General features: G+C 61.7%; 48 protein-coding genes and 8 pseudogenes. 45 read left to right on the top strand and 11 right to left on the bottom strand.

Translation table 11 applies throughout. The annotated features are described in order from the left end of the window. Window positions 1-684, bottom strand: a 684-nt coding sequence (locus tag NKI17_RS32525; RefSeq protein ID WP_352907424.1) for an IS110 family RNA-guided transposase, incomplete at its 3' end; no start/stop codon positions are given. 187 nt (window positions 685-871) lie between these two features. Here NKI17_RS32525 and NKI17_RS32520 point away from each other — a divergent pair. The 9 genes and pseudogenes from NKI17_RS32520 (at window position 872) to NKI17_RS32480 (ending at window position 5817) form a co-directional block, all read left to right on the top strand. Further along, window positions 872-1441 carry a hypothetical protein gene (locus NKI17_RS32520; protein WP_352624392.1) on the top strand — a complete coding sequence of 190 codons (570 nt, stop codon included), beginning with the start codon at window positions 872-874 and terminating at the stop codon, window positions 1439-1441. 96 nt (window positions 1442-1537) lie between these two features. After that, a complete protein-coding gene (locus tag NKI17_RS32515) occupies window positions 1538-2065 on the top strand; it encodes a helix-turn-helix domain-containing protein (protein ID WP_352624393.1) in 528 nt (175 codons plus the stop codon). A gap of 8 nt (window positions 2066-2073) precedes the next feature. Beyond that, a pseudogene (locus tag NKI17_RS32510) lies at window positions 2074-2586 on the top strand (recombinase family protein); the annotation flags it as partial. 125 nt (window positions 2587-2711) lie between these two features. Further along, a pseudogene (locus tag NKI17_RS32505) lies at window positions 2712-2804 on the top strand (hypothetical protein); the annotation flags it as partial. Between the two features lie 204 nt (window positions 2805-3008). After that, a complete protein-coding gene (locus NKI17_RS32500; protein ID WP_352624441.1) occupies window positions 3009-3167 on the top strand; it encodes a hypothetical protein in 159 nt (52 codons plus the stop codon). Window positions 3168-3607: 440 nt separating this feature from the next. Beyond that, a pseudogene (locus NKI17_RS32495) lies at window positions 3608-3700 on the top strand (helix-turn-helix domain-containing protein); the annotation flags it as partial. 11 nt (window positions 3701-3711) lie between these two features. After that, a pseudogene (locus NKI17_RS32490) lies at window positions 3712-4353 on the top strand (histidine kinase dimerization/phosphoacceptor domain -containing protein); the annotation flags it as partial. A 403-nt stretch (window positions 4354-4756) separates the two neighbouring features. Continuing rightward, on the top strand, window positions 4757-5407 hold the full coding sequence (locus tag NKI17_RS32485; RefSeq protein ID WP_352549603.1) for a DUF433 domain-containing protein: 651 nt from the start codon (window positions 4757-4759) through the stop codon (window positions 5405-5407). Further along, window positions 5404-5817 (top strand): DUF5615 family PIN-like protein, encoded by a 414-nt coding sequence (locus NKI17_RS32480; RefSeq protein ID WP_352624396.1) that lies wholly within the window; start codon window positions 5404-5406, stop codon window positions 5815-5817. Before NKI17_RS32485 ends, NKI17_RS32480 begins: the two co-directional genes overlap by 4 nt. 353 nt (window positions 5818-6170) lie before the next feature. Here the strand turns inward: NKI17_RS32480 and hemN are convergent, their stop codons facing one another. Then, a complete protein-coding gene (gene hemN / locus NKI17_RS32475) occupies window positions 6171-7520 on the bottom strand; it encodes an oxygen-independent coproporphyrinogen III oxidase (RefSeq protein ID WP_352825778.1) in 1350 nt (449 codons plus the stop codon). 153 nt (window positions 7521-7673) lie between these two features. On the opposite strand from hemN, the gene NKI17_RS32470 reads away from it, so the two are divergent. From NKI17_RS32470 to NKI17_RS32415, 12 genes are all read left to right on the top strand, one after another. After that, window positions 7674-8420, top strand: a complete 747-nt coding sequence (locus NKI17_RS32470; protein WP_352624399.1) for a Crp/Fnr family transcriptional regulator — start codon at window positions 7674-7676, stop codon at window positions 8418-8420. Window positions 8421-8677: 257 nt separating this feature from the next. Then, on the top strand, window positions 8678-8980 hold the full coding sequence (locus tag NKI17_RS32465) for a hypothetical protein (protein ID WP_352610871.1): 303 nt from the start codon (window positions 8678-8680) through the stop codon (window positions 8978-8980). Between the two features lie 46 nt (window positions 8981-9026). After that, window positions 9027-10658 carry a cytochrome-c oxidase, cbb3-type subunit I gene (gene ccoN, locus NKI17_RS32460; protein ID WP_352907423.1) on the top strand — a complete coding sequence of 544 codons (1632 nt, stop codon included), beginning with the start codon at window positions 9027-9029 and terminating at the stop codon, window positions 10656-10658. Next, the gene (gene ccoO, locus NKI17_RS32455) at window positions 10649-11380 is read left to right on the top strand and encodes a cytochrome-c oxidase, cbb3-type subunit II (RefSeq protein ID WP_352624403.1); all 732 of its coding nucleotides are present in this window, start codon (window positions 10649-10651) and stop codon (window positions 11378-11380) included. Before ccoN ends, ccoO begins: the two co-directional genes overlap by 10 nt. Before the next feature lie 11 nt (window positions 11381-11391). After that, window positions 11392-11541: a cbb3-type cytochrome c oxidase subunit 3 gene (locus tag NKI17_RS32450; protein WP_352624405.1), complete on the top strand. Its 150-nt coding sequence runs from the start codon at window positions 11392-11394 to the stop codon at window positions 11539-11541. A gap of 2 nt (window positions 11542-11543) precedes the next feature. After that, window positions 11544-12407, top strand: a complete 864-nt coding sequence (gene ccoP, locus NKI17_RS32445) for a cytochrome-c oxidase, cbb3-type subunit III (protein WP_352624407.1) — start codon at window positions 11544-11546, stop codon at window positions 12405-12407. 132 nt (window positions 12408-12539) lie between these two features. Next, window positions 12540-14099 carry a cytochrome c oxidase accessory protein CcoG gene (gene ccoG / locus NKI17_RS32440; protein WP_352624409.1) on the top strand — a complete coding sequence of 520 codons (1560 nt, stop codon included), beginning with the start codon at window positions 12540-12542 and terminating at the stop codon, window positions 14097-14099. After that, window positions 14096-14593, top strand: coding sequence for a FixH family protein (locus NKI17_RS32435; protein ID WP_352624410.1), 498 nt, complete (start codon window positions 14096-14098; stop codon window positions 14591-14593). Before ccoG ends, NKI17_RS32435 begins: the two co-directional genes overlap by 4 nt. Continuing rightward, complete coding sequence (locus NKI17_RS32430) at window positions 14590-16878, top strand: cation-translocating P-type ATPase (protein ID WP_352624412.1); 2289 nt, start codon at window positions 14590-14592, stop codon at window positions 16876-16878. The genes NKI17_RS32435 and NKI17_RS32430 overlap by 4 nt, the downstream gene beginning before the upstream one ends. Continuing rightward, window positions 16875-17027, top strand: a complete 153-nt coding sequence (ccoS, locus tag NKI17_RS32425) for a cbb3-type cytochrome oxidase assembly protein CcoS (protein ID WP_352624413.1) — start codon at window positions 16875-16877, stop codon at window positions 17025-17027. Before NKI17_RS32430 ends, ccoS begins: the two co-directional genes overlap by 4 nt. Window positions 17028-17450: 423 nt before the next feature. Beyond that, complete coding sequence (gene ubiM / locus NKI17_RS32420) at window positions 17451-18632, top strand: 5-demethoxyubiquinol-8 5-hydroxylase UbiM (protein ID WP_352624439.1); 1182 nt, start codon at window positions 17451-17453, stop codon at window positions 18630-18632. A 301-nt stretch (window positions 18633-18933) separates the two neighbouring features. Further along, the gene (locus NKI17_RS32415) at window positions 18934-20841 is read left to right on the top strand and encodes a putative bifunctional diguanylate cyclase/phosphodiesterase (protein WP_352508088.1); all 1908 of its coding nucleotides are present in this window, start codon (window positions 18934-18936) and stop codon (window positions 20839-20841) included. Window positions 20842-20936: 95 nt separating this feature from the next. Here NKI17_RS32415 and NKI17_RS32410 read toward each other — a convergent pair whose 3' ends face one another. Further along, entirely contained in the window at window positions 20937-21218 is a 282-nt protein-coding gene (locus tag NKI17_RS32410) for a DNA -binding domain-containing protein (RefSeq protein ID WP_352480260.1), read from the bottom strand. Between the two features lie 105 nt (window positions 21219-21323). Between NKI17_RS32410 and NKI17_RS32405 the strand changes: the two genes are divergently transcribed. The 8 genes and pseudogenes from NKI17_RS32405 to NKI17_RS32370 all read left to right on the top strand — a co-directional run. Then, the gene (locus NKI17_RS32405) at window positions 21324-21557 is read left to right on the top strand and encodes a helix-turn-helix domain-containing protein (protein WP_352624416.1); all 234 of its coding nucleotides are present in this window, start codon (window positions 21324-21326) and stop codon (window positions 21555-21557) included. Between the two features lie 152 nt (window positions 21558-21709). Continuing rightward, window positions 21710-21937, top strand: coding sequence for a hypothetical protein (locus NKI17_RS32400; RefSeq protein WP_352624418.1), 228 nt, complete (start codon window positions 21710-21712; stop codon window positions 21935-21937). 58 nt (window positions 21938-21995) lie between these two features. Then, window positions 21996-22172, top strand: a complete 177-nt coding sequence (locus tag NKI17_RS32395; RefSeq protein ID WP_352624420.1) for a hypothetical protein — start codon at window positions 21996-21998, stop codon at window positions 22170-22172. Continuing rightward, a complete protein-coding gene (locus NKI17_RS37180) occupies window positions 22130-22330 on the top strand; it encodes a sunset domain-containing protein (RefSeq protein ID WP_502894680.1) in 201 nt (66 codons plus the stop codon). Before NKI17_RS32395 ends, NKI17_RS37180 begins: the two co-directional genes overlap by 43 nt. Before the next feature lie 414 nt (window positions 22331-22744). Then, window positions 22745-23707 (top strand): ArdC family protein, encoded by a 963-nt coding sequence (locus NKI17_RS32385; RefSeq protein WP_352624424.1) that lies wholly within the window; start codon window positions 22745-22747, stop codon window positions 23705-23707. Further along, window positions 23704-23907 carry a hypothetical protein gene (locus tag NKI17_RS32380; protein ID WP_352624426.1) on the top strand — a complete coding sequence of 68 codons (204 nt, stop codon included), beginning with the start codon at window positions 23704-23706 and terminating at the stop codon, window positions 23905-23907. Before NKI17_RS32385 ends, NKI17_RS32380 begins: the two co-directional genes overlap by 4 nt. A 14-nt stretch (window positions 23908-23921) precedes the next feature. Beyond that, window positions 23922-24329, top strand: coding sequence for a DUF2958 domain-containing protein (locus tag NKI17_RS32375; protein WP_352624428.1), 408 nt, complete (start codon window positions 23922-23924; stop codon window positions 24327-24329). Window positions 24330-24419: 90 nt separating this feature from the next. Then, window positions 24420-24890: pseudogene (locus tag NKI17_RS32370) on the top strand (ParB/RepB/Spo0J family partition protein); the annotation flags it as partial. 444 nt (window positions 24891-25334) lie between these two features. On the opposite strand, the gene NKI17_RS32365 reads toward NKI17_RS32370, so the two are convergent. Both NKI17_RS32365 and NKI17_RS32360 read right to left on the bottom strand, forming a co-directional pair. Further along, the gene (locus NKI17_RS32365) at window positions 25335-25514 is read right to left on the bottom strand and encodes a hypothetical protein (RefSeq protein ID WP_352642236.1); all 180 of its coding nucleotides are present in this window, start codon (window positions 25512-25514) and stop codon (window positions 25335-25337) included. Window positions 25515-25655: 141 nt separating this feature from the next. Beyond that, window positions 25656-25907 carry a hypothetical protein gene (locus NKI17_RS32360; RefSeq protein ID WP_352642238.1) on the bottom strand — a complete coding sequence of 84 codons (252 nt, stop codon included), beginning with the start codon at window positions 25905-25907 and terminating at the stop codon, window positions 25656-25658. Window positions 25908-25911: 4 nt separating this feature from the next. On the opposite strand from NKI17_RS32360, the gene NKI17_RS32355 reads away from it, so the two are divergent. The 8 genes and pseudogenes from NKI17_RS32355 (at window position 25912) to NKI17_RS32315 (ending at window position 33687) form a co-directional block, all read left to right on the top strand. Beyond that, window positions 25912-26142 (top strand): hypothetical protein, encoded by a 231-nt coding sequence (locus NKI17_RS32355; RefSeq protein WP_352750050.1) that lies wholly within the window; start codon window positions 25912-25914, stop codon window positions 26140-26142. A 546-nt stretch (window positions 26143-26688) separates the two neighbouring features. Next, the gene (locus tag NKI17_RS32350; RefSeq protein ID WP_023672372.1) at window positions 26689-27012 is read left to right on the top strand and encodes a DUF736 domain-containing protein; all 324 of its coding nucleotides are present in this window, start codon (window positions 26689-26691) and stop codon (window positions 27010-27012) included. Window positions 27013-27162: 150 nt separating this feature from the next. After that, on the top strand, window positions 27163-27432 hold the full coding sequence (locus NKI17_RS32345; protein WP_023800971.1) for a helix-turn-helix transcriptional regulator: 270 nt from the start codon (window positions 27163-27165) through the stop codon (window positions 27430-27432). Continuing rightward, window positions 27429-27977 (top strand): signal peptidase I, encoded by a 549-nt coding sequence (gene lepB, locus NKI17_RS32340; RefSeq protein ID WP_352624432.1) that lies wholly within the window; start codon window positions 27429-27431, stop codon window positions 27975-27977. The genes NKI17_RS32345 and lepB overlap by 4 nt, the downstream gene beginning before the upstream one ends. After that, on the top strand, window positions 27965-28651 hold the full coding sequence (locus tag NKI17_RS32335; protein ID WP_352624434.1) for a lytic transglycosylase domain-containing protein: 687 nt from the start codon (window positions 27965-27967) through the stop codon (window positions 28649-28651). The genes lepB and NKI17_RS32335 overlap by 13 nt, the downstream gene beginning before the upstream one ends. A gap of 185 nt (window positions 28652-28836) precedes the next feature. Beyond that, window positions 28837-30807, top strand: a complete 1971-nt coding sequence (gene rlxS / locus NKI17_RS32330) for a relaxase/mobilization nuclease RlxS (protein ID WP_352784711.1) — start codon at window positions 28837-28839, stop codon at window positions 30805-30807. 454 nt (window positions 30808-31261) lie between these two features. Continuing rightward, window positions 31262-32388 (top strand): annotated as a pseudogene (locus NKI17_RS32320) (IS701 family transposase). A 300-nt stretch (window positions 32389-32688) separates the two neighbouring features. Continuing rightward, window positions 32689-33687, top strand: coding sequence for an NAD(P)H-dependent flavin oxidoreductase (locus NKI17_RS32315; protein ID WP_352625525.1), 999 nt, complete (start codon window positions 32689-32691; stop codon window positions 33685-33687). Here NKI17_RS32315 and NKI17_RS32310 read toward each other — a convergent pair. Both NKI17_RS32310 and NKI17_RS32305 read right to left on the bottom strand, forming a co-directional pair. Then, a pseudogene (locus NKI17_RS32310) lies at window positions 33675-34184 on the bottom strand (IS5 family transposase); the annotation flags it as partial. The gene NKI17_RS32315 and the pseudogene NKI17_RS32310 sit on opposite strands and share 13 nt — an antisense overlap. Before the next feature lie 700 nt (window positions 34185-34884). Continuing rightward, on the bottom strand, window positions 34885-36531 hold the full coding sequence (locus NKI17_RS32305) for an MFS transporter (protein WP_352907422.1): 1647 nt from the start codon (window positions 36529-36531) through the stop codon (window positions 34885-34887). A 451-nt stretch (window positions 36532-36982) separates the two neighbouring features. Here NKI17_RS32305 and NKI17_RS32300 point away from each other — a divergent pair. Beyond that, window positions 36983-38041, top strand: a pseudogene (locus tag NKI17_RS32300) (class I tRNA ligase family protein); the annotation flags it as partial. Here NKI17_RS32300 and NKI17_RS32295 read toward each other — a convergent pair. Both NKI17_RS32295 and NKI17_RS32290 read right to left on the bottom strand, forming a co-directional pair. Next, window positions 37964-38131: a hypothetical protein gene (locus NKI17_RS32295; RefSeq protein ID WP_198023621.1), complete on the bottom strand. Its 168-nt coding sequence runs from the start codon at window positions 38129-38131 to the stop codon at window positions 37964-37966. The pseudogene NKI17_RS32300 and the gene NKI17_RS32295 overlap by 78 nt on opposite strands. A gap of 99 nt (window positions 38132-38230) precedes the next feature. Further along, complete coding sequence (locus NKI17_RS32290; protein WP_352625523.1) at window positions 38231-39376, bottom strand: trans-sulfuration enzyme family protein; 1146 nt, start codon at window positions 39374-39376, stop codon at window positions 38231-38233. A 91-nt stretch (window positions 39377-39467) separates the two neighbouring features. Between NKI17_RS32290 and NKI17_RS32285 the strand changes: the two genes are divergently transcribed. Continuing rightward, complete coding sequence (locus tag NKI17_RS32285) at window positions 39468-40130, top strand: helix-turn-helix domain-containing protein (protein ID WP_352625521.1); 663 nt, start codon at window positions 39468-39470, stop codon at window positions 40128-40130. Between the two features lie 31 nt (window positions 40131-40161). Then, window positions 40162-40800 carry an FMN-binding negative transcriptional regulator gene (locus NKI17_RS32280; RefSeq protein WP_352625519.1) on the top strand — a complete coding sequence of 213 codons (639 nt, stop codon included), beginning with the start codon at window positions 40162-40164 and terminating at the stop codon, window positions 40798-40800. A 983-nt stretch (window positions 40801-41783) separates the two neighbouring features. Here NKI17_RS32280 and NKI17_RS32275 read toward each other — a convergent pair. Beyond that, on the bottom strand, window positions 41784-42293 hold the full coding sequence (locus NKI17_RS32275; RefSeq protein WP_352625517.1) for a GNAT family N-acetyltransferase: 510 nt from the start codon (window positions 42291-42293) through the stop codon (window positions 41784-41786). Continuing rightward, entirely contained in the window at window positions 42294-42578 is a 285-nt protein-coding gene (locus tag NKI17_RS32270; RefSeq protein ID WP_023679116.1) for a type II toxin-antitoxin system TacA family antitoxin, read from the bottom strand. It abuts the gene before it with no gap. 1006 nt (window positions 42579-43584) lie between these two features. On the opposite strand from NKI17_RS32270, the gene NKI17_RS32265 reads away from it, so the two are divergent. From NKI17_RS32265 to cybH, 5 genes are read left to right on the top strand one after another with little or no spacing between them, the layout of a single operon-like run. Further along, window positions 43585-44661, top strand: coding sequence for a hydrogenase small subunit (locus NKI17_RS32265; RefSeq protein ID WP_023679115.1), 1077 nt, complete (start codon window positions 43585-43587; stop codon window positions 44659-44661). Further along, window positions 44661-46457 carry a nickel-dependent hydrogenase large subunit gene (locus NKI17_RS32260; protein ID WP_023679114.1) on the top strand — a complete coding sequence of 599 codons (1797 nt, stop codon included), beginning with the start codon at window positions 44661-44663 and terminating at the stop codon, window positions 46455-46457. The genes NKI17_RS32265 and NKI17_RS32260 overlap by 1 nt, the downstream gene beginning before the upstream one ends. A 13-nt stretch (window positions 46458-46470) precedes the next feature. After that, the gene (locus NKI17_RS32255; RefSeq protein WP_051406206.1) at window positions 46471-46695 is read left to right on the top strand and encodes a HupE/UreJ family protein; all 225 of its coding nucleotides are present in this window, start codon (window positions 46471-46473) and stop codon (window positions 46693-46695) included. Then, window positions 46692-47045 carry a HupE/UreJ family protein gene (locus tag NKI17_RS32250; RefSeq protein WP_280952126.1) on the top strand — a complete coding sequence of 118 codons (354 nt, stop codon included), beginning with the start codon at window positions 46692-46694 and terminating at the stop codon, window positions 47043-47045. The genes NKI17_RS32255 and NKI17_RS32250 overlap by 4 nt, the downstream gene beginning before the upstream one ends. Window positions 47046-47054: 9 nt before the next feature. Continuing rightward, entirely contained in the window at window positions 47055-47765 is a 711-nt protein-coding gene (gene cybH / locus NKI17_RS32245) for a Ni/Fe-hydrogenase, b-type cytochrome subunit (RefSeq protein WP_023679113.1), read from the top strand. Window positions 47766-47873: the final 108 nt, after the last annotated feature.

Here is a 47873-nt window from a genome sequence, read left to right as displayed (position 1 = left end):
CGCGAGCGCCACTATGGAGCCGACACCAGGGACCGTCATCAAGCGCCGGCAGGTAGCATCGCCCCTGGCGATCGCCAGCACTTGTCTGTGCAGGTGCGCAAATTCCTCGCGCAGCTTCCGCCTGGCGGCCAGCAGTGGCTCCATGATCTGTTCGAGATCGGGCATGCATTCGACAAGCTCACGGATGCGGTCCTCGAACTTCGCCGTTCCCACGGCGCCGACCTTGAGCCCGAAGTTGCGCAGAAGACCGCGGATGTCGTTCTCGATCGCGATCGCCTTTTCCTGCAAGATCTTGCGGGCCGTCAGCAGCACCCGGCGCTTCTGGCTCGTCAGCGTCTTGATGTGCACCGGGCGGAATAGGTTGACCCGCATCATCTGGGCTATGCCGCGCGCATCATTGCGATCTGTCTTGTTCGGCTGCGCCTTCAGGAATGCTTTCACATGACGTGTTTCGATGCAGATGACCGGCAGCCCGGCCCTGGCCAGCCCCTCGAATAGCCACTGCGACAAGGGCCCTGCTTCGAGCCCGACCCGTTCGACGTTCCAAGTCGAGTCCTTCAGCACCGCAATGATATCGTCAGGGTGGCTGACCACCTTCACCTCACGACAAATCCTGCCGGTTTCGTCGACAACGCAAACGGCGGTTTCCTTCACCGAGATATCGAGGCCAACAAAATGCTTCATGTTGCGCTTCCTTTCCTGATGCTTGTGGCTGTCTGGACAGACCAAGTTATCATCAGCTCGAAGCGCAACACCTCTTTGCATCACCTTTGAAGATGGGCTCGAGCCGAATACCCCATCTGATTCCGACAATAGCACGACTTTGTCTTTCGTCACGCGCAGGAAGGTGCTTGCGGGAACAGCAATCGCAATGGCGGCGACACAGGCTAACTCGTTTGCTCGCAGCGACTTGGAGGGTGATGACGCCATTGATCCTGCGGTGGCGGTGTGGAAACGATGGCAGGCGGCTTGGGAGGAGACTGAACAGCTTTGCAATCAGCAGCAGCGGTTGGAGAGGGTACTTATCGAGACCGTTGGTTTCCCTTGCATGACAGTGAAGTTGTCCGACGGCCAGAGCGTGACCGTTCACTCTCTCGAAGCCCTCCAAGAATTGCTCGGTGTTCGTCCGGCGACCACAATAGCCCGCGCTCAGGCCGAAGCCGAAATCGTAGCCCATCAGGCGCGCTGGGATGCCGCCGGTAGGGAGATTGGTTATTCGACATCGTTACTTGCGGAGTGCGAAGCTGCCGAGCGCGCGCAGGCATTGCTCGAAGTCCTATCCCAGGTTCCTGCTACGTCACTGGCTGGTATAGCCGCTAAGCTAGATGCAGTGCTTAGGGAAGGGGAGTATTCGCTACACGACGGTGAATCCCCGTGGCCACAGATCCGCTCGGCTTTAGACGATATAGCTCGGATCAGGGAGCAGAAAGTCACGAGCTGAAACCTCGGCACTAAGGTTCCGAAATCGCGATCATTCGGCGGTTTGGTGATTCTCGCGGGGCTTACCGAATCAAACTCTCTATCCATGGAGTGACTGATGCAGTTCCGAAAGGCATTTGCGGAGCCAGGACGCCCCCACGTCATCCAGGCATGGCCAAAGACTGAAACCGAGTGTAGCCCGCATCCCGCAGATCAGCACGTCGGCAGGCAGATCGCCATCGTTCGTGTCCAGTCGGACGTATCGCAAGCCCAGCTTGCCCGATCCATAGGCATCAGCTTCCAGCAGCTTCAGAAATACGAGAACGCGAAAAACCGCGTGAGTGCCTCCACGCTCTACGAGATCGCTAGTTCACTGGCCGTCCCGGTCAGCCGTTTTTTCGGAGGCCTGCCCGGCAATGAGACTGACCGTGACGTTCCCACGCTACCGGTCGATGGGCGCATCGATTTTATTGCCAGCGCAGAAGGCCGACGCCTGATTGAAGGGCTGGTGCAACTTCATCCACGGGTGCGCCGCCGTGTGTCGGCCTTGGTCTCCGCATTGGGGAAGAACTGGCGGTTGTCGACCCAAAGCAGGAGAGTGGAACGTCCGCCGACCCCCATGCCGGTCGAGGGCAGGTTGGCTTAGGTGATTCCTTGTCGGTCGAGAAGACCGATCGCCTCTACTGCAACCTCAAGGATTGGGTGACGCTCGACGAACTCGATGTCGAGATCCACCTCGCCAAGGAAGGCGTGGTGTTGTCGCGCGACTCGCGATCCTCGGAAAAGTTCATGCATGGCATCAAGGTGCTGATGGCCAAAAATTACATCGACAACCTTTCTGAGGAAGCCCGGAAAGGGCAGATGGAAAAGGCGGAACAGGGGATCTGGCCGTCCAAGGCGCCGCTCGGCTATCTCAATGTCACGGCCAAGGACGGTAAGAAGGTCATCGAGCCGGACCCGGTGGTAGCGTCGGTTATCACCAAGCTATTCGAGCGCTACGCGACCGGCCAGTATTCACTCAAGGCGCTCACGAAGGCGGCGCATTGCGACGGCCTCATCCATCCAAAGAGCGGCAACCCAGTACCAGTCAGTACCGTGCACACGATTTTGCGCAATCGGCTCTATACGGGCCTGTTTCAATGGAATGGCAGGCTGCACCACGGCAAGCACGACCCGCTGGTATCGATCGACCTCTGGGAACGGGTCCAGGGCGTCCTGGCAGGCCGGCACGCGACCCCCATCCATTCCTACGGTTATGAGTTCGCCTTCTCGGGCCTCGTGATCTGCGCTGAGTGCGGCTGTGCGGTCGTGGCGGAGGTCAAGAAGGGGAAATACATTACTACCACTGCACGGGACATGCCGACAAAGGCCGGGGCGGCTATGCCGACTGTCGTCGCAAATATGTTCGCGAGGAGGTGCTGGATAAAACTTTTGCCGGCCTCCTGGACCAGCTTCATTTCGATGAGGAGGTTCTGGAATGGGTACGCGACGCGCTGAAGGCGAGCCATGCAGATGAGCGGCGCGAGCAGGAACAGGCAATCGAGCGGTGTCAGACTCAGTGCAAGCGTCTCGAAGACCGCCTCAACGCCATGTACCTGGACAAGCTCGACGGCCGCATCGACAATGCCTTCTACGACCGCATGTCGGCGCAATGGCGCGTCGAACAAGCGCGTCTGTTGCGTGAGATAGAGCGCCACGGCGAGGCGCAGGAAGCATACATGGCGATGGAATCCAACTGCTTGAGCTAGCCCGCAACGCCAGTCAAATGTTCAGTCGCCAGGCCCCAAATGAGAAAAAGCGGCTTCTAAATCTGGTGCTGTCGAACTGCGAATGGAATCGCGGCGAAGTTCACGCTGTCTTCAGGCAACCATTTGATTTACTTGCCGAAACGGCCGTGTCTGCCTCAATGGCAGAAGCTCGTGGCGACGTGTCTTTCACGAGGCATCCAGTTTGGCTGGGGTTCTTGGAAGGTTTTCGAACCTTCTGTCTCGCTCCTCCAGCCGAATTGCGTGTGCTTATGAAAGAGATGGGGACGTCGCGCTATCGGACAAAATTTGATCATCGGATACGTTCACTCCCCATTGGTGAGGGCGAGTCAGAAGATCGCTACTTCTTGAGACGCACCCATGAAGGAGACGTGACTATAACGTTTAGTGCCGCTTTATGTGGCCAGACGAGGGATGCTGCCTTGATCACTTCCGCACAGATGCGCGCGGCGCGGGCGCTGCTCGGAATCGACCAGGTCAGACTGGCCGAGTTCTCGGGAGTGTCGATTACAACCAGACTGACAGCCGCAAGATCGAGGAGCGCATCCGCGAAAAAGACGTTCAGTTGCGCGAACTCCAGCACCGGGTCAAGAACAATTTGCAGATGATCACCGCCCTGATCCGAATCGAAACTCGCAATGCGGTAGTGCCGGACCAAAAGCGTTTCGAGCGCCTAGCAGGACGTGTCGATGCCTTGGCGATGCTCTACCAAGAACTTTCCGGTGACGAACCAAAGGACGAGGTTGATCTCGGCGTCTATCTCAGTCAAATCGCATCGGGAGTCATGACCGCGCATGCTACAGAGGGGATCCGGCTCGACATGAGCGTGGACACCTACCCAGTTTCGATCAATGTCGCCATGCCCGCCGGACTGGTAGTGAACGAACTGCTGACCAATGCACTAAAGCATGCTTTTCAAGGACGCGAGGGAGGCACGATCACCCTGCACAGCATCGTTGAGGGTGAAGGCTGCCGGGTGGTCGTCGCCGATGACGGTATCGGCCTGCCAGAAGGCGAGACATGGCCCAAGCACGGTAAGCTCGGCGCGTTGATTGCGCGCTCGCTGATCGAAAACGCCAACGCGCAATTCGACGTGAACTCCAGCCCGAATGAGGGCACGAGAGTAACTATCCTGTTCAGGCGGGCCACAGCAGCCGCCGCCTGTTAGCTGCGTGCTTATGGAGGCGGGACATTATTTTTCGCTCAGTAGGTTGCCAGGAGCTTGCCCCAGGTCTCCCGAGTGAGCTCTTGCCATGGAGGGGAGTCCGTTCGCTGCCTGAAAGGGATCGGCTTCGGTCGGCGGATATCTGGGGCAATGGCAGCCGTTAGTTCCGGCCGATTGAACTGGATGTACGGCTGCTAAGGGGACGATGCCGACCTGGCCGCCTTTTCGAGAACCGGGGAATTCAAGCCCGTGTTGCAGTGACTTTGGAGGCGGCTGGACGGCAAAAAAGAAAGCCAGCTTAGAGGCTCGGCCAAGTTGTGAAGGTCAAAATCGCTATCAGGCATTGAAAAAGGCAGGCTCTCATTATATATCTCCGATGCGTCGGAAGATTTATTTAGGAGCGACCATGGCAGCTGTAGCCGAAATGCTGAAGGCAACCGAGGCCGCCGTGGTCTCGCGTGTAAGCCTGCGAGATGTCAATCGCGCAATCGATGAACGCATCCTGCCCGATGCCTTCGTATCGGTTGACAACGGCCGGCACGTCCTGGCTGGAGCCTGCTCCTTCATCAGCTTCTACTTCGAGACCGCAAAGCGTCTAACCTCGGAAGAACGACTGTTTGCGATCAGGACGGTTGAGCCCAAGCTAACACGCTCGCGCTCGCTCGCTTGGGCGGCACTGCTGCGCGAGGACTGGACCGTGCGTGACGACTTTCTAACGATCGATCTGATGCCGTTCCTGAAGAGCACGAGTGAACGTCTGTCCGATCTCGAGGCGGCTCGCGAGATGGTCACGTCGTCGGATGACGTGCTCAGCGGCACGCCCGTTATCCGTAACACTCGCGTCCCAGTGTATGATGTCGCGGCATCCGTCACTGTTGGTCATTCGGTTGAGCGCATTCTTGGGGCCTACCCGAGCCTTGACACGGAGAAGGTACGGCTCGCGGCGATTTATGCAGAGGCGAACCCCCTGCGAGGGCGTCCTCGTACTGGAGACCTTCCAAAAGGCTCCGTCATCACTTCCGATCGCCGTGTTCCGCGTCTTAGGAAGGCGGGATGAAGTTCCTGATCGATGAATGTCTCACCCCCGAGCTTGCAAAAATTGCGCATGGGAAGGGTCATTGCGAGACCAGCCACGTTGTCTGGCTGGGGCTCGCCGGGCTCAAGGACTGGGAGCTGAAGCCGATCATTCTTGAAGGCGACTGGACCTTCGTAACCAAGAACTCGGTGGATTTTAGGGGGCCAAAGGATAATCCGGGCACCAAGGGACAGTATGCAGATGTTGCCATCCACGCAGGGCTTGTTTGCCTAAACGGCCCGCCAGGCATGGATCTCGACATGCAGATCGAACTTTTCGAAATCGCGCTGATCGAGCTCGACGACGATGATCTTGTGAACCAGGTTCTTGAAGTGATCCTCGAAGACGAGGAAACGTTGCGCGTTGTCCGTTATGCGCTACCGAAGGAATGATCGAAGCCAACGAGGCAGCAAGCCCGAGGCGCAGGACCGATTTCATCAATGATCCTGCCGTCGTCGCGAAGCGCGAATAGGCACCTGGCGAGACTGGCCGCGGCAGAGTGAGACTGTAGCGAACAGACGATAAAAACAAACATCACTTGGGCACGCCGCAGAAAGGTGGCAAGCAGCCCTCTGGTCGCAACAAATGGAAGGCACGACTGGACGACATCGTCGATATGCCAAAGGCCTTCGCATCTGGTCCGATCAGAAATCCTATCTTGACGCGACGGCGCCGATGAAGAGTCAAAAAACGTAGCGCAATCGGTTCACGTCGAATGAAAACCGTGACCGTTCCTGTGCGGCGCTCAGACCGCCGCTGAGTGCCTGGCCTTTCCACTTTCAAAATATTTATCGAACTTCACCGCAATGCTCCTCACGAAGGGGCGATTTGCCGCCGGCACGACGAAACTGTCGCCTTGCAGTTCAAGCAGTTGAGCAGGATCCTTAAGGGCGATGGACCTTGCCTGAAGCAGGAGCCTTTGGCCGGCTTGCCCGAAGTTCTCCACCAGGTCGATCGCCGAGAAGGCGAAATCGCACATCAGCCGTTCAATGATCCAGCCCCGGGCGCGATCGTCGTCGCAGAGCACGATGCCGCGCACAGCCGCCAACCTGCCGTCTGCAACCATGCGGCCGTACTCGCCGGTCGAAGGCATGTTCTGCACGTAGCCCTGGCGAAAACGGCTGATCGACGAAGGGCCAAGTCCGATCAATGTCTCGCAGCGATCGTCCGTGTAACCCTGAAAATTGCGGTGCAAAGCGCCCGCGCGGGCCGCCACGGCCAACGCGTCGCCCGGCTTTGCGAAATGGTCGAGCCCGATTGATTCATAGCCCTCGTCCACAATCGCTCGCGCGGCAAGTCGCGATTGAGCGAACCGCTCCGTGGGACCGGGGAGACATGCCTCGTCGATCATCGTCTGATGTTTCTTGAACCAGGGCACGTGAGCGTAGCCGAACAGCGCCATCCTGTCCGGTTCCAGGGTGAGCGCCTGCGCCACGGTGGAACACAGGTTCTCCCTGGTTTGATGCGGCAGGCCGTAGAGCAGATCAAGGTTCACGGAATCCACTCCGCGGGAACGAACTTGGTCGACGACTGCCTTGGTCTGCAAAAAGCTTTGCTCGCGGTTGATTGCCTTTTGCACTTTCGGATCGAAATCCTGCACGCCGAGGCTCGCCCGCGTCATGCCGATTTCGGCAAGCGCATCAAGGCGGGCTTCGTCCGTATTGTTCGGATCGATCTCGACGCTGACCTTCGCATCGCCGAGAAAAACGAAGCTGTCCCGCAGCACCGTGCCCAGTGTCAGCATGTCCTCGGGCCTCAGCATCGTCGGCGAACCGCCGCCGAAATGAACTGCGCGAACTCGGCCCTTGCCGCTGACAAGGCCGCCAACCGTCGCGATCTCCGCATACAGCGAGCGCAGATAAGCGGCTACCGGCTCATAGTGGCGCGTCTGTCTGGTATGGCACGCGCAGAACCAGCAGAGCCTGTCGCAATAGGGAATATGCAGGTAAAGCGATATCTCGTCACCGCCTTCGAGCGCCTCCAACCAGCCTCGGTAGACGACAGCATCGACCCCCGTATGGAAATGCGGCGCGGTCGGATAACTGGTATAGCGCGGGACATTCTCGCCAAGTCTGGCAGCTAGCTCCGGTCGCATGTCTGGTCCACCGTGTTTGCGTCGCCGGAACTCTGGACGCCTTGATGAGGCAAAGCCCTGATTTCGGTCAACCTTCAGCACGGACAAACTGCCGCAAGGATTTTTCTACCGTAGATTGCTATCCTGCCGGCACTTGGGACGTAGAGCGATCGAATGACATTACGGCAGGACATTCACACTTCCGGCATTCCCGTTCTTTGCCTGTCTTGCGAGGCACGGCACCGCGGTGTCTGTGGTGCGCTCGAACCAGACCATTTGGCTCAGCTCGCCAAGACGTCGTCGCGGCACAATATCGAGCCGGGGGTCGAACTGATCGGCGACGCCGAGGCGGTCGACTGTTATTCAAACGTGCTTTCAGGCGTGGTGAAGCTCACGAAGAGCCTTTCGGACGGCCGCCAGCAGATCGTCGGTCTCCAGTTCGCGCCGGATTTTCTGGGACGGCCCTTCAAGATGAAAAGCGCGATCAATGCGGAAGCGGCAACAGCTGTCTCGCTATGCTCGTTTCCGAGAGCGGCCATCGAACGGATGATGAAGGAATCACCGGAATTTGTGCATCGCCTGCTCAAGCAGGCGCTGAACGAACTCGACGAGGCACGCGAATGGATGGTGACTCTGGGGCGCAAGACCGCACCGGAGAAGGTGGCGAGCTTTGTCCTCATGATCGCCCGGAACATCGGTTCCAGTGTTGACCCGGCGGCTAGGTCGGCGTGCTTCGAGCTGCCGATGACGCGTGCCGACATCTCTGATTTCCTTGGAATTACAAACGAGACCGTGAGCCGTCAGCTGACCAGCCTGAGAATGGACGGCGTGATTCGGATCGAGAACAACCGCCGTGTCACCGTGGACAGCATGAGCCGGCTGGAACGGCGCTGCGGCGGCCGAGGCGCAACCGCCGTTTGAATGACACCGAAGCTGCATGGCCTACGTCACTTACTTCGTTCGGGGCAGGGCATGCTCGCGTTGGGCTTAGAAGAAATCGCATAGCGACAGCCCGCTCTCCATCCGATCGCATGAGCCAGATGCGTTTCGGCCAACTCGTCGGCGAAGCATCCATTCCTCGAGATGCTTGACGTGCAACCGGCTGTTCCAGGCAGGATCGCACTCGGCCGAAGTCACCACGCCTCATACGCAGGGGAAAATCGCCGTCTCCCCGAACGATGAATGTCACGAAGGCAGCGCAACGCTGGCGCTGGCTGTCCCAAGGCATTGAAACGATCGACGTTCGGCAAGGCATTGGCCTACTTTCCAGCGTCACAGAAGGCGCGCTTCCCCACACGCCCGCGATCGCCTCCATACCCGACCCGACCGGGGACGCCGGGCCTGTCCATAAGCGTGGCGGCCGATGCTGCGCTTCCACATTCGATCGCCGCAGTCTGATCGCACCGAACTCGATGCTGCTCGAAGCAAAATCGTGCGGCTCTGACATGGATCAGGGCGAGCAGGCCACGGCTGCGCAATAAGGCACTGCGGTTTGGCGCCCGCCGGAATTGGAAATCGGGGCTTGCGATGAAATTCGGCACAGAGATCGTCCTTCTAAGCCTGTTTGCGTTTGCGGCCCTGGTGGCTGCCGGCTTCGGCGTAGATGAACCTTTTCGGCGGCATATGTGGGTTTTGTTCTTCGCCGTGGCTGGCTTCACTGCGATTCTGTTGCGCAACACGGAGTTCAAGCCGGCAGTTCCGATCGACCCCGCCGCTTACATGGATGGGCCGATCCGCTACGGTGCCATCGCCACCATGTTCTGGGGTGTCGTCGGCATGCTGGTCGGCGTGGTCATCGCCCTGCAGCTCGCCTACCCCGATCTCAACATCCAGCCCTGGTTCAATTTCGGCCGACTGCGGCCTTTGCATACTTCCGGCGTGGTTTTTGCCTTCGGCGGCAATGCACTCATCTGCACGTCACTTTATGTCGTGCAGCGGACCTGTCGCGCTCGGCTGTTCGGCGGCGATCTCGCCTGGTTCGTGTTCTGGGGCTATCAGCTGTTCATCGTCATGGCGGCAACCGGCTACCTGCTCGGCATCACCGAGAGCCGCGAATACGCCGAGCCCGAATGGTATGTGGACCTGTGGCTGACCATTGTCTGGGTCGCCTATCTCATCCTGTTCCTCGGCACGATCCTGAAGCGCAAGGAACCGCACATCTATGTCGCCAACTGGTTCTACCTTGCCTTCATCGTGACCATCGCAATGCTGCATGTGATCAACAACCTGTCGATGCCGGTCTCCTTCCTGGGCTCCAAGAGCTATTCAGCCTTCTCCGGCGTACAGGACGCCCTGACGCAATGGTGGTACGGCCACAATGCCGTCGGCTTCTTCCTCACCGCCGGCTTCCTCGGCATGATGTATTATTTCGTGCCCAAGCAGGCCAACCGACCGGTCTATTCCTACCGGCTGTCGATCATCCACTTCTGGGCTTTGATCTTTCTATACATCTGGGCCGGTCCGCACCACCTCCACTACACCGCCCTGCCGGACTGGGCCCAGACGCTCGGCATGGTGTTCTCGATCATGCTGTGGATGCCGTCATGGGGCGGCATGATAAACGGCGTGATGACGCTCTCGGGCGCCTGGGACAAGCTGCGCACCGACCCGATCATCCGTATGATGGTCATGGCCATCGCCTTCTACGGAATGTCGACTTTCGAAGGCCCGATGATGTCAATCAAGGCCGTCAACTCGCTCTCGCACTACACCGACTGGACCATCGGTCACGTCCATTCGGGCGCGCTCGGATGGGTTGGCATGATCTCGTTCGGCGCGATTTATTTCATGGTCCCGAAGTTATGGAACCGCGACCGGCTTTATTCGCTGCGGCTCGTCAACTGGCACTTCTGGCTGGCGACGCTTGGGATCGTCGTTTACGCCGCGGTGATGTGGGTCTCCGGCGTCATGCAGGGCCTGATGTGGCGCGAATACAACGAGCAGGGCTTCCTGGTCTACTCCTTCGCCGAAACCGTGGCCGCCATGCATCCCTACTACATCATGCGTGCCATCGGCGGCGCGATGTATCTGTCGGGCGCCCTCCTCATGGCCTGGAACATCGCCATGACCATCCTCGGCTACCAGCGCGAGGAGGATCCGATGCCGCGCTCCATCCCCGCCCTCCAGCCTGTGCGATCAGGAGCCAGAAAATGGGCTTGATGGACAGACACGCGGTCATCGAGAAGAACGCCACACTGCTTCTCCTCGGGTCCCTGCTGGTCGTGACAATCGGCGGTATCGTCGAGATCGCGCCGCTCTTCTATCTCGACAACACCATCGAGAAGGTGGAAGGCATGCGGCCCTATTCGCCGCTGGAGCTCGTCGGGCGCAACATCTATGTGCGAGAGGGATGCTATCTCTGCCATAGCCAGATGATCCGGCCGTTCCGCGACGAGGTCGAGCGCTATGGTCACTACAGTCTGGCGGCCGAGTCGATGTACGATCATCCTTTCCAATGGGGATCGAAGCGCACCGGGCCGGATCTCGCCCGGGTCGGCGACCGCTACTCGAACGGATGGCACGTCCAGCATCTCACCGAGCCGCGTTCGGTGGTGCCGGAATCTATCATGCCGAGCTACGCGTTCCTGAAGGACACGCCAATCGAGGTGAAGGATTTCTCGACGCATCTGATCGCCAACAGCCGTGTCGGTGTGCCCTATTCAGACGACATGATCACTCATGCCAATGCCGATCTCATGGCGCAGGCCGATGCGAATGCCGACACATCGGGCCTGGAGAGACGCTATCCGAAGGCCAAGCTTGGGGACTTCGACGGCAATCCGCAGCAGGTCACCGAAATGGATGCGCTGGTCGCCTATCTCCAGATGCTCGGCACGCTGGTCGATTTCAGGACCTATGACGAAGCCGCCGGTTACCGCTGAGGAGAATGGCGATGACCTACAATTTCATGCGGGAGTTTGCCGACAGCTGGGGCCTGCTTGCCATGGCGCTTTTCTTCCTCGGATGCGTTGCCTTTGCACTTCGTCCCGGCAGCCGCAGGCGAGCCGAGAGAGCCGCTCACATTCCTCTCAAGGACGACTGATCATGGGCAGCGAGCATATCGACGAGGTTTCGGGTATCTCGACGACCGGCCATGAGTGGGACGGCATCAAGGAACTCAACAACCCGCTTCCGCGCTGGTGGGTCATCACCTTCTACATCACCATTGCCTGGGCGATCGGCTACACCGTCGTCTATCCGGCATGGCCGATGCTGACTTCCGCGACCAGGGGTGTGCTGGGGTATTCGAGCCGCAGAGACGTCAAGAATGAACTGGCGGCGGCCGAAGTCGCCAAGGGCAAATATGTCGCTGCCATTCAGGCGAAGACCGTCTCCGAGATTACTGCCGACGATACGCTACGCGAATTCGCGATCGCCGCAGGTGGCGCCGCGTTCAAGGTCAATTGCGTGCAGTGCCATGGCTCGGGCGCTCAAGGGTCCAAGGGTTTTCCCAACCTAAACGACGACGATTGGCTGTGGGGTGGCAACGCCGAACAGATCCAGCAGACGATTGCGCACGGCATCCGCTTCGCATCAGACCCGGATACGCGCCTGTCGGAAATGCCTGCTTTTGGCGACATCATCACGACGGATCAGTTCAAGCAGGTCGGCGCCTATGTCGCAAGCCTCTCCGGTCCTGTTCAGGACACCAGCCTGATCGAACCCGGCGCCAGTGTTTTCGCCGAGAATTGTGCCGCCTGTCATGGTGAGAATGCAAAGGGCAACAAGGAATTCGGCGCACCCGACTTGACTGATGCGATCTGGCTCTATGGACCGGGCGAGTCGGCTATTGCCGCCCAGGTCCGCGCGCCGAAGCACGGCGTCATGCCGGCATGGATCGGGCGTCTCGGCGAGATCAAGGTCAAGGAACTCGCGGTCTATGTCCATTCGCTTGGCGGCGGAGAATAGGAACGCAAGCCTATTCTCGTCCTCCCCCCAACCGCCAAGCGACGAGGCCCGGCGCGAGCCGGGCCTCGGCATCATCCAGAAACCGATGGGTCGGGCTTCCGGCGAAATCGTCGCTGGTGACTGGAGCTTCTCGTGCTCGATAACACGCAAATAGAACGGCTCGAAGCCGATGCGGTCAACTCCGCCAAGACCCGTCAGCCGCTCTATGCCGGACGCAAGAAGATCTTCCCGAACCGGGCCTCTGGCAGTTTCCGCCGCTTCAAGTGGTCGGTGATGGCAATCACGCTGGGGATCTACTACCTGACCCCCTGGCTGCGGTGGGATCGTGGCCCGTTTGCCCCTGACCAGGCCGTGCTGGTCGATCTTGCCAACCGCCGCTTCTACTTCTTCTTCATCGAGATATGGCCGCAGGAATTCTACTACGTCGCCGGCCTGCTGGTCATGGCCGGTGTCGGCCTTTTCCTGATCACATCCACCGTCGGCCGGGCCTGGTGCGGCTATACGTGCCCGCAGACCGTGTGGGTCGATCTGTTTCTGGTCGTCGAGCGAGCCATCGAGGGCGACCGCAACGCGCGCATCAAGCTCGATGCCGGTCCCTGGACTGCGCGCAAACTCGTGCTGCGAACATCGAAACACGCCATTTGGCTGGTCATAGGGGTGCTGACCGGCGGCGCCTGGATTTTCTATTTCGCCGATGCGCCGACGCTGCTTGGGGAACTCTTCACCGGCACCGCCGCCCCCGTCGCCTACATCACCGTGTCCGTGCTGACGGCGACGACCTATACGTTCGGCGGGCTGATGCGCGAGCAGGTCTGCACCTACATGTGCCCATGGCCGCGCATCCAGGCGGCCATGCTCGACGAGAATTCCCTCACCGTCACCTATAATGACTGGCGCGGCGAACCGCGCTCGCGTCACGCCAAGAGGGTCCTTGCCGCCGGGCAGCCCGTCGGCGACTGCGTCGACTGCAATGCCTGTGTCGCGGTGTGCCCGATGGGGATCGACATTCGTGATGGCCAGCAGCTTGAATGCATCACCTGCGCGCTCTGCATCGATACCTGTGACGGTATAATGGACAAGCTCGGCAGGGAGCGCGGACTGATTTCCTATGCGACGCTGGCCGACTACAACGCCAATATGATGCTGGCGACCCCGGGCGGCTCCGGTTCAGTCAACCCGTCACTGCTCAGGAGCGCTGACGGCCTGTTCTCCGACAAGGTGGCCCGTTTCCATATCCGCAAGATCTTTCGCCCGCGCACCTTCATCTACATGGGCGCCTGGTCGGCGGTCGGTCTCGCGCTGCTCTATTCGCTGCTGACCCGCGAACGGCTCGAATTGAATGTCCTGCACGATCGCAACCCGCAGTTCGTGACGCTGTCCGACGGTTCGATCCGCAACGGCTACACCGTCAAGCTGCTCAACATGATCCCCGAACCAAGAACGATCATTGTCACGATGCAGGGCCTGCATGGAGCCGAAATGAGCGTTGTCGGCATCGACCTGCCGGCGGATCGCTCCTTTGCCATCCCGGTCGAACCCGACCGGCTGAAGATGCTCAAGGTTTTCGTGCGTCAGCCGGCAGATCAGGTTCGGGGTGCAGCGCAAAGCTTCAAGTTCCGGGTCGAAAACAAGGCAACGTTCGAGTCGGACGAATACACGGCCACTTTCAACGCACCGGAGATCCCCAGATGAGCGACACCTCGCGACAATCTCGCGAATTCACCGGCAGGCATATGCTGTTCACCATCCTTGGCTTCTTCGGCGTGGTCATAGCGGTCAATCTGACGATGGCGACGCTCGCCAACACGAGCTGGACCGGCCTTGTCGTCGAAAACACCTATGTGGCGAGCCAGCAATTCAACAAAAAGGCCGAGCAAGGGCGAGCTCAGGCAGCCCTCGGCTGGACTGGCAAACTGACCATCGCAGGCGGTGAGGTCCGCTACAGTCTCACCGATGCTGGCGGCAAGACGGTTGCCGTGCATGGCGTCAAGGTGCTGTTTCGTCATCCCGCCTACGAGGCCGAGGACAAATCCGTCACTCTTGCAGCTGCCTCCGGTCAGATATTCGCCGCGCACCACATGCCCAAGGATGGCGTCTGGATCGTCGAAATCGACGCCGATGCGAGCCTTGCGGAACCCTATCGCGACGTTCGCCGGATCGTGATTTCCCGCGGGGCGCTGCAATGAGCTGCTGCGCGCCAGGCGCCGAAATGGCATTGGACCTGGAAAAGGTCACACTGGTCCTGCCTTCTGGCCAGGAAATCAGACTGGCGAGCCGCTCGATTGGCGAAAATCTTCGCCAGACCGACCTCTCGGTGCCAGCTGTGCATTGTGCCGCCTGCATCCAGACGATCGAGACGGCGATCGGCAAGCTGGATCGCGTCGAAGGCGCTCGTGTCAATCTTTCGACGAAACGTGTTTCGGTCCGGTGGCGCGGCGACGAGGTTCCGCCATTCGTCGCCACACTTGGACGGCTGGGCTATGGCGCGCACCTGTTCGATCCCGAGGCTGACGGGAAGAACAAGACGCTCTCGGAACTGATCCGCGCCGTCGCGGTCGCCGGCTTTGCGGCGGGCAACATCATGCTGCTATCAGTCTCCGTCTGGTCCGGCGCGCAAGGCGCGACCCGCGACCTGTTCCATTGGGTCTCGGCCTTGATTGCCATTCCTGCGCTCGCTTTCGCCGGCGGCATCTATTTTCGCTCGGCCTGGAATGCGCTGCGCCACAGCCGCATGAACATGGACGTGCCGATCGCGGTCGGGGTATCGCTCGCTTACGCCATGAGCCTCTACGAGACGATCAACCATGGCGACCATGCTTATTTCGACGCGTCGGTGTCGCTGCTGTTCTTTCTGCTGATCGGCCGCACGCTGGATCACGTGATGCGGGAACGGGCGCGGACGGCCGTGAACGGACTGGCTCGGCTGGCGGCGCGCGGCGCCATGGTGCTGCGCGAGGATGGTTCGCGCGACTACTTGCCGGTTGGCGAGATCGAACCAGGAATGGAGCTCTTGGTCGCGGCTGGCGAGAGGGTGCCCATCGACGGCAGGATCATTGGCGGGGCGTCGGATCTCGACTGTTCCCTGGTTTCCGGGGAAAGCACGCCCAGAACGGTGGGCCCGGGGGCGCAGGTCCAGGCCGGTACACTCAATCTCACCGGTCCGCTGACCATCGAGGCGACGGCCGCCGCGAAGGATTCCTTCCTGGCCGAAATGATTCGGCTGATGGAAGCGGCAGAGGGCGGCCGCGCCCGCCATCGCAGGATCGCCGATCGCGTCTCCGCGCTCTATGCCCCCGTGGTCCACCTCACCGCCTTTGTGACGTTCCTCGGCTGGATGGCGGCGACCGGCGACTGGCACCGGGCAATAACAATCGCCATCGCCGTTTTGATCATCACATGCCCGTGCGCGCTCGGTCTCGCCGTGCCGATCGTGCAGGTGGTCGCTGCGCGGCGGCTGTTTGAAAGCGGCGTCATGGTCAGGGACGGCTCCGCCATGGAGCGCCTGGCGGGGATCGACACGGCATTGTTCGACAAAACCGGCACGCTTACGCTCGGACTGCCCAGGCTGATCAATGCGCCGTCCATCGATCCGACGATGCTCGCTATGGCGGCCGAGATGGCAGCCCATTCCCGCCATCCCTTTTCGAAGGCAATCGCTGGCAATGCAGCCTTTGCCGGCCAGCCGAAACTCGCGTCCGTCAGCGAGCATCCGGGCTTCGGCATCGAAGCCATCGCCGAGGGCAGTACCTGGCGGCTGGGTCGCCGCGGATGGGGTGAGTGGAAAGCCCGGACCGGCGGCGAAAGCAAACAAGGCTATGGCGGAACCGTTTTGACGAAGGACGGGGTCATTGTCGCGACTTTCGATTTCGAGGATGAGCTGCGTGCCGATGCCAAGGCGGCCATCGAGCAACTGAACGGCGCCGGCGTGTCGGTGGAGATGCTGTCGGGCGACACAGAAGCTGCCTGCGGCGAAGTCGCGGAAGCACTGGGTGTCGAGCGCTTCGTTCCCGCGTTGCTTCCCTGCGGGAAGGTCGATCACATCGAAGCATTGACGCGAACTGGCCACAAGGTGCTGATGGTCGGCGATGGGCTCAACGACACGCCTGCATTGGGCGCCGCACACGTTTCGATCGCTCCGGCCACGGCGGCGGATATCGGTCGCAACGCCGCGGATTTCGTGTTCCTGCGTAAAAGTCTTCTGGCGGTCCCACTTGCTTTAGACATTTCGCGGAAGGCCGGACGGCTGATCCGGCAGAACATCGCCATCGCGATCGTTTACAATGGCATCGCCGTGCCGGTCGCCATTCTGGGGCACGTTACGCCACTGATCGCGGCGGTCGCGATGTCCGCCTCGTCCCTCCTGGTCATCGGCAATGCGCTACGCCTGCAAGGTTTCGTGTCAAATGCATCGGTGCAAGATGCCCGACATGACAGGCGCTCCGACATTGGCGCACTGGCACAATCCTCATGACGACGCTCGCCTACCTCATACCTGTGGCCCTGTTCCTCGGAGCGCTTGGGCTGGCCGGGTTCCTGTGGACCTTGAGGAGCGGCCAATATGAAGATCTCGATGGCGCCGCCGAGCGGATCCTGATCGATCGCGACGAGCCACGCAGTTGACCCAGCCTGCCCTGCGAGGACTCGCTCGAATATTTTCCGCGGTTGCTTCGCGTCATGCCGATTTCGGCGCGCGACGGGTGCGAACGGATCAGCCAGAATACGTTGCCGAACTTTCGGCCAGGAAAGGGCCGCACCGAACGGGAAGCCGGCCATTCCATGATGACCTGACCAGACCATGGCGTCGCGATCGACCAGTCGACCGTGAACCCGCCGTTGCCGCGTTTATCGAGCCTGGTTGATCCACATCAGGGTTATCTCTTCATCGGCATGGTTTCATTGAGCATTTTTGAACGGAGAACGGATGTCTAACGGACGGTTAGGTCGCGTGGAGACGCTTGGGGAGATGAGCCGCAAACCGTGGATCGATTGCGATGCGTTCCAGTGCCCTTCGTCGCAGATAGCCGACGCTATGGCGGCACGCTGATGGCCGGCTCTGTCGATAGATTCGACGTTATTGTCGTCGGAGCCGGGCCGGTCGGACTTTCCTTCGCCGCATCGCTTGCCCAGAGCCGACTCAAGGTGGCAGTGGTTGAACGGCAGTCGCTCGAAAGCCTGGCGAATCCGGCTTTCGACGGTCGCGAGATCGCGCTGACCCACGCATCGGTTGGAATCCTTCGCGAGCTCGGCGCCTGGGATGCCATCCCGGCTTCGGACAAATCACCGCTACAAGGCGCGCGCGTGCTCAACGGATCGAGCCCTTTCGCCCTGAGCTTCGATTCTCCCAGCGGATCTGGGGAACCACTCGGAATTCTGGTCCCAAATTGTCGGATCCGCGACGCCCTGTTCAAGCTTGTCCACTTCCAGGATCATGCCCAGCTGCTGTGCGGCCGCTCGGTCGTCACTGCAACAACCAGCCACAAAGAAGCAGTCATAACGCTCTCTGATGGCAGGCAATTGGCCGCTCGGCTGCTCGTTGCAGCGGATTCGCGTTTGTCCGCGACGCGCGACCTCCTCGGCATTGGCGCCGCCATCAATCGGCTTGGCAACTCGATGCTGATTTGCCGGGTGAGGCACGAGCGCGCCCATCACCAGATCGCGGTCGAATGGTTCGATCACCATCAAACGATAGCGATGTTGCCGCTCATGGAAGGCGTGTCGTCGCTGCTTCTCACTTTGCGCTCAAGCGAGGCCGACAGACTGCTTGCTCTCGACGACGATTTGTTCCTCATGGAATTGACGAACCGGTGTCGAGGACGCCTCGGAGAGATAACCTTGGCAAGCACCCGCCATGCCTATCCGCTGGTCACGACCTGGGCGCACAAGTTCTGGGCTCCGAGTGCGGCACTGATCGGCGATGCTGCCCTCGGCATGCACCCGGTGACCGCGCATGGCTTCAACATCGGCCTCAGTGGCCAGAAGCAACTCGCCGATAGAATCCTGGCGGCATGTCGCGAGCGCCGCGACATTGCTGATCCCGACATACTCGGCAGATACGAAAGCCGGCTGCGTCTGTCGGCGGCACCGCTCTATCATGCTACGAATGCACTTGTCGCTCTCTACTCAGGCGAGCACCCGGCGGCACGGCTTGCAAGACATGCAGGGCTTCGCTTTGCCCAATATCTTCCCTTTATCCGCCATGGCATTTCGGCCATGCTCAGGCGGTGAACGCAGGCAGCGCTGCCGCTCTGGAACGCTATCTCGGCCCGGCTTCCTTTTGTCTCGCCGGGCGCGTTGATGCCGTTGGCAGGGCTGCTTCCATGGTGACGTTGCCGATCCTGGGATGATTCGGATCAAGGCACGCGTGCGGGCAAGAGCTCGATGGTCAGACGGCAAGGCCAAGAGCAGACGTGCGCCCCGAAGACATGGTGAGCGCACTGGTTACCCCCGCTGGATAGTTAACCCGTCCTTCAGTGGGCCTGCGTAAGCTTGTCCTCGCGAACAACGATGGGAGCAAGCTGGTCCGTCCATGGCCCCGAAGAAAGTAGACACGCTGGAGGCCAAAATCCGTCAGGATCAGCTTGCTGACCTGAGGACCGGCCTCTTCGTGTCGATGCCGATAAGCGGTATCCTGTCAGGCCTGATTTGGGCGGTGCACGCCCTTTCTGGCAGCGGCTTTGCCGCTGCAATCTGGTTCCTGGTCGTCAATGCGATAAATGCCGCCCGCCTTGCACTCGCGCGTTATCAGCTAAAGGAAACGGGGCGCCATGACGGTTTAGTGGGGGTTTTGCCGCGGCTTCGCTGGTTTGGCATCCTTGCTCTTCTGGCAGGGTTTGCCTGGTCCTTCCTCGCCGTCCTGACCGTTGGATATACGACACCTCAAGCACCGCTGCATCTGGTCATTCTGGCGGGCATTTCCGCTGGTGCGGTTACATACGGCAGTTCGTATGCCGCGGCGGCGACCAACTTCATCACACCTCCGCTCCTCATCACGGTGGGTTGCCTTTTGGCGAAAGGCAATTTTGAAGACTACATTCTGGCTTTTACCGTTCTGCTCTTCATGGGCGGCTTGGTTCGAGCTTCGTTTGTTGGGCAAGCACGGTTCCGCGAAGCGAGCCGCCTGAGGCATGAGGCCGAGCGGCTTGCGGCGGAGATGAAGGCCAGTTCCAGGCAGGACCACCTGACGGCCCTTCTCAACAGGCGTGGCCTCGAACACGCTATCGGACGGTTCGAGACCGCGGATAGCCCCTTCGTGGCAATGCTGATTGATCTGGACGGGTTCAAATCCGTCAACGATACCTACGGTCACAGGACCGGTGATGAACTGCTTGTCAGGATCGCCCGCCGCATAGAGGAGGAAGCACCGGAAGGCTCAACGCTCGCTCGTATCGGCGGCGATGAATTCGTGCTGTTTTTTCCCTCAACGAGGGTTTCGCTTTCTGCCAGTGATCTCGCCTCCAATATCATAGCCAAAATTGCCCGCCCCTATATCGAGGTCGCGTCCGTCCGGGTCGGGGCATCAATAGGAATATACCTGGCGGAAAGCCCGGGCCTGACCGAAATGTTGTTGCGGGCGGATATCGCCCTTTATACGGCCAAGCGTCGTGGCAGGAACGAATTTTGCCTGTTCGATGCCGAACTCGACAGGGAACTGCAACGCCGCCAGTCCGTCGAACGGGACCTTCATTCGGCGATAAAGACGAGAAGCTTGCAACCTTGGTTCCAGCCGATCGTGAAACTCGACACCGAGGCCGTGGTCGGTTTTGAAGCCTTGCTGAGGTGGTCCCATCCGACTCATGGTGCCATCTCTCCACCCGAAATCATCACAGCTGCACGCGAAACCGGTATGCTTCAGCTGCTGACGCAAACCGTATTCGCCGACTGTTGTGCTTTTATCGACGGCTTGGTGAAAGCTGACTGTCGTGATCTCCGTGTGGCGATGAATGTTTCACCGCGCGAACTGGAAGCCGGCGATATCGACGACATGGTTCTGGATGGTCTGGCGGCAAGAGGTCTGCCTGCAACGATGTTCGAGATCGAGATTACCGAAGAATCCCCGGTGGACCCGGACAGAGTGGATGAAAAGCTCGGACGGCTTTCACATGCCGGCATTTCCATCGCGCTCGATGACTTCGGCACCGGCTTTTCCACGTTGGCATCGCTCAAGGACAGTCGGATACGCAAGGTGAAAATAGACCAGGGCTTCATTCGCGGCTTGGCCAAGTCCCGAGAGGACCGACTGCTTGTCAAATCGGTCATCGATCTCGGTAACATGCTCGGGATCGAGGTCATGGCCGAGGGCGTCGAAACAGAGGCGGATCGGCAAACCCTGCACAAGCTTGGCTGCAGGACCGCTCAGGGCTTCCTGTTCTCGAAGGCGGTGCCTCTGAGCCAAGCACTAGAAATGGCAGTCAAACAGCACGCGAACCAGTTGTGACCGCTCCAGCCGCGCTGTCTCTCGCGGCCGTGCGCTCATGAATGGCGGGTATCTGAACTTCCTTGTTTGAAGAGCATGACAGTCCGTGCTGTGCGTCAGCCGGCGAACAGTTCTTTGTAGCCAGTCGTCACCATCCAGTTCGCCCGGTCGATATGGCTGCGAAGAGCCTTGCGGGCGCGGACCGGTTCAAGGGCCGGGTCGATGCCGAGAATGAGATCAGCCATCTCCTCTTCGCTGGCATTGTCGGCGCAGGCATCCAGGATCCGCAGGTAGATCGTGAAATGCTCCCTGTCGTAGCTCGTGAGGTTCTCCGACCAGGGGACTTCATCGCTCAACGTTGAGCTTCGACTCTCATCTGTTCCCATTGGTCGATTCATGCCTGCGAACCTCGCCTGTTGAGCGCACGCAGCATATCCCAAAATGGGATAATCCGAAACCGGGATTAGTCGCTGATCCGGTCTTTACCCGACCGGTTCGCCTACATGCCCAAGTCTCTTCGATCGCCCCGCCACCAGCGGTTTCTGGCCCAGCTGGTTTCCCTGCGCAAGGCCAAAGGCCTGACTCAGGCGCAGGTGGCCGAGAGGCTTGATCGTCCCCAATCCTTCGTGGCCAAGTACGAGGGCGGAGAGCGTCGTCTCGACGTCATCGAGTTTCTCGACTTGACTGCGGCCCTTGACGTTGATCCGTGCGAGATTCTGTCCAGCCTGCGGTCCTAGCGGGCGCCCGCGCGCCAACGGCTCGCGGCGGTGCCTTGAACCGAGCGCGCTTTTTTCGGCAAGCTGCCATTCCGCTGCGGGTGGATCTTTACCAGGCCATGCCGATATAGGATGATAATCCTAGGTGGGGCGATTCCTCAACGGAGATCGCAATGGCTAGGACCAAACTTTCCAAGCAGCTTTCACAGGCTGAAATCGAGCGCTTTCTGGCGGACGCGGAACGGCTGCACAAGAGCATCGTCCAGCCGCTTCTATCACCTAGCAGCGACCATTACCGGGCTCTCCAACGCACCCATGAAGCGCTGTTGAAGACGGTGAAGGATATCACGGGTAAGGATGCGCCGTTCATTCAATGGTTCGGAACAGGACCGGTGAATTAGACCCGACTTGTAGACTCCAGGCTGCAAACGTCGCATTCTCTCTTCGGGGAGAAGGGGCGTGGGCAACCATCGCTATCAAGACAATCGGTACAACCGTCGCAGGTATGGCGAGCGCCATCGTTCGAAGGACGTTCCGTTGTGGGCAAAGATCGTTGCTGGTGGAACAATCCTGGCTGGCTTTCTTGCCTTCGAATCGACCCTGCCGCTGTCGGCTGCAACATCAAAGCCAATATAAGCTACAAAACGGGCGAGCGCATCTATCATGATCCCGGACAGGAATATTACTGGGACACGCGCCTCAACCTGTTGAAAGGCGAGCGCTGGTTTTGTTCGGAGGAAGCCGCGCCACGGCGGCGATGTCGTCGAGTTTCTCGACGTAACTGCGGCGCTTGACGATGATCCGTGCGAAAAATCTGTCCGGCCTGCCGTCCTGGCGGGCGCCCGCGCGCCTGACGACGCGCACCAGGTGCTCGTGAACCGAGCCCGCTTTTCTTCGGCAAGCTCAGGCGGTCTCGGCCATTCGGCTTCGCCCCTTGGCGTGGGCAGCCCTTCGGGCTGTGACGGCCGCCGCCCTTGCGGGCGGCGCGGTTTGTCTGTTGGCCTTTCCCGGTGGCGCGGGGTGGGCGGCACTCCCTTCTAGGCCCGCCGCGGCAGCCCGCAACCCTTCGCGTGCCGCTCAGGGTCCTCCTCTTCGTTCCGGTCCTTCGGATGCGGTCCGCCTCCCACGGCGGGCCTTTCCGGTCGCGACTCGCCGCCCACCTCGCTTCCGGGGAAAGGCGCGGCGATTGGCGAGCGGAGGATGAGACGATGCATGCAAACAGCAAGCGTACCGCCAGCGGAGAGGCTGGCGCAGGCAAGGGCGGGCGCCCCGGCGCCAGCCTTTATCAGGAGATCACCGACCGCATCATTGCCGAGCTGGAGCGCGGCACCGTGCCATGGGTCAAGCCATGGGGCAGCGCAAAGGCAGGCCTTGGCCTGCCGAGGAATGCGTCCACTGGGCGCACCTATTCCGGCATCAATATCCTCATCCTGTGGGGCGCGGTCATCGAGCGCAGCTATCCCAGCCAGAACTGGCTCACCTTCCGGCAGGCGCTCGTCCTTGGCGGCAATGTCAGGAAGGGCGAGCGCGGCACGACCATCGTGCATGCCGACCGCTTTGTCCCCAAGGGCGAGAAGGAGCGCGCACGCCACGAGGGCGATGAACCACAGGCCGTGCCTTTTTTGAAGCGCTTCACCGTCTTCAATGTCGCGCAGTGCGATAATCTTCCGGAACACCTCTATGCCGCCGCCGAGCCGCTGCCTCAGTGCGAGATCGTGCCGCAGGCCGAGACGCTCATTCGCGCCAGCGATGCGGATTTCAGGGTCGGCGGCGATCGCGCTTTCTACATGCCGGGCAGCGACCACATTCAGGTGCCGCCGCAGCCGGCGTTCCATCAGCAGATCGACTATTACCGGACCTGCTTTCACGAGCTTGGCCACTGGACCGGCCACCCGACGCGGCTTGCTCGCGACCTCTCCGGCTCGTTCGGCTCCAAGGCCTACGCGCGTGAAGAATTGGTCGCCGAAATCACTGCCGCCTTCGTCTGCAGCAATCTCGGTATCGAGCCGACCGTGCGTCATGCCGATTACATCGGCTCATGGCTGAAGGTGCTGCGCGAGGACAACCGCGCCATCTTCCGTGCCGCCAGTCTTGCCTCCAAGGCCGCCGATTTCCTGCTTGGCCTTCAGGCCGATGCCGAAGGCGAGGCGCAGGAAGGGATTGCGGCATGACGATGCGCGATCCTCAACTGACCGCGACCGAGCCGACGCCGCAAGGCGAGCAGATGCTCATTCCCGGTGTCCGGCGGATCACCACGCGCGATCGGCTCACCCTCCTGATGGACGCGCCGATGTGTCCGCGCGCGGCGCAAAAGCCGCTCGATATCGGCCTTTTCGATGAAGCCAGCAGAAATCAACTCGACCTGTTCTGACAAGGAGTCTTTCCATGATCCTGATCACCGATCCACTGCGCGCACGACTGCTCGCCAATGGCGCCGCCGACGCCGACATCGACCATTTTCCCGTTGTGAAACTGTTTAATCCCACAGGTGCCGCGACGTGGCTTCTGAGCGAACTCGACGCCGATGGCGACACGCTGTTCGGTCTTTGCGATCTCGGCTTCGGCTTCCCCGAACTCGGCAGCGTCAGTCTGGCCGAGCTTGCATCCGTAAAAGGTCCGCTTGGCCTCGGCATCGAGCGCGACCTGCATTTCCAGGCGCGCTTTACGCTCTCGGTCTATGCCGAAGCCGCCCGCATTTGCCGCCACATCACCGAGGCCGAGCGACTTCTGCGGCAGGCAGCAGACGCCCTTTCAAAGCCCCATTCCGAGCTTCCGCCCGACACGGCGGAATAGCAGCGCCGATAGGCGCAAAAACCGTCCCGCCGCGCCGGCCGTCGGCCTCTGCGGCGGGGACAACCTTAACCAAAGCGAAGGAGAGTAACCATGCAGCTTGCCCACATCCCCTTGGATCAGCTCAACATTTCCGCGCTCAACATGCGCCATGGAAAACGCGCGCCCGACATATCCGACATCCTGCCATCCGTGCGTGCGCGCGGCGTGCTGGTGCCTCTCCTTGTGCGGCCCAATGGCCAGCCGGAAACCTTCGAGATCGTCGCCGGCAGGCGGCGCTATTTCGCCGCCAAATCGCTTGCCGACGAGCGCGGCGAAGGCGATCCCTTGCCCTGCGCCATCATGGAGGACGGTGACGACGCCGATGCGCTGGAAGCCTCGCTGATCGAAAACCTCGCCCGCCTCGATCCTGACGAAGTATCGCAATGGGAGACGTTTTCGCGGCTCGTCAGGCAAGGCCGCACCGTTCCGGACATCGCTGCGACCTTCGGCATCACTGACCTGAAGGTCAAACGCATTCTGGCGCTTGGCTACCTCTTGCCCAAAATCCGCGAAGCCTATCGGCGCGAGGAGATCGACGCCGAGACGGTGCGCCATCTCACCATGGCGTCCAAGGCGCAGCAGAAGGACTGGCTGGCACTCTGTGCCGATCCCGATCAATACGCGCCGCGTGGCTTTCAATTGAAGCAATGGCTGTTCGGCGGCCAGTCGATTTCCACCAAGGTGGCGCTGTTTGCCATCGACGAATATCCCGGCCTGATCACCTCGGACCTGTTCGGCGAGGACAGCTATTTCGCCGATGCCGACCTGTTCTGGCAAAAGCAGAACGAAGCGATTGCCGCCAGACGCGACACCTATCTTAACGATGGCTGGAGCGAGGTGGTGCTGCTGGAGCCGGGCCAATATTTCCACGCATCGGACCACGAGAAGACCCCGAAGAAGAAGGGCGGCAAGGTCGTCATCACTGTCTCGCATCGCGGCGAGGTTGAGTGTCACGAGGGCTGGCTGTCACGCAAGGAAGCGCGCCGCGCCCGCGAGGGCGGCGAGCAAGAAGAAACAGCCGCCAAGCCGCCGCGCCCCGAACTCACCGGCCCGATGCAGAACTATGTCGATCTGCATCGCCATGCTGGCGTGCGCGCGGCCATGCTCGACCATCCCGCCGTGGCGCTGCGCCTCGTGGTGGCGCACGCCATCACCGGTTCCGGCCTGTGGCAGGTGCGCCGTGAACCGCAGCGAGGAGCCAACGAGACGGTGACTGCCAGCCTTGCCGGCTGCAAGGCTGAAGCCGCATTCGGCAAAAAGCGGCGCGAAGTGTTGGCCCTGCTCGGATCACCGGATGAGGATGGCGTGGTCGCCGGCGGCAATGGCGACGCCTTTGCTATCGCCGGCGTCTTCGCGCGCCTCTTGGCGCTGTGCGACGACGATGTCATGCGCGTTCTCACCCTTGTCATGGCCGAGAAGCTTGCAGCCGGCAGCGCCGTCATCGAGGCGCTCGGCAACCATCTGAACGTCGATATGGGCACATGGTGGCAACCGGACGATGCCTTCTTCGACCTCTTGCGCGATAAGGAAAATCGCCAATTCGATGCTGGCCGAGGTCGGCGGCAAGCTGGTCGCGGACGGCAATGTCGCCGAGAAGGTCAAGACGCAAAAGAAGATCATCCGCGACTTCCTGGCGGGCGAGAATGGCCGCCAGAAGGTCGAGACCTGGCTGCCGCGCTGGATGAAATTCCCCGCCGAAAGCTACACCAGCCGCGGCGGTTTCCGCACCGCCGATCAGTGGGCACAAGTGCAGCCGCTGTTCGCGCGCGAATAGTCGATCAGGGCCCGAGCGGCGGTTCTCTCGAGTGCCGCCGCTCAGGTCGCGCGCGCCGCCCCGGGCCGCGCCGGCTGCCGATTGGTCGTCTTGTCGAGCCAGTGCCGCGCGCGAGAAATCCCGACGCCAACTCGCCCCCATTTGGGCAGCCCTGCACCGCGCCGGGTTGCTTGCCGAGGCGCCCAGGCGCATGGGGCCAATTGTCCGATCGGGTTGCCGACAGAGCCCGCGCAGCCGGCGCCCTGTTATGCCGCCTGCTCGTTGTGCCGCCGATCGCGCCACCTGTCTCCATGTGTCTCAGGGACCATTCCCCTGCGGCTGGCTTGACGACCTATGGGCGGATCCGGCCCGCCCGAAACCCTCGCCAGCAGCTTTTTTCCCCGCCGCCTGCGGCGGCTTCCTCGCGCCGCTTCGCTTCAAAAAAGCTGTCCGCTCGGGTCCTCCGCTATCGCTGCGGCCGTCCCGGTTCCGGCGGTCCGGACGCGCCCATCACGGTCCGCCATCGCAGGGGAATGGTCCCCGGCGAGCACCAAAAGGAGACTAAAAATGACCGCGATCGGATACGTCACCAAACAGGAAAACGGCGGCTACAAGGGCCAGCTCAAGACGCTCAGCGTCCGCGCCGACATCGACATCGTGCCCAATCAGGCAAAGAGCGCCGACACCCATCCCGACTTTCGGGTGCTGACGCAAGGGGTCGAAGTAGGGGCCGGCTGGATCCGCACCGGCGAGACCTCCGGCAAGGACTATGTGAGCCTGTCGATTGCCGCCCCGGAGTTCGGTCCGCGCAAGCTCTACGCCAATCTCGGCCGCGCCGCCGGCCAGGATGACGACGACACATACGCCATCATCTGGAACCCGGTCGACTGAACCGCCAGCCTCGAGCCCCGCGCCGCAACCGGCGCGGGGCTCTTTCGGGAGGGGGCGGCGAAAACTCGCCCCCCACTCTTCGCCCGTCCCCGAAACGATCTTGCTCGCCGATCCTCGCCTTCGCTTATCCGTAGCGAAACGAGGACCATCATGGACGACGAAAACGAACGCGCGGCCCGCGCGAAGAAGGGCAGTCCGTTTCTCAACACCGCGCAGGCCGCCTTCTATATCGGGCTGTCCCAGCGCACGCTGGAGAAGATGCGGCTCAAAGGCGGTGGCCCGCAATTCCGCAAGCACGGCCGCTATGTTCGGTATCACATCGACGAGCTCGACGACTGGTCGAAGGGGCGCGCGCAGGAGACCAGGCCCGAGGATGGCGGGCACGATTCCGGCTCGGCCGGTGAGGGAGGCCGCTCATGAGCCGGCGTCCCACTATCCGTCTGATCGGCAGCCATCTGCAACGCATTCGGGCGCGCAAGACGATCGCCGTGGCCAGTATAGGCCTCAGCCTGATCGGCTTCGCCGCTTTCGACAACCCATCGCCCTGGCTGGTCTGGAACGCCTCGGCCAGTGCGCCGGTCGGCCTTTATCGCGTCGCGTCCGGATCGCCGGCTCGTGGCGATCTCGTGCTCGTCCGCCCGCCAAAACCGGTCGCCGATCTCGCCGCCGAACGCTTCTATCTGCCCAGCAACGTGCCGCTGGTCAAGCGCCTTGCCGCGCTGCCTGGCGAGCATGTCTGCGCCTTCGGCGACGCCATCATCATCGGCGGCGAAATTGTCGCGCGCCGGCTGGCAACCGACACGCAGCACCGTCCGCTGCCTTGGTGGAATGCCTGCCGCAAGCTCGCCGCCGCCGAGGTTTTCCTGCTCGGCAACGATAGAAACCGCTCCTTCGACAGCCGCTATTTCGGGCCGGTGCCGGCCGAAAATATTGTCGGGAGGCTGGTGCCGCTATGGACCGAGTAACCCTCCTGATGCTGGGCATGGTCGCGATAGCGCCATGCGCATGTTCCGCCGCGACCGACGCTCAGCCGGCCGCCATCTCCCGTGGTCCGCAGCTGGCAAGATGGCAGCCCTTGGTAGCCGAAGCAAGCCGGCGTTTCAGCATTCCACAGCCCTGGATTTATGCCGTCATGGATGCCGAAAGCCGGGGGCAGACAATGCTGGACGGACGGCCGATCGCCTCACACGCCGGCGCCATTGGCCTCATGCAGGTGATGCCCGGCACCTACGAGGAGATGCGCGCAGAGCTTGGCCTGGGGGCCGATCCGCACGACCCTCGCGACAACATTCTGGCAGGCACTGCCTATCTGCGCGCCATGTATGACCGCTTCGGCTTTCCCGGCCTGTTTGCCGCCTATAACGCTGGGCCGGACCGCTACGAACAGCATTTGCAGCGTGGGCGACCGCTGCCCAGCGAGACGGTTTCGTATCTGGAAGAGCTCAAGGCTGCGGGGATTTCGGCCGCCGACATGGACGCGTTCACCGGCAAATCCCGTTCCGGAAAAGCGCCGGAAATCCCGTCCGGGCAGTCGCTGTTTTTCCTGCGAAACGGTGTTTCCGCGACCGATCCGAATGGCCAAATTGTGGTGCCGCTCGGATCGGAGCGAGCAAGGTCAGGCCGGCCGGATCGCAGGTGAGGGCAGGGGTACCGTGGGTCGGGCGGGGCAGGGATGCAGGTCCGCGGAAGGCAAGATAAAGGCATCGCCTCCTGGAGGCGGCGAAGTCTTTGTCTGCACATCGTTTTTCACGGAGGCTGCCTTCAGCGTCAGGAGAGCTGCTGCCGACAAACCTCTGATTTTGCTCAAGATTACTAGGAGGCTCAATGCAGGATGAAGAGTTCAAGCCGAGCCTGGGCAAAATCGGATCGCGCGGCTCGAAGGCAGGCAAGCGTTTCGCCGGCCAGATCCGCGCCGCGATCAACCGAGCCGGCGGCGGCAGCGGTCGCCGTGGCCGCTTCATCGGAAGCCGGGCGGGGCGCGGCGGGGCTGCTGCCGCCGTTCTCAGAGCGCGCGATCGCCACGCGGCGTTTCGGCAGCGGCGCGCCGTCGTCAAGGCGCGTATCGTCAAGCTGGCCGGCAAGGGTGTTGACGGGGCACGTGCACACCTTCGCTACCTCCAGCGCGACGGCGTCACCCGCGAAGGCGAGCATGGCGAGCTCTATAGCGCCGACAGCGACCGCGTCGATGGAAAGGCCTTCATCGATCGTGCCGATGGCGACCGGCATCAGTTCCGCTTCATCGTCGCCCCTGAAGACGGCATCGAGTATGATGACCTGAAGCCGCTCACGCGGCGCCTCATGGCGCAGATGGAAGAAGACCTCGGCACCAGGCTCGACTGGGTTGCCGTCGATCATTTCAACACTGGTCATCCGCATACCCATATTATCGTCCGCGGCAAGGACGACCACGGCGAAATTCTTGTCATCGCGCGAGACTACATCTCGTCTGGAATCCGAGAACGGGCGGCCGAGCTGGTCAGCCTCGACCTTGGCCCGAGAACGGACCGCGAGATCGAGCAACGCCTGCGCCAGGAAATGGAGCGGGAACGCTTCACCAGCATCGATCGGCAGCTGCTCCGCATGCGCGACCATGAGGGGCATGTCTCACCGGCCAGCCGAGACACGTTTCGCCAGACGCTGCACCAGGGCCGCCTGCGCAAGCTCGAGCGGATGGGTCTGGCTGAGGAAGTCGGCTCGGGCCGCTGGCGCCTTGATGGCGAGCTTGAAGCGACGCTGCGCCGCATCGGCGAGCGGGGCGACATCATCAAGACCATGCACCGCGAACTGACCGGCAAGGGGCTCGCCCGCAGTGCCGCCGACTATGTTGTCCATGATCGATCTGCAGAGCAGATGCAGCCTGTCGTTGGCCGCATCGTTGCGCGCGGCCTGGCCGACGAAATCACTGACCGCCATTACCTCGTCGTCGACGGCGTGGACGGCAAAAGCCACTATGTTGATATCGGCAAAGGCGAGGCCACCCAACCGACGCCAGAGGGCTGCATAGTGCGGGTCACGCCGAGGGACACCGGGCCAAGGCAAGTCGACCGCACAATTGCCGAGATCGCCACGGCCAATGACGCGCGCTACAGCATCGATATCCATCTCAAGCATGACCCGTCGGCCACCGAACGCTTTGCCGAAACGCACGTGCGGCGACTGGAGGCGATCCGCCGGGCGACCGGTCGTGTCGAGCGCGAGCCGGACGGCACCTGGATCGTCGCACCGGATCATCTCGACCGTGTGTCTGACTACGAGCGTAAGCGAGCGAGGGCCGAGCCTGTCACGGTTCACAAGCTCTCATCGATGCCGCTGGAGAGACAAGTCAGGTTCGACGGCGCCACCTGGCTCGATCGAGAGCTGGTTTCCGACACACCGGAGGCCTTGCACAGCTCTGGTTTCGGCCGCGATGTCCGAGAGGCGCAAGGCCGCCGACGGCAGTGGCTGATTGCGCAAGGTCTTGCTCGGGAAGAGCAGGACCGGATCGTCTATCGCGCCAACATGCTTTCGATGCTGCGTCAACGTGAGCTGAACCGTGTTGCCGGTCAACTGTCTGACGAACTCGGACTCTCGTATTCCGAAGCGCAGCCTGGTGATCGAATAGAGGGTCGATTGCGCCGCTCGATCGACCTTGCCAGCGGCAAGTACGTCATAGTCGAGAAGGCGCGCGAGTTCACGCTGGTACCATGGAGGCCAGTGCTTGATCGGTCTATTGGCAAGGAGGTGTCTGGTGTCATGGGTGGGGAGGGGATTTCATGGACCATCGGCCGGCAGAGAAGCGGACCAAGCATTTCGTGACATGACTACACAACTTCTTTTGCCCGCCTTGAAACAGGTACTCAGTCCGGACGGAGTTCGCCTGCTAATTGCCCGCGGCATTGATCTCGCGAGGGATAAATGGCTGGTCGTGCAAGACTTATCGTTCGCTCTAAAAAAAGCGCCGCGATGATTCATCGTGTTCCATGATTCTGAGCCAAAACCCTCCTGCGCCACCACGGCACTCTTCCCGGTGCCACGGAAGCCGCGCCGACGACGGCGGTGCCGGCCTGGTTGCGCAGGGCTGCCGCCGACCCAAACAGTTGCGGCGCATTGAGGACATTGCAATCACTGCAGGTGCGGCCATCGGCGCGCTCGATGCGATGGTCCGCCAGCTAGAGAGGTGGGCTGGCGCCTGGTGACAGCGCCTAGGGCTTTCGGCGGCCGCGGTACGGCGAGCAGGCTCGCGGCGTCGAGGATGAAGCCGCACTTCGCGATGTTCTTCTGCTCACACGACCGGGAGACGAGTCGGCCCCACGGGCCGGATGCTTGTTGGCCGCTCACAGCGCTGAAGGCGCGGGTTGGGCGGGTGCTTCCTCGTCGTGAGTTGCGGGAAACGGGCGCAGATTTCCTTGACGGCCTTCTTTCCGGCATTGAGCGCAAGACAGGCTGGCTGATGGCTGAGCAATCCGGAGCGGAGCGGCCCTATCGGATGCAGTCGCTGAGGATGGCGTCCTGATCGTCGACGAGACGGGATTTGTGAAGAAGGGCGATCGTTCCGCCGGTGTCGCGCGTCAGTACTCGGGAACGGCGGGGCGGATCGAGAACAGCCAGGTCGGCGTGTTCTTGGCTTACGCGAGCCGCTACGGCCAAGCGCTGGTCGATCGTCGCCTTTATCTGCCGGAGAGCTGGACAAGGGATCGGGCGCGATGTGCCAGAGCGTCGATCCCGGAGATGGTCGAGTTTGCGACCAAGCCAAAGATGGCGCGCGCCATGGTCGAGGCGGCGCTCGATGCCGGCGTCCCGTGCGCTTACGTTCTGGGCGACGCTGTCTACGGGGCGGACAGCAGCCTTCGCCGGATGCTGGAAGCTCGCGAGCAGCCCTATGTCTTGGCGGTTCGAGGCGCTCACTTCATGCGCCGGGGAGGGGATCGTCTGTTTGAGGAAACCTCGCCCGAGGAACTGGCCAGCGAGTTCGAGCCCGACGACTGGGCCTGTCATGCGGCAGGTGAAGGCGCCAAAGGCCCTCGGCTCTACGACTGGGCACGCATCCGCCGCCCTTGGACGTCAAAAGGCGGCTTCGAGCATTGGCTTCTCGTCCGCCGCAAGCGATCGACATCCGGAGAAAAAGCCTACTACCTGGTCTTCGCCCCGCCCGGTTCCTCCTTGGCCGAATTGGCGGCAGTGGCCGGCCTGCGCTGGGCGATCGAGGAGTGCTTTGAGCGCGCCAAGGATGATCTCGGACTTGATCATTGCGAGGCTCGGTCCTGGCACGGATGGCATCGCCACATGAGCCTGTGCATGGCCGCCCTGGCATTCCTCTCGAAGCTATCGGCTGATCTTCGCCGCAGCGCATGGAGCAAACCGAACGAAACGAGTCCAAAGGAGCCAATCGCCGCCTGATCCGGATGGCTGCGCTCGTCCCGAGCGTCCCCGAGATCCGCTATCTCCTCGCCGCCTCATCTTCCCACCGACACAAAAGCCCTTCATCATCGCCTGGTCGCTATGGCGACGACGACATCAGGCTGCGGCCACCATCTGTCACTACAAACGGCATCGGCATCCGCAACTGTAGTACTAAGGTCCGGACTCATAACCGTTGGTCGACTGGGGGCTCTGGTTGCCGTTAATCGCGGGGCGCTGAGCGGGGCTCGATAGAATCAACCGAACCTGCGATACTCAAGGCAATCTGTTGGAGTGATGATGCGCATCGTAACCCGTCTCACTGATCGGCTTGAACTGCAGCATCCGATCATCAGCGCGCCGATGGCATTCGCATCGGGCGGGGAACTCGCAGGTGCGGTCAGTTCAGCCGGAGGGCTTGGGCTTATCGGCGGCGGCTATGGCGACGCTGATTGGCTGACGCGAGAGTTCGAGCGATCTGGCAACCGACCTGTCGGCTGCGGCTTCATAACATGGTCACTCGCCAGGAACCCGCGCCTACTCGATAAGGCCCTGGAGCGGCGACCAAGTGCGATTTTCCTATCCTTTGGCGACCCGGCGCCTTTTTCGCTGGCGATACGGGCCGCCGGGGTCCCCTTGATCTGCCAGGTCCAGAGCCTCGACGACGCGCGCCGCGCTCTTGATGTCGGAGCCGACATCGTCGTCGCCCAAGGCGCGGAAGCCGGCGGTCACGGTGAGAAGCGAGCGACATTCACATTTGTTCCGGAGGTCGCGAACTTGGTACGGCGACGGGCGCCGGACACGCTCATCTGCGCGGCCGGTGGCATCGCCGATGGTCGTGGGCTTGCAGCGGCGCTGATGCTTGGCGCTGATGGCGTCGTGATGGGATCACGTTTCTGGGCCTCGTTGGAGGCTCTCGTTCATCCAAATCTGCACCAGGCTGCCCTTGCGGCGACCGGAGACGACACGGTTCGAACCTCGGTGATGGACCTAGCGCGCCGCCTGGATTGGCCATCGCGGTTTTCACTGCGCGTTCGGAAGAATGCTTTTACGGAAGCCTGGCACGGCAATGAGGCCCATCTCCTCGCCGACATTGACGCGCAGTCCGCTGCCTACCGCGAAGCGTGGGCAAGCGGCGATCCCACGATAGCCGCGATCATGATTGGTGAGGCCGCCGGCCTCATCCACGACATCGAGCCGGCGAGTGACATACTCCTTCGCACCGTTTCTGAAGCGATCACCCTGCTTCAGGGCGCAAGTTCGCTTCTGTTTGTCGAGGACAACTGTCACAGCCAGTAACCGACCGTAGCGGCGAGGCAGACGGCAGCGAGGAAGTTAGTGGCCGATCGATCGTAGCTGGTGGCAATGCGGCGGAAATCCTTGAGCCGTCCAAACATGCGCTCATGGCGTTGCGATCACGGTAGAGGAAGGGGAGAAGCAGTTCTTCCAGCGCCGGTTGGCTTTCGACGGAATGTTCGGCATCGCCCCTTTAGCCTCGACCTTGTGGCGAATGGCATTGGTGTCATAGCCCTTGTCGGCGTGCAGGATCGGGCTCTCGGGCATCTGCTCCAGAAGCAAATCTCCGGCGCTGCAATCGGCGACCTGGCCACCGGTCAAGAGGAAAGCGATCGGGCGGCACAGGCCATCGGTCAGGGCGTGGATCTTCGTGGTTCGCCCACCGCGCGACCGGCCAATCGCCTGATTTTGCTCCCCCCTTTGCCGGCAGAAGCGCAGCGATGCGCCTTCACGGCCGAAGAGTCGATCAGGACCTCAGCCGGAGGACCGCCAGCGCTTGCCGCGCGTGTCGGTTGGCAGCAGCGCCTGCAGCCGCGAAAACTGCTCCTCGGTCAGCCAGAAATAATCGCGATTCATCGGTGGCCTCCCTTTGGAGACCGTGAATCATAAAACCACCGTCAGTGGAACCCTTTATGGGTCCGGACCCTAGCAGGTTGTGACCATTGCTGTGGCAATGCAGCAGTCCTGGATAATAAGTCCAAGATGCCCCGGGTGCGCTTCCACCGCACCACCGGGACCTTCGCTGCAGCTAAATGCAGAAAATCCACGCGCGCGCTGAAGCCCGAAAAGGCGGCGGCGCTGGCGGGTTGAAACTCCAGTCGGGCTACGCCCTCCCTGCGTTCCAACCCGCCAGCATTCTCATCTTGATTGAGGCAACGCTCGCAGCTTCATTGTCGCGCCGCAGGTGGCGGATTCCTCCGTCTGCCCGCTTCACTCCGTGCCCGGCGAGACCCCTCCGCCCCCCTTGCTCCCCGCTGCTCGCCGCGATGCACGGGGACAGGCGACCTGAACCCGTCCCCAAGCCGATCTGATGGCAGAGGCGGTGGGGCTGGACATGGGCCCGTGGTGGACATACGTGCCACACAAATCCTCATGCTCGCCTAACCGGCCGCAAGGTATGGCAATCCGGGCTGACCCGACGAGAGAAGGAGTAGGTCTCGGCCATTCCCGTGTCCGAGCCCAGAAAAGTTACTGGTTTCCTTACGGGCGCGATACAAAGGGCACAGGCTGGACTTGGCTGCCGGGGGCGGGGCTTGTCGACCGCTCGATCGAAAGTGAGAGACGAGGAGGAGAATCACCGACCCGCAGAGCGGCAAGGCGCTCGCCTACCTCCCTGTCAGTCACCGTTAGCCGATGGTTTAGACGAAGATAGTCCGTCCATGTCGGCGTGCGGAATGTCTCGGTCCAAAGAGTCGAGTTCTGAAGATCGCGCTGGAGGGTCCAGTCCCGCGCACCGGCACGGCTCTGAACGCGCCGCCTTTCGCGCATGCAGCTCAGAAATTCCTCGATATTCTCCTCGGGGATCGAGTACTCCACCTTGATCACGATCGGGCCGCTCCTGGGCTTCAAATCGAGGGCCAGTTCTGGTGGCCTGAAGTCGAAGCCCCCTTGATCCGATTCCTCCCATAGCCGTACCGGCAATAGCTTTCCCACAGCTGCAACCAGCAACAGCGCCGCTGCAGCACCTTCCAAAGCCCACGTCAGGGAATAGTACTGCGCGACAGCACCCCAGATCCAGCTGCCCGCTGCCATGCCGCCGTAGGTCAGGGCGTAATAGATCGACAGGGTGCGACCAACGACCCACCTTGGGCTTGCCAACTGCACACACACGTCGGTTCCGGTCCAGGTGACAACCCAGCCGGCGCCAGCGATTGCAAGCGCGATCGCTGCTACAGCCACCGATGATGTGAGAGCCAGTAAAAGGCAACACGTTGCGCAAGCAACGGACGCGAGCGTGATCAATCGATTTTGGGACGTGATGCGTCTCAAGTAGCTATTGCCAATGCCCGCGATGAAGGCGCCTGTGCCGAAGCCGGCCAACAGGACGCCGTAAACAATTGGCCCCCCCGCCAGTTGGTCGCGAACCAGGAGGGGGAGCAGAGCAAGGATCGAGATGCTTGACAGCCCGAACAGGGTTGCACGCACGATCGCCACTCTGATCTCCGAGGAGATTGCCGTGAAGCGCATGCCATCATGAATGGCCGTCGTCATCCGCTCGCGCGGAAGAGGCGAAGAACGAACTTGCCACTTGGAGCGCAGGACAGCGCTCAATGGGACCAGGTCGGTCAGCGCAGCGAAGGCGAAAGCCGTAAGGGGGCCCAGCAAAGCCAAAATTACACCGCCCAGCGCCGGTCCTATGCTCCGAACCACGTTGTACCCCACCGACATCAGCGTCACTGCAGCGGGTATGTCGCGCTTTTCCAGGATGTCGCCGACCGAGGCGTGCCAGGCTGGATCATTCAAGGCAAAGCCGCATCCCGCCAAGAAACTCAGTCCCAAGATCAGCCATGGACTGACAAAGCCCAGTCCAACAGAGAGAGCCAGCGCCGTGGATGCCAATGCGATCAGGCAATGTCCGGCAAGCATCACGCCGCGGCGGCTGAAGCTGTCTGCAATCGCTCCAGCAAGGATCGACAAGAAGAAGGCGGGCAGTGTCGATGCAGCCTGCACGAGCGCAACCATCAGATCGGAGGCTGAAATCGTTGCCATAAGCCAGCTTATAGCCACGCTCTGCACCAGCCAGCCAAGGCTGGATATCTGCGTGGCTGTCCAGATCGAACGAAAGACCGGATTCTGAAGAGGGATCAGTGTGTTTGCCGCAAAGGGCGGGGAATCTTGACGCCGCATGACTTCTCACCTCCACCACGTAGTTCTTTCGCTCACTCACTTGCTGACAGCGGTGCGCTTACGCACAGCTGCGTCACAACCAAGTTCCGATATCGCGCTCGCAACAAAGTAAACAAAGTAGATGTCGCATCCACGGTGCTGATGCGCGATGAGTGTGCCAGTTGGGCGTCAGCTGGTCTGGGTCGCGCAGCCCGATGGGGTGCGGTCTGCCCTGCGACTCTTGGTCTTGGACGGTGCTACCGCCCCGATGGCCGGGTTGTCAAACTGCCACGGTGCTAGCAGCGCCCATCCCATCCTGACAGGCATGAGCATATGACGCAGCGCATCGCTGGTATCGGAGGCGGGTGCAAGATCAAGGGTGGCATCGTCCTGACAAGTACGAGCTGGTGGACGCCTTTGCCCGACCTATCACATCGGCGATTTATGGGGCCGCCGTTCAACTCGTTGGTCTATGCACAAAAAACATAATACGCTTGAAAAGACGTTTCGGGCCGGTGCCGGGGCCGAGGAGGGGGCTGAAGCCTTCACTATCGTCATCCCGCCGCCGAATGTCACCGGCTCGCTGCATATGGGCCACGCGCTCAACAACACGCTGCAGGACATTCTGGTGCGCTTCGAGCGCATGCGCGGCAAGAACGTTCTTTGGCAACCAGGCATGGACCATGCCGGCATCGCCACGCAGATGGTGGTCGAGCGCCAGCTGATGCAAAATCAGATCCACCGCCGCGACCTGACGCGCGATGAGTTCATCGACAAGGTGTGGGAATGGAAGGCAGAATCCGGCGGCGCCATCCTCAACCAGCTGAAGCGGCTCGGGGCCTCGGCCGACTGGAGCCGGGAGCGCTTCACCATGGAGGAGGGCCTGTCCAAGGCCGTGCTCGAAGTGTTCGTGACGCTCTACAAGGAAGGGCTGATCTACAAGGACAAGCGCCTTGTGAACTTGGACCCGAAGCTGTTGACCGCCATCTCGGATCTCGAGGTCGAGCAGCAGGAAGTCAACGGCAACCTCTGGCACTTCCGCTATCCGGTCGAAGGCATGACCTTCGATCCGGAAAATCCGAAGACCTTCATCACCGTTGCGACGACCCGGCCGGAGACGATGCTGGGCGATACGGCTGTCGCAGTCCACCCCGACGACGAGCGTTTCCGGCATCTCGTCGGCAAGAACCTCATCCTGCCGATCGTCGGCCGCAGGATCCCGGTGGTGGCGGACGAGTATTCCGATCCCGAAAAAGGCAGCGGTGCGGTCAAGATCACGCCGGCGCATGACTTCAATGATTTCGAGGCCGGCAAGCGCCACCGGCTGCCGCCGGTCAATATCCTCACCGTCAATGCGGCGGTGAGCCTCAAGGACAATGAGGACTTTCTCGCCGGGCTGGAGGTGACGCCGGAGCGCTAGGCGGTCTGGGGCGAGCTCGACGGTCTCGACCGTTTAGTCGCGCACAAGAAGATCGCCGAGCTGATGCAGACCGGCGGTTTCCTCGAAAAGGTCGAGCCGCATCGCCAGGCCTGAAGCGGCGGTTGCGGCGATCCTGAACAAGGTGCGGTCTCTCCGCGCCAACGCATCCGACACCGAGATTTTCGATCGAAATCTAAGCATCGTCGAAGATGCTTTGCCTGATCTAGGCGCCCAACCGTAGCAGGCCGCATTGCTGCGCCAGCCGCCACGTAAAGCGCTGCCAGAGTTCTTGCACCCGCGTCATTCGGCTGCCGCTTTGAAGGTTCCGCCTAGGGCCTGCATCAGATCATCGATAATGTCCTGAGGATGCTCAAGTCCCACTGACATTCGCAGTAATCCGCCTGGCGCCTTGGACTTGGCACCCTCGACGGATGCGCGATGCTCAATCAGAGAGTGCGTCCCGCCAAGGCTTGTCGCCCTGGCAATAACCTCGAGGCGGCCGGCCACGGCCATCGCAGCATCGGCTCCGCCTTTGACGATAAAGGATAGCATCGCTCCGTAATGGCTCATTTGCCGCTTAGCGAGATCGTGTCCCGGATCAGTTTGCAGGCCAGGAAAAAGTACTTTTTCGACACGCGGATGAGACGCCAAAGCCTCAGCAACCTTCTGGGCGCCTTCGCAATGCGCGCGCATGCGTACCGACAATGTCTGCAGGCCCCGCAATGCCAGCCAACAGTCGAATGGCGCTGCGACGCTGCCCTTGTGTCTCTGGACCATCCGCAGTGGGCGACCGAGGGGTGACGAGTGCGGGACAATGACGACGCCCGCCATCAAGTCCGAGTGGCCGCCGATGTACTTTGTCGCCGAGTGCACGACCGCGTCCGCCCCAACTTCGAGGGGCCGTTGAAGCACTGGAGTTGCCCACGTGTTGTCCACTACGGCCAAGGCGCCAGCCTCGTGCGCGATTTTGCAGATGGCCGAAATGTCGACAACGCGGATCATCGGGTTTGACGGCGTCTCGACCCAGACGAGGCCAGTCCGCTTCGACGTGACCGCGGCGCGCACGGCATCCAGATCGCGCATGTCGACGGCCGCAAAGTCGAAGCGAGACCCAATGTCGGTCTCGTCAATCAGCGAACGAATGCCGAAATACATGTCATCCGGCAGAACGATCCGACCCGTCGACGGATGGCTCTCAAAGACTGCAGCGATTGCAGCCATGCCCGACGCGAAGGCAATGCCATCTTCTCCGCCCTCGAGCGCGGCCATGGCCATTTCGAACGCGTTGCGTGTCGGATTTCCATCCCGGGTGTATTCGAATCCGGAAGGAAACGAGCCGTCGACGCTACGTTGGAACGTCGTGCTGGTGTGCAGCGGCAGGGACACCGCTCCCGTGGAAGCGTCGACAGCTCGGCCGCAATGGATCGCCTTCGTTTCAAAACGCATCGGTCATTTCCTCGCTAACGGGGCAGTTGCACGATTTCAGGCCGGTCATTATATTGACCGTATAAGTGAGTCGAGGCACTAAGTCAATATAATGACCGATGTTACGACAGCGTTGGACCCCGAGCGGGTGCTTGGCCAAGCGATAGCGGTTCGGATCCGACAATTGAGGCGCGACCAAAACCTGACCCTGGATCGACTGGCAAAACTGAGCGGCTTATCCAAGGGAACCGTCGTCACGCTGGAGCAAGGCAAGGCGAACCCCAGCATCGGCATACTTTGCCGACTGGCGGCGGCGTTTTCGCTTTCGGTGGCCGATTTGTTGAATGACCATCCTTCCACAGTTCGCCTTCCTATTGAGCGGACAGAGACGAGGACGCTTTGGACAAGCGCTAAAGGAAGCTTTGCACAACTTCATTCATCGATCTCGGGACGAACGATGTTCGAACTGTGGAGCTGGGCCATTATGCCGGGCGACGTGTTTTCCTCAGATGCTCATAGTCCGGATACGCGCGAGCTGATCTCGGTGACTCAGGGGTCCCTAAGTGTCGTGGTGGGTACCCACGCAGTAATTTTGAGCCAAGGCGAGAGTGTGCGGCTTGTCACTGACCAACCGCACTCCTACGCGGCGGCATCTGATCTGCCTGCCCACTTCTCGATGGCAGTTCTTGAGCGTGGTGGACAGCGAGATCCGGGGCCCTCTTCGCCGGCAACAAAGATGCCCGGGCCCGTTCCGCAAGACACCGCCGCTCGCTAACGACCGCCCATTCGCGACAGGAGATCCACCGTTGTACGTTCCGCCCCATTTTGCCGTCCCCGATCAGAACACCCTGTTTGACCTAATCGAGAGACATCCGCTCGGTATCCTGGTCACCCACAGCAAAGGCACACTCGACGCGAACCACATTCCCTTCGAGCTTGACCGCTCGAAGGGAGACAAAGGCCTCCTCAATTGCCATGTTGCACGCAAAAATCGAGTCTGGGAGGAAGTTGCCAATGGCGATGAAGTCCTCGTTATCTTCCGTGCGGCCGACGCTTACATCTCGCCGAACTGGTATCCAAGCAAGCATGAATTCCATAAGCAGGTGCCCACATGGAACTATCTCGTCGTCCACGCCCACGGACGCATCACTGTCCGGGATGATGAGCGCTATGTGCGCCGTAACGTGGCGAAGCTCACTCACATGCATGAAGCCTCGCAGCCTGCCCCGTGGAAGATGGGCGACGCGCCGAAGGACTTCATTGACACGATGGTTAAGGGGATCGTCGCCCTGGAAATCGAGATCACCGGCCTGGTTGGTAAATCAAAACTCAGCCAGAACAAAGAGGTGCGCGACATTCAGAACGCTGGTGAAATGCTGAATGCCCGAGGCGTCAATGGGATGGGAGAAGCGATGCTCGCGGCTGCGGCGGCCAAATCCCGATAGCATCTATCTTGTCCCGACAAGCCGCTGGTGCTGGATTTCCAAGGGGTGACCTTGAGAGACAAATGCTTCGGCCAGCACCTGACCACCCGCTATGCGGCAGATGGACAAGAACTCAGGCCGCCATCGCCAGCCACATCCGCAATGCCGCCGGATCGATGGAAGCTGCTTACCCCGCCAGCCTTTCCGGTCATGTCGCCTGGGTCGTCAATACCTCGAACAGCAGCCTGGCGCTTAAACCGAGTTGCGTGTTCGGTATGGCGGCGCAGCGGTTTCGAGATCGGAGCCGACTGGCAGCGAACGCCACCCCCACGGTGGCGATGCCTCGCAGCCAGGTTGGATGACCAAGCAGCCGGAATGTTCGGCAGGCTTGCACCCGCTTCAGATGCGAGACGGGTCAAGACGATCATCCTGCAAACGTCACGCGGCGGTGGGCCGGTTTCGAAAAGGGCCGGCCCCGGCCGTTCATACAAGTGGAGTTGGGGGCGGGGCCGGATCAAGCCTATCGGGTCGAACCCGCCGGGACCGCGCGTACATCATCCCGGCAACGCCAGGCGCTCGTCCGGGGCCATGCGGGCTTCGGCTTGGCGCGCCGAATGTCTGGACCGGCATCGCGGAGCATGGCGCACCAGTCTCCCACATTGTACGTAGTCGCCATGCTGCCCCTGGCCAGATCGCAAATGACGCACGGCTTGTTCGCGATGGCGAGCTGAAGCACGTTGACGGCCGTGCCGGGCGATGCGCCGTCCCAGACTATCATCCCAAAGTCCGCGCGTCGCGCCATCTCCCGGTCTTTGGCGGCTGGATCCAGTATCCTCTAGCGCCTTCACGAGACGGGACCTGGTAGGCAGCCCAGTCGCCCAGATTATTGCTAGCTTCCTCGCTCTGACCGCCGTCTCCCTCTGGCCCTGCGTGAGGGATCGTCATCCGGCTGCAGGCCGGCGCGCCCGGACGCTGCCGCTACGGGAGGCGCTACGCGCGTGGAGCTAGCGGCCTTTGTCGGCCAGCCAGAGGCCCACGTCCTGGATCGAGCGCATGAGCACCGACGGATTGTCCCGCGCGGGAATGAAGCCCCAGCTCTGCCAGTAGCGCTCGGCCTCGGCGTCGATCGCCCGCACCACCACTGCGCGGCCGCCGACGATGTCGGCGCCGGCGACGCAGCGATGCAGCGCGTCCTTGACCAGGCCGCTGCCGATGCCTTGTCCGGCATAGCGATGGTCGACGGCGAGTTGTCCAATCAACAGGCAGGGGATCGGATCGGGCGGGCGTCCGGTGCGGATGGCGCGCGGTGCGCTGTTTGGCTGGATCACGCCCGGCGCGAGGCCGTAATAGCCGACGACTGTTCCCTCATCGTGAACGACCAGGACCCGGGTAAAGCCGCGGACCTGGTTCGTTCGCGCGAAGCCGGCCAGCCAAGCGTTCAGCGCCGGCTTGCCGCAATCGAAGCTGTCGAGGCGGTGCGCGTCGTCGAGGAGTTCGATGCCTGAAAGCGCCACCTAGCGGTCCCAGGGCGGGGACCGACGCAGCCGCTCGGCCGCCTTCGGCGGGGGCGCAGCGGCGGGGGCTGAGATCGCCTGCATGAAGGCGTCATAAGCTTCCGGGGACACGCGGATGACGGTTTCGTTGAGGATGGCCGTCTGCGCCTCGTGCAGCGCGGCGCGCCGCATGAACTCCGTGCGCGACAGGCCGAGCAGCTCCGCGCCGCGGTCGATGATGGTGAGATCATCGTCGCGAAACCGCATCGAGACGGGTGTTTCCTTCCTGGTGGCTGTGGTGGCCATGGCGCGCTCCTGTGCTGCGGACGTATATACGGTAGTGTAACGCGGAACGCAATACTTCGTTCCCTGGTGACGTCTCGTGGACGGATGGCCTCAGGACTCCTCGCGGCATCGGTTCTTCTCGGCTTCTCGCCTGCAATCGCCATTGCCGCAACCCAGAGCAAGGTGGCTTTGGTCAGCTCCGGCGGATCAATTACGGCTTAGGACGCGCATGTGTTCTTATCGGCCGGATGAGCGGCTCCAGAAGCGAAGTCGCTGCCATGACTGTCGCCGGACGAGCCCCGGCTATGCCGAACCCTGATGAACATCTGACGCGATGGCGACTTTCGGGCCGTCACGCCACAAAGGAGGAACGGCTATGAAGGCTGGGCGGCCGGCACTTTCATTCTCAGGCGCCGCTCTATGCCACCTGCCGGCCAAGCGCAGTTGGCACAAATCTTGAACCTCTCTTTGCGCGGCGGCAGGAGCTGCAATCGCACGTTCGGCCTCACGCAATGAAAGACCGGTCACGACCGCGGCACGTGCAGCCTCAGACAAACCAGTCTGCATTTTATTCAACGGCTTAGCTGCGAGTGCGGCGGCGCGCGGCCGAACATCACCGTGTCGCGGATGCGACAAACCCGACAACAGCGGTTTCAACGCAAGCGGCGACGAGTAGATGGTGCAAATCCCGCGATTCCCAGTCTGCTGTAGCCGCGCAGGCCAAGCGCGATCTGCTCGGCCGTCCTGACAAGCCGCGCGTGGCTCTGGGCGAGGTCGGTCGAGGCCCGCCGAAATCCCGTCGGCACCCGCCGCCAGGCCTCTTCGCTCGTCTCGCCGCATCGCGGAAACTTTGTTCGAAATCTGCCAGCCCGGTTTCCACTCCTTTGCCGGCGACCGGAACAAGTCAACGCCTCGAAGAGCATCTGAGTTTTGAATTTATTCGGCTTTTTAACTCTGGCATCGGACTTGCTCCGCCTTCGCATGTCCGCGGCACCAGGAGACGCCGCCGCCTGTGGAGGAAGGCCTGATGCAACAAACATTCTACGAGGTCATGCGCCGACAGGGGATCACCCGCCGAAGTTTCCTGAAATTCTGCAGCCTGACGGCGGCTTCCCTCGGCCTTGGACCGGCCTTTGCGCCGAAAATAGCTTACGCGATGGAGTCCAAGCCGCGCATTCCGGTGCTGTGGCTGCACGGGCTTGAATGCACTTGCTGCTCCGAAAGCTTCATCCGCTCGGCGCACCCGCTCGCCAAGGACGTCGTGCTGTCGATGCTTTCACTCGATTATGACGACACGCTCATGGCGGCCGCCGGCCATCAGGCCGAGGCGATCGTCGACGAGGTCGTCGAACAGTACAAGGGCAACTACATCCTCGCGGTCGAAGGCAATGCGCCGCTCAACGAGGACGGCATGTTCTGCATCATCGGCGGCAAGCCCTTCGTCGACCAGCTCAACCATGCCGCCTCCAACGCCAAGGCGATCATCTCCTGGGGCTCCTGCGCCTCCTGGGGCTGCGTGCAGGCCGCGCGGCCGAACCCGACGCGGGCCACGCCCGTCCATAAGGTTCCGGGCCTGCCGGACAAGCCGATCATCAAGGTTCCCGGCTGCCCGCCGATCCCAGAAGTGATGACGGCCGTCATCACCTACATCCTGACCTTTGAAAAATTCCCAGAGCTCGACCGGCAGGGCCGGCCGAAGATGTTCTACAGCCAGCGCATCCACGACAAATGCTATCGGCGCCCGCATTTCGACGCCGGCCAGTTCGTCGAGTCCTTCGATGACGAGGGCGCGCGCAAGGGCTATTGCCTCTACAAGGTCGGCTGCAAGGGACCGACCACTTACAACGCCTGCTCGACGGTGGGCTGGAACGGCGGCCTCTCCTTCCCGATCCAGGCCGGCCATCCCTGCATCGGCTGCTCCGAGGACGGCTTCTGGGACAAGGGCGATTTCTACAGCCGCCTGACCCGCGTCCACGGCTTCGGCATCGAGGCCGATGCCGACAGGATCGGCACGACGGCCGCGACCCTCATCGGCGCCGCCGCGGCCGCGCATGCGGCGGCGAGCGTGGTCAAGCGGATGCGCGAAAAGGGAGGGAACAAGTGATGGTCATCCAGACGCCGAACGGCTTCAATCTCGACACCTCCGGCCAGCGCGTGGTCGTCGATCCGGTCACGCGGATCGAAGGCCATATGCGCTGCGAGGTGAACATCGACGAGAACAACATCATCCGCAACGCGGTCTCGACCGGCACCATGTGGCGCGGGCTCGAGGTCATCCTCAAAGGCCGCGACCCGCGCGACGCCTGGGCCTTCACCCAGCGCATCTGCGGCGTGTGCACCGGCACGCACGCGCTCACCTCGGTGCGTGCGGTCGAGGACGCACTGGGCATCATAATCCCGGAGAACGCCAATTCGATCCGCAACATCATGCAGCTCTCGTTGCAGGTGCACGATCATCTGGTCCACTTCTACCACCTGCACGCGCTCGACTGGGTCAATCCGGTTAACGCATTGAGAGCCGACCCGAAGGCGACGTCGGAGCTGCAGCAGGCGGTTTCGCCGAGCCACCCGATGTCCTCGCCGGGCTATTTCCGTGACATCCAGAACCGGCTGAAGAAGTTCGTCGAGAGCGGCCAGCTCGGGCCGTTCAAGAACGGCTACTGGACCAACCCGGCCTATCTGCTGCCGCCGGAGGCCAATCTGATGGCGGTGACGCACTATCTGGAAGCGCTTGACTTCCAGAAGGAGATCATGACGACGCGCACGATCTTCGGCGGCAAGGACATCCATCCCAACTGGCTGGTGGGGGGCGTGCCTTGTGCGATCAACATCGACGGTGAGATGGCGGCCGGCGCGCCGATCAACATGGAGCGGCTGAACTACGTCCGCAGCGTCATCGAGCGCGCCATCGCCTTCGTCGACAACGTCTACATCCCCGACATCATCGCGATCGGCAGTCTCTACAAGGGCTGGCTCTATGGCGGCGGGCTGTCGGGCAAGAGCGTTCTTGCCTATGGCGACATCCCCGACAAAGCCAACGACTATTCGGCAGCCAACCTGATGATGCCCCAGGGCGCGATCATCGATGGCAACCTCAAAGAGGTGCTGCCCGTTGACGTGCGCGATCCCGAGCAGATCCAGGAGTTTGTGCCCCACTCTTGGTACAAATACCCGGACGAGGCGAAGGGCCTGCATCCATGGGATGGTATCACGGAGCCGAACTATCAGCTCGGGCCGAATGCCAAGGGCACGCGCACCGACATCCGCGAAATCGACGAGAGCGCGAAATATTCCTGGATCAAGGCGCCGCGCTGGCGCGGCCATGCGATGGAGGTAGGGCCGCTCGCCCGCTATGTCGTCGGCTACGTCCAGGGCCACGAGGAGATCAAGGAGCAGGTCGACTCGACGCTGCGGGCACTCGGCGTACCGCTGACGGGGCTGTTCTCGACGCTCGGCCGCACCGCTGCGCGCGCGCTGGAAGCACAGTGGGCGGCCCGCAAGCAGGTCTACTTCATGGACAAGCTGATCGCCACCATCAAGGCTGGAGACAGCTCGACGGCCAATACCCAGAAATGGGATCCGAAGTCCTGGCCCGCCGAAGTCAAGGGGGTCGGCTTCACCGAAGCGCCGCGCGGGGCGTTGGGCCACTGGATACGCATCAAGAACGGCCGGATCGAAAACTACCAATGCGTCGTGCCGACCACCTGGAACGGCTCGCCACGCGACCATGCCGGCAATATCGGCGCCTTCGAAGCGTCGCTGATGGAGACCAAGGTGGAGCGGCCGGAGGAGCCGGTCGAGATCCTGCGGACGATCCACAGCTTCGATCCGTGCCTTGCCTGTTCGACCCATGTCATGGGTCCGGACGGACAGGAACTTGCCAATGTCAAAGTGCGCTAGGGGAGGAATCGAAATGAGACACGCTATCCTGAAACTTGGCGCCGCAGCTTCGCTCGCGGTCCTTGCCAGCCCGGCGCTCGCCCATGTCGGCGCAGGGCATGCCGACGGGTTCGCCGCCGGCATCGCCCATCCGCTGATGGGACTCGACCACCTTCTCGCCATGGCGGCGGTCGGGGTCTGGTCGGCGGTGGCCATGCCGTCGCGGGTCCTGGTGGCCCAGCAACCTTCGTGGCGATGATGATGACGGGTGCGGCGTTGGCCTTTGCCGGCATCCGCCTGCCAGCGGTCGAAGGCATGATCGCGCTATCCGTGCTTGCTCTCGGCATCATGATCGTCGCCGGTGCCGGCCTTCCCGGCATGCTCGGCATCGGCCTTGCCGGGTTCTTCGCCCTCTTCCATGGCCATGCCCATGCGAGCGAGACGACCGGCGCGGCACTTGCCTATATTGCCGGCTTCACGCTCTCGACCGCGGCGCTGCATCTGGCCGGCACCGGCATCGGCCTCAGGCTCGCGTCGTCGCCTTGGGCGCGCGCCGGGCTCGGCATGGTCATTGCCGGCTCGGGCGCTACGCTCGTGTTCGGCGGCTAGGGGGCGGCCATGAGCGCGAGCCAAACTCCGCATGGCGAAGAAGGGGTCTATGTCTACGAGGCGCCGCTGCGCCTCTGGCACTGGGTCAATGCCTTCGCCATCCTCATGCTTGCCGGCACCGGCTACCTGATCGGCTCGCCGCCGCCGGCGGTTGGCGGCGAGGCGAGTTCCAGTTTCCTCTTCGGCTGGATACGCTACCTGCATTTCGTTGCGGGCTATGTCCTGATCGTCGGCTTCGCATTCCGCATCTACTGGGTCTTCGCCGGCAACGAGCATTCCCGGCAGATATTCCTCCCGCCTGTCTGGAACGGACGGTTCTGGAAGGAGCTCTGGCACGAGGTGCTCTGGTACGCCATGCTGGTGAGCGAGCCGATGAAGTGTTCCGGGCACAACCCGCTCGCGACGCTCGCCATGCACTTCCTGTTCGTCTGGTTCACCATCTTCATGATCGTGACCGGACTGGCGCTCTACGGCGAGGGGGCCGGCATGGGGTCCTGGCAGTACGACCTGTTCTCGAGCTGGGTCATCCCACTTCTCGGTCAGAGTCAGGACGTGCATACCTGGCACCATCTCGGCATGTGGGTGATCATCTGCTTCGTGATCATCCATATCTATGCCGCGGTGCGCGAGGACATCATGTCGAAGCAGTCGATCATCTCCTCGATGTTCTCCGGCTGGCGGACCTTTCGCGGCAACGGCGCGCCTCGTGATTCCCACTAGGACTTTCGCGACCTCACCTGCCGGGGGGGGGGGGGGGGGGGGGGGGGGGGGGCGGGGGGGGGGTGGGGGGGGGGGGGGGGGGAGGCCAACGCAAGACAGGGGGGAGGG

Origin of the sequence: Mesorhizobium sp. M0816, from assembly GCF_040320005.1 — a bacterium.
In the GTDB taxonomy this organism is placed as follows: Bacteria; Pseudomonadota; Alphaproteobacteria; order Rhizobiales; family Rhizobiaceae; genus Mesorhizobium.
The sequence above is the reverse complement of the archived record's forward strand: the minus strand, read 5'-3'. Positions and strand labels throughout refer to the sequence as shown.

Coding starts and splice junctions, on each gene's coding strand:
- ccoS (WP_352624413.1), top strand. CDS start 16,875: ATGACGACGCTCGCCTACCTCATACCTGTGGCCCTGTTCCTCGGAGCG.
- NKI17_RS32410 (WP_352480260.1), bottom strand. CDS start 21,218: ATGAATCGACCAATGGGAACAGATGAGAGTCGAAGCTCAACGTTGAGC.
- ccoN (WP_352907423.1), top strand. CDS start 9,027: ATGAAATTCGGCACAGAGATCGTCCTTCTAAGCCTGTTTGCGTTTGCG.
- NKI17_RS32465 (WP_352610871.1), top strand. CDS start 8,678: ATGAATGTCACGAAGGCAGCGCAACGCTGGCGCTGGCTGTCCCAAGGC.
- NKI17_RS32305 (WP_352907422.1), bottom strand. CDS start 36,531: ATGCGGCGTCAAGATTCCCCGCCCTTTGCGGCAAACACACTGATCCCT.
- NKI17_RS32450 (WP_352624405.1), top strand. CDS start 11,392: ATGACCTACAATTTCATGCGGGAGTTTGCCGACAGCTGGGGCCTGCTT.
- NKI17_RS32255 (WP_051406206.1), top strand. CDS start 46,471: ATGAGACACGCTATCCTGAAACTTGGCGCCGCAGCTTCGCTCGCGGTC.
- hemN (WP_352825778.1), bottom strand. CDS start 7,520: ATGCGACCGGAGCTAGCTGCCAGACTTGGCGAGAATGTCCCGCGCTAT.
- NKI17_RS32500 (WP_352624441.1), top strand. CDS start 3,009: ATGTACCTGGACAAGCTCGACGGCCGCATCGACAATGCCTTCTACGAC.
- NKI17_RS32375 (WP_352624428.1), top strand. CDS start 23,922: ATGATCCTGATCACCGATCCACTGCGCGCACGACTGCTCGCCAATGGC.
- NKI17_RS32430 (WP_352624412.1), top strand. CDS start 14,590: ATGAGCTGCTGCGCGCCAGGCGCCGAAATGGCATTGGACCTGGAAAAG.
- ccoO (WP_352624403.1), top strand. CDS start 10,649: ATGGGCTTGATGGACAGACACGCGGTCATCGAGAAGAACGCCACACTG.
- NKI17_RS32485 (WP_352549603.1), top strand. CDS start 4,757: ATGGCAGCTGTAGCCGAAATGCTGAAGGCAACCGAGGCCGCCGTGGTC.
- NKI17_RS32380 (WP_352624426.1), top strand. CDS start 23,704: ATGACGATGCGCGATCCTCAACTGACCGCGACCGAGCCGACGCCGCAA.
- NKI17_RS32265 (WP_023679115.1), top strand. CDS start 43,585: ATGCAACAAACATTCTACGAGGTCATGCGCCGACAGGGGATCACCCGC.
- NKI17_RS32260 (WP_023679114.1), top strand. CDS start 44,661: ATGGTCATCCAGACGCCGAACGGCTTCAATCTCGACACCTCCGGCCAG.
- NKI17_RS32295 (WP_198023621.1), bottom strand. CDS start 38,131: ATGCTTAGATTTCGATCGAAAATCTCGGTGTCGGATGCGTTGGCGCGG.
- cybH (WP_023679113.1), top strand. CDS start 47,055: ATGAGCGCGAGCCAAACTCCGCATGGCGAAGAAGGGGTCTATGTCTAC.
- NKI17_RS32435 (WP_352624410.1), top strand. CDS start 14,096: ATGAGCGACACCTCGCGACAATCTCGCGAATTCACCGGCAGGCATATG.
- NKI17_RS32415 (WP_352508088.1), top strand. CDS start 18,934: ATGGCCCCGAAGAAAGTAGACACGCTGGAGGCCAAAATCCGTCAGGAT.
- NKI17_RS32285 (WP_352625521.1), top strand. CDS start 39,468: ATGACCGATGTTACGACAGCGTTGGACCCCGAGCGGGTGCTTGGCCAA.
- NKI17_RS32515 (WP_352624393.1), top strand. CDS start 1,538: ATGCAGTTCCGAAAGGCATTTGCGGAGCCAGGACGCCCCCACGTCATC.
- NKI17_RS32270 (WP_023679116.1), bottom strand. CDS start 42,578: ATGGCCACCACAGCCACCAGGAAGGAAACACCCGTCTCGATGCGGTTT.
- NKI17_RS32250 (WP_280952126.1), top strand. CDS start 46,692: ATGATGATGACGGGTGCGGCGTTGGCCTTTGCCGGCATCCGCCTGCCA.
- NKI17_RS32345 (WP_023800971.1), top strand. CDS start 27,163: ATGGACGACGAAAACGAACGCGCGGCCCGCGCGAAGAAGGGCAGTCCG.
- rlxS (WP_352784711.1), top strand. CDS start 28,837: ATGCAGGATGAAGAGTTCAAGCCGAGCCTGGGCAAAATCGGATCGCGC.
- NKI17_RS32335 (WP_352624434.1), top strand. CDS start 27,965: ATGGACCGAGTAACCCTCCTGATGCTGGGCATGGTCGCGATAGCGCCA.
- NKI17_RS32400 (WP_352624418.1), top strand. CDS start 21,710: ATGGCTAGGACCAAACTTTCCAAGCAGCTTTCACAGGCTGAAATCGAG.
- NKI17_RS32315 (WP_352625525.1), top strand. CDS start 32,689: ATGCGCATCGTAACCCGTCTCACTGATCGGCTTGAACTGCAGCATCCG.
- lepB (WP_352624432.1), top strand. CDS start 27,429: ATGAGCCGGCGTCCCACTATCCGTCTGATCGGCAGCCATCTGCAACGC.
- NKI17_RS32520 (WP_352624392.1), top strand. CDS start 872: ATGGCGGCGACACAGGCTAACTCGTTTGCTCGCAGCGACTTGGAGGGT.
- NKI17_RS32470 (WP_352624399.1), top strand. CDS start 7,674: ATGACATTACGGCAGGACATTCACACTTCCGGCATTCCCGTTCTTTGC.
- NKI17_RS32350 (WP_023672372.1), top strand. CDS start 26,689: ATGACCGCGATCGGATACGTCACCAAACAGGAAAACGGCGGCTACAAG.
- NKI17_RS32385 (WP_352624424.1), top strand. CDS start 22,745: ATGCATGCAAACAGCAAGCGTACCGCCAGCGGAGAGGCTGGCGCAGGC.
- ubiM (WP_352624439.1), top strand. CDS start 17,451: ATGGCCGGCTCTGTCGATAGATTCGACGTTATTGTCGTCGGAGCCGGG.
- NKI17_RS32355 (WP_352750050.1), top strand. CDS start 25,912: ATGCTGGCCGAGGTCGGCGGCAAGCTGGTCGCGGACGGCAATGTCGCC.
- NKI17_RS32480 (WP_352624396.1), top strand. CDS start 5,404: ATGAAGTTCCTGATCGATGAATGTCTCACCCCCGAGCTTGCAAAAATT.
- NKI17_RS32290 (WP_352625523.1), bottom strand. CDS start 39,376: ATGCGTTTTGAAACGAAGGCGATCCATTGCGGCCGAGCTGTCGACGCT.
- NKI17_RS32405 (WP_352624416.1), top strand. CDS start 21,324: ATGCCCAAGTCTCTTCGATCGCCCCGCCACCAGCGGTTTCTGGCCCAG.
- ccoP (WP_352624407.1), top strand. CDS start 11,544: ATGGGCAGCGAGCATATCGACGAGGTTTCGGGTATCTCGACGACCGGC.